At 61.3% G+C, this 55,388-nt stretch carries 53 protein-coding genes and 9 pseudogenes (1 of these 62 cut by a window edge); 38 read left to right on the top strand and 24 right to left on the bottom strand.

Translation table 11 applies throughout. The features are described 5' to 3' along the window. Nucleotides 1–1,047: the 5' portion of a hypothetical protein gene (locus ABIB90_RS02360; RefSeq protein WP_354200092.1), read on the bottom strand. 342 nt of this gene lie to the left of the window's left edge; only the first 1,047 of its 1,389 coding nucleotides appear in the window; it begins with the start codon at nt 1,045–1,047; the stop codon falls past the left edge of the window. Then, the gene (locus ABIB90_RS02355; protein ID WP_354200091.1) at nt 1,044–3,053 is read right to left on the bottom strand and encodes a type I restriction-modification system subunit M; all 2,010 of its coding nucleotides are present in this window, start codon (nt 3,051–3,053) and stop codon (nt 1,044–1,046) included. The genes ABIB90_RS02360 and ABIB90_RS02355 overlap by 4 nt, the downstream gene beginning before the upstream one ends. A gap of 351 nt (nt 3,054–3,404) precedes the next feature. Between ABIB90_RS02355 and ABIB90_RS02350 the strand changes: the two are divergent. Together ABIB90_RS02350 and ABIB90_RS02345 are read left to right on the top strand one after the other, a co-directional pair. Then, nucleotides 3,405–3,730 (top strand): annotated as a pseudogene (locus tag ABIB90_RS02350) (SAM-dependent methyltransferase); the annotation flags it as partial. A gap of 23 nt (nt 3,731–3,753) precedes the next feature. Further along, nucleotides 3,754–4,035: pseudogene (locus ABIB90_RS02345) on the top strand (DUF2493 domain-containing protein); the annotation flags it as partial. 74 nt (nt 4,036–4,109) lie between these two features. Here the strand turns inward: ABIB90_RS02345 and ABIB90_RS02340 are convergent. After that, complete coding sequence (locus ABIB90_RS02340) at nt 4,110–4,286, bottom strand: hypothetical protein (RefSeq protein WP_354200090.1); 177 nt, start codon at nt 4,284–4,286, stop codon at nt 4,110–4,112. A 345-nt stretch (nt 4,287–4,631) separates the two neighbouring features. On the opposite strand from ABIB90_RS02340, the gene ABIB90_RS02335 reads away from it, so the two are divergent. The 3 genes and pseudogenes from ABIB90_RS02335 to ABIB90_RS02325 form a co-directional block, all read left to right on the top strand. Continuing rightward, nucleotides 4,632–4,799: a hypothetical protein gene (locus ABIB90_RS02335; protein WP_354200089.1), complete on the top strand. Its 168-nt coding sequence runs from the start codon at nt 4,632–4,634 to the stop codon at nt 4,797–4,799. A 149-nt stretch (nt 4,800–4,948) separates the two neighbouring features. After that, on the top strand, nt 4,949–5,386 hold the full coding sequence (locus tag ABIB90_RS02330) for a hypothetical protein (RefSeq protein ID WP_354200088.1): 438 nt from the start codon (nt 4,949–4,951) through the stop codon (nt 5,384–5,386). Nucleotides 5,387–5,982: 596 nt separating this feature from the next. Continuing rightward, nucleotides 5,983–6,294, top strand: a pseudogene (locus ABIB90_RS02325) (DUF736 domain-containing protein); the annotation flags it as partial. A 694-nt stretch (nt 6,295–6,988) separates the two neighbouring features. On the opposite strand, the gene ABIB90_RS02320 reads toward ABIB90_RS02325, so the two are convergent. Further along, the gene (locus ABIB90_RS02320; protein ID WP_354200087.1) at nt 6,989–7,222 is read right to left on the bottom strand and encodes a helix-turn-helix domain-containing protein; all 234 of its coding nucleotides are present in this window, start codon (nt 7,220–7,222) and stop codon (nt 6,989–6,991) included. Between the two features lie 230 nt (nt 7,223–7,452). Between ABIB90_RS02320 and ABIB90_RS02315 the strand changes: the two genes are divergently transcribed. The 14 genes from ABIB90_RS02315 (at nt 7,453) to ABIB90_RS02250 (ending at nt 17,999) form a co-directional block, all read left to right on the top strand. Further along, nucleotides 7,453–7,716 (top strand): DUF2285 domain-containing protein, encoded by a 264-nt coding sequence (locus tag ABIB90_RS02315; protein WP_354200086.1) that lies wholly within the window; start codon nt 7,453–7,455, stop codon nt 7,714–7,716. 132 nt (nt 7,717–7,848) lie between these two features. Continuing rightward, on the top strand, nt 7,849–8,058 hold the full coding sequence (locus tag ABIB90_RS02310; protein ID WP_354200085.1) for a transcriptional regulator domain-containing protein: 210 nt from the start codon (nt 7,849–7,851) through the stop codon (nt 8,056–8,058). A gap of 61 nt (nt 8,059–8,119) precedes the next feature. After that, a complete protein-coding gene (locus ABIB90_RS02305) occupies nt 8,120–8,635 on the top strand; it encodes a DUF2285 domain-containing protein (protein ID WP_354200084.1) in 516 nt (171 codons plus the stop codon). Between the two features lie 204 nt (nt 8,636–8,839). Next, on the top strand, nt 8,840–9,091 hold the full coding sequence (locus ABIB90_RS02300) for a helix-turn-helix transcriptional regulator (protein WP_342739924.1): 252 nt from the start codon (nt 8,840–8,842) through the stop codon (nt 9,089–9,091). Nucleotides 9,092–9,104: 13 nt separating this feature from the next. Next, on the top strand, nt 9,105–10,193 hold the full coding sequence (locus ABIB90_RS02295) for a replication initiator protein A (protein WP_354200083.1): 1,089 nt from the start codon (nt 9,105–9,107) through the stop codon (nt 10,191–10,193). After that, nucleotides 10,190–10,828, top strand: coding sequence for a ParA family partition ATPase (parA, locus tag ABIB90_RS02290; RefSeq protein WP_354200082.1), 639 nt, complete (start codon nt 10,190–10,192; stop codon nt 10,826–10,828). The genes ABIB90_RS02295 and parA overlap by 4 nt, the downstream gene beginning before the upstream one ends. Further along, the gene (locus ABIB90_RS02285; RefSeq protein ID WP_354200081.1) at nt 10,825–11,079 is read left to right on the top strand and encodes a hypothetical protein; all 255 of its coding nucleotides are present in this window, start codon (nt 10,825–10,827) and stop codon (nt 11,077–11,079) included. The genes parA and ABIB90_RS02285 overlap by 4 nt, the downstream gene beginning before the upstream one ends. After that, nucleotides 11,076–11,594, top strand: a complete 519-nt coding sequence (locus ABIB90_RS02280; protein WP_354200080.1) for a DUF2840 domain-containing protein — start codon at nt 11,076–11,078, stop codon at nt 11,592–11,594. Before ABIB90_RS02285 ends, ABIB90_RS02280 begins: the two co-directional genes overlap by 4 nt. Continuing rightward, nucleotides 11,591–12,136: a S26 family signal peptidase gene (locus ABIB90_RS02275; protein WP_354200079.1), complete on the top strand. Its 546-nt coding sequence runs from the start codon at nt 11,591–11,593 to the stop codon at nt 12,134–12,136. The genes ABIB90_RS02280 and ABIB90_RS02275 overlap by 4 nt, the downstream gene beginning before the upstream one ends. 35 nt (nt 12,137–12,171) lie before the next feature. Then, nucleotides 12,172–12,507 carry a DUF736 domain-containing protein gene (locus tag ABIB90_RS02270; protein ID WP_354200078.1) on the top strand — a complete coding sequence of 112 codons (336 nt, stop codon included), beginning with the start codon at nt 12,172–12,174 and terminating at the stop codon, nt 12,505–12,507. Nucleotides 12,508–12,511: 4 nt separating this feature from the next. After that, nucleotides 12,512–13,288, top strand: coding sequence for a lytic transglycosylase domain-containing protein (locus tag ABIB90_RS02265; protein ID WP_354200077.1), 777 nt, complete (start codon nt 12,512–12,514; stop codon nt 13,286–13,288). A gap of 499 nt (nt 13,289–13,787) precedes the next feature. Further along, a complete protein-coding gene (locus tag ABIB90_RS02260) occupies nt 13,788–15,527 on the top strand; it encodes a relaxase/mobilization nuclease domain-containing protein (RefSeq protein WP_354200076.1) in 1,740 nt (579 codons plus the stop codon). A 41-nt stretch (nt 15,528–15,568) separates the two neighbouring features. Beyond that, nucleotides 15,569–17,551 (top strand): conjugal transfer protein TraG, encoded by a 1,983-nt coding sequence (locus ABIB90_RS02255; RefSeq protein ID WP_354200075.1) that lies wholly within the window; start codon nt 15,569–15,571, stop codon nt 17,549–17,551. A 7-nt stretch (nt 17,552–17,558) separates the two neighbouring features. Next, nucleotides 17,559–17,999: a CopG family transcriptional regulator gene (locus tag ABIB90_RS02250; protein ID WP_354200074.1), complete on the top strand. Its 441-nt coding sequence runs from the start codon at nt 17,559–17,561 to the stop codon at nt 17,997–17,999. A 90-nt stretch (nt 18,000–18,089) separates the two neighbouring features. On the opposite strand, the gene ABIB90_RS02245 is transcribed toward ABIB90_RS02250, so the two are convergent. Continuing rightward, nucleotides 18,090–19,406: an MFS transporter gene (locus tag ABIB90_RS02245; RefSeq protein ID WP_354200073.1), complete on the bottom strand. Its 1,317-nt coding sequence runs from the start codon at nt 19,404–19,406 to the stop codon at nt 18,090–18,092. Between the two features lie 364 nt (nt 19,407–19,770). On the opposite strand from ABIB90_RS02245, the gene ABIB90_RS02240 reads away from it, so the two are divergent. From ABIB90_RS02240 to ABIB90_RS02185, 12 genes are all read left to right on the top strand, one after another. Beyond that, entirely contained in the window at nt 19,771–20,241 is a 471-nt protein-coding gene (locus ABIB90_RS02240; RefSeq protein ID WP_354200072.1) for a GNAT family N-acetyltransferase, read from the top strand. A gap of 188 nt (nt 20,242–20,429) precedes the next feature. Further along, complete coding sequence (trbB, locus tag ABIB90_RS02235; protein ID WP_018457221.1) at nt 20,430–21,428, top strand: P-type conjugative transfer ATPase TrbB; 999 nt, start codon at nt 20,430–20,432, stop codon at nt 21,426–21,428. After that, entirely contained in the window at nt 21,425–21,766 is a 342-nt protein-coding gene (locus tag ABIB90_RS02230; RefSeq protein WP_018457220.1) for a TrbC/VirB2 family type IV secretion system protein, read from the top strand. The genes trbB and ABIB90_RS02230 overlap by 4 nt, the downstream gene beginning before the upstream one ends. Then, entirely contained in the window at nt 21,766–22,041 is a 276-nt protein-coding gene (locus tag ABIB90_RS02225; RefSeq protein ID WP_018457219.1) for a VirB3 family type IV secretion system protein, read from the top strand. Before ABIB90_RS02230 ends, ABIB90_RS02225 begins: the two co-directional genes overlap by 1 nt. 7 nt (nt 22,042–22,048) lie before the next feature. Then, entirely contained in the window at nt 22,049–24,487 is a 2,439-nt protein-coding gene (trbE, locus tag ABIB90_RS02220) for a conjugal transfer protein TrbE (RefSeq protein WP_354200071.1), read from the top strand. Then, the gene (gene trbJ, locus ABIB90_RS02215; protein WP_026233328.1) at nt 24,484–25,242 is read left to right on the top strand and encodes a P-type conjugative transfer protein TrbJ; all 759 of its coding nucleotides are present in this window, start codon (nt 24,484–24,486) and stop codon (nt 25,240–25,242) included. The genes trbE and trbJ overlap by 4 nt, the downstream gene beginning before the upstream one ends. 12 nt (nt 25,243–25,254) lie before the next feature. Continuing rightward, nucleotides 25,255–25,575 carry a putative entry exclusion protein TrbK-alt gene (trbK-alt, locus tag ABIB90_RS02210; RefSeq protein WP_247377230.1) on the top strand — a complete coding sequence of 107 codons (321 nt, stop codon included), beginning with the start codon at nt 25,255–25,257 and terminating at the stop codon, nt 25,573–25,575. After that, nucleotides 25,572–26,933 carry a P-type conjugative transfer protein TrbL gene (trbL, locus tag ABIB90_RS02205; RefSeq protein WP_247532054.1) on the top strand — a complete coding sequence of 454 codons (1,362 nt, stop codon included), beginning with the start codon at nt 25,572–25,574 and terminating at the stop codon, nt 26,931–26,933. Before trbK-alt ends, trbL begins: the two co-directional genes overlap by 4 nt. Nucleotides 26,934–26,936: 3 nt before the next feature. Beyond that, nucleotides 26,937–27,626, top strand: coding sequence for a conjugal transfer protein TrbF (gene trbF / locus ABIB90_RS02200; RefSeq protein WP_247377234.1), 690 nt, complete (start codon nt 26,937–26,939; stop codon nt 27,624–27,626). Further along, on the top strand, nt 27,623–28,702 hold the full coding sequence (gene trbG, locus ABIB90_RS02195) for a P-type conjugative transfer protein TrbG (RefSeq protein WP_247377236.1): 1,080 nt from the start codon (nt 27,623–27,625) through the stop codon (nt 28,700–28,702). The genes trbF and trbG overlap by 4 nt, the downstream gene beginning before the upstream one ends. Beyond that, nucleotides 28,693–29,901, top strand: coding sequence for a TraB/TrbI/VirB10 family type IV secretion system protein (locus tag ABIB90_RS02190; protein WP_247377238.1), 1,209 nt, complete (start codon nt 28,693–28,695; stop codon nt 29,899–29,901). The genes trbG and ABIB90_RS02190 overlap by 10 nt, the downstream gene beginning before the upstream one ends. Continuing rightward, entirely contained in the window at nt 29,898–30,155 is a 258-nt protein-coding gene (locus ABIB90_RS02185) for a DUF2274 domain-containing protein (protein ID WP_247377240.1), read from the top strand. The genes ABIB90_RS02190 and ABIB90_RS02185 overlap by 4 nt, the downstream gene beginning before the upstream one ends. Here the strand turns inward: ABIB90_RS02185 and ABIB90_RS02180 are convergent. The 4 genes and pseudogenes from ABIB90_RS02180 to istA all read right to left on the bottom strand — a co-directional run bounded on the left by ABIB90_RS02180 (nt 30,119) and on the right by istA (nt 34,660). After that, nucleotides 30,119–31,030: a LysR family transcriptional regulator gene (locus ABIB90_RS02180; protein WP_354200070.1), complete on the bottom strand. Its 912-nt coding sequence runs from the start codon at nt 31,028–31,030 to the stop codon at nt 30,119–30,121. The two genes, ABIB90_RS02185 and ABIB90_RS02180, sit on opposite strands and share 37 nt — an antisense overlap. 863 nt (nt 31,031–31,893) lie before the next feature. After that, nucleotides 31,894–32,353, bottom strand: a pseudogene (locus ABIB90_RS02175) (transposase); the annotation flags it as partial. A gap of 145 nt (nt 32,354–32,498) precedes the next feature. After that, complete coding sequence (istB, locus tag ABIB90_RS02170; protein ID WP_354200069.1) at nt 32,499–33,356, bottom strand: IS21-like element helper ATPase IstB; 858 nt, start codon at nt 33,354–33,356, stop codon at nt 32,499–32,501. Then, a complete protein-coding gene (gene istA, locus ABIB90_RS02165) occupies nt 33,356–34,660 on the bottom strand; it encodes an IS21 family transposase (RefSeq protein WP_354200068.1) in 1,305 nt (434 codons plus the stop codon). The genes istB and istA overlap by 1 nt, the downstream gene beginning before the upstream one ends. A 277-nt stretch (nt 34,661–34,937) precedes the next feature. Here istA and ABIB90_RS02160 point away from each other — a divergent pair, with 277 nt between their 5' ends. After that, nucleotides 34,938–35,183: a helix-turn-helix domain-containing protein gene (locus tag ABIB90_RS02160; RefSeq protein WP_247377244.1), complete on the top strand. Its 246-nt coding sequence runs from the start codon at nt 34,938–34,940 to the stop codon at nt 35,181–35,183. Nucleotides 35,184–35,234: 51 nt separating this feature from the next. Here the strand turns inward: ABIB90_RS02160 and ABIB90_RS02155 are convergent. The 3 pseudogenes from ABIB90_RS02155 to ABIB90_RS02145 all read right to left on the bottom strand — a co-directional run. Beyond that, nucleotides 35,235–35,363: pseudogene (locus ABIB90_RS02155) on the bottom strand (helix-turn-helix domain-containing protein); the annotation flags it as partial. Nucleotides 35,364–35,638: 275 nt separating this feature from the next. Further along, nucleotides 35,639–36,465, bottom strand: a pseudogene (locus tag ABIB90_RS02150) (IS5 family transposase). A gap of 91 nt (nt 36,466–36,556) precedes the next feature. Next, a pseudogene (locus ABIB90_RS02145) lies at nt 36,557–36,697 on the bottom strand (D-amino acid dehydrogenase); the annotation flags it as partial. Nucleotides 36,698–36,997: 300 nt separating this feature from the next. Here ABIB90_RS02145 and ABIB90_RS02140 point away from each other — a divergent pair. After that, nucleotides 36,998–37,609: pseudogene (locus ABIB90_RS02140) on the top strand (IS110 family RNA-guided transposase); the annotation flags it as partial. Between the two features lie 229 nt (nt 37,610–37,838). On the opposite strand, the gene ABIB90_RS02135 reads toward ABIB90_RS02140, so the two are convergent. The 3 genes from ABIB90_RS02135 to ABIB90_RS02125 form a co-directional block, all read right to left on the bottom strand. After that, a complete protein-coding gene (locus ABIB90_RS02135) occupies nt 37,839–39,176 on the bottom strand; it encodes a hypothetical protein (protein WP_354200066.1) in 1,338 nt (445 codons plus the stop codon). Between the two features lie 2,001 nt (nt 39,177–41,177). Then, nucleotides 41,178–41,474, bottom strand: a complete 297-nt coding sequence (locus tag ABIB90_RS02130; RefSeq protein WP_354200065.1) for an ATP-binding protein — start codon at nt 41,472–41,474, stop codon at nt 41,178–41,180. Next, nucleotides 41,471–42,283, bottom strand: coding sequence for a histidine kinase dimerization/phosphoacceptor domain -containing protein (locus tag ABIB90_RS02125; protein WP_354200064.1), 813 nt, complete (start codon nt 42,281–42,283; stop codon nt 41,471–41,473). The genes ABIB90_RS02130 and ABIB90_RS02125 overlap by 4 nt, the downstream gene beginning before the upstream one ends. Before the next feature lie 162 nt (nt 42,284–42,445). Between ABIB90_RS02125 and ABIB90_RS02120 the strand changes: the two genes are divergently transcribed. Continuing rightward, the gene (locus tag ABIB90_RS02120; RefSeq protein WP_354200063.1) at nt 42,446–42,661 is read left to right on the top strand and encodes a hypothetical protein; all 216 of its coding nucleotides are present in this window, start codon (nt 42,446–42,448) and stop codon (nt 42,659–42,661) included. Between the two features lie 353 nt (nt 42,662–43,014). Beyond that, the gene (locus ABIB90_RS02115) at nt 43,015–43,236 is read left to right on the top strand and encodes a hypothetical protein (protein WP_354200062.1); all 222 of its coding nucleotides are present in this window, start codon (nt 43,015–43,017) and stop codon (nt 43,234–43,236) included. Between the two features lie 152 nt (nt 43,237–43,388). Here ABIB90_RS02115 and ABIB90_RS02110 read toward each other — a convergent pair whose 3' ends face one another. Further along, on the bottom strand, nt 43,389–43,598 hold the full coding sequence (locus tag ABIB90_RS02110; RefSeq protein ID WP_354200061.1) for a hypothetical protein: 210 nt from the start codon (nt 43,596–43,598) through the stop codon (nt 43,389–43,391). Between the two features lie 141 nt (nt 43,599–43,739). Between ABIB90_RS02110 and ABIB90_RS02105 the strand changes: the two genes are divergently transcribed. Next, nucleotides 43,740–43,868 (top strand): hypothetical protein, encoded by a 129-nt coding sequence (locus tag ABIB90_RS02105; RefSeq protein WP_354200060.1) that lies wholly within the window; start codon nt 43,740–43,742, stop codon nt 43,866–43,868. A gap of 481 nt (nt 43,869–44,349) precedes the next feature. On the opposite strand, the gene ABIB90_RS02100 is transcribed toward ABIB90_RS02105, so the two are convergent. Further along, nucleotides 44,350–44,574 carry a DUF6894 family protein gene (locus ABIB90_RS02100; RefSeq protein WP_502918228.1) on the bottom strand — a complete coding sequence of 75 codons (225 nt, stop codon included), beginning with the start codon at nt 44,572–44,574 and terminating at the stop codon, nt 44,350–44,352. A 662-nt stretch (nt 44,575–45,236) separates the two neighbouring features. On the opposite strand from ABIB90_RS02100, the gene ABIB90_RS02095 reads away from it, so the two are divergent. After that, the gene (locus ABIB90_RS02095; RefSeq protein ID WP_354200382.1) at nt 45,237–46,058 is read left to right on the top strand and encodes a class I tRNA ligase family protein; all 822 of its coding nucleotides are present in this window, start codon (nt 45,237–45,239) and stop codon (nt 46,056–46,058) included. Nucleotides 46,059–46,481: 423 nt separating this feature from the next. On the opposite strand, the gene ABIB90_RS02090 is transcribed toward ABIB90_RS02095, so the two are convergent. Beyond that, complete coding sequence (locus ABIB90_RS02090; RefSeq protein ID WP_354200058.1) at nt 46,482–46,913, bottom strand: hypothetical protein; 432 nt, start codon at nt 46,911–46,913, stop codon at nt 46,482–46,484. 487 nt (nt 46,914–47,400) lie between these two features. Here ABIB90_RS02090 and ABIB90_RS02085 point away from each other — a divergent pair. Continuing rightward, nucleotides 47,401–47,718, top strand: a pseudogene (locus ABIB90_RS02085) (SOS response-associated peptidase family protein); the annotation flags it as partial. A gap of 81 nt (nt 47,719–47,799) precedes the next feature. On the opposite strand, the gene ABIB90_RS02080 reads toward ABIB90_RS02085, so the two are convergent. The 6 genes from ABIB90_RS02080 to ABIB90_RS02050 all read right to left on the bottom strand — a co-directional run bounded on the left by ABIB90_RS02080 (nt 47,800) and on the right by ABIB90_RS02050 (nt 55,141). Next, nucleotides 47,800–48,498 carry a hypothetical protein gene (locus ABIB90_RS02080; RefSeq protein ID WP_354200057.1) on the bottom strand — a complete coding sequence of 233 codons (699 nt, stop codon included), beginning with the start codon at nt 48,496–48,498 and terminating at the stop codon, nt 47,800–47,802. Between the two features lie 111 nt (nt 48,499–48,609). Continuing rightward, on the bottom strand, nt 48,610–49,794 hold the full coding sequence (locus ABIB90_RS02075; RefSeq protein ID WP_354200056.1) for a DUF3644 domain-containing protein: 1,185 nt from the start codon (nt 49,792–49,794) through the stop codon (nt 48,610–48,612). 76 nt (nt 49,795–49,870) lie between these two features. Beyond that, nucleotides 49,871–50,434, bottom strand: coding sequence for an OB-fold nucleic acid binding domain-containing protein (locus ABIB90_RS02070; protein ID WP_502918227.1), 564 nt, complete (start codon nt 50,432–50,434; stop codon nt 49,871–49,873). Between the two features lie 294 nt (nt 50,435–50,728). Continuing rightward, nucleotides 50,729–51,868 carry a hypothetical protein gene (locus tag ABIB90_RS02060; protein WP_354200055.1) on the bottom strand — a complete coding sequence of 380 codons (1,140 nt, stop codon included), beginning with the start codon at nt 51,866–51,868 and terminating at the stop codon, nt 50,729–50,731. Nucleotides 51,869–51,969: 101 nt separating this feature from the next. Next, on the bottom strand, nt 51,970–53,421 hold the full coding sequence (locus ABIB90_RS02055; protein WP_354200054.1) for a UvrD-helicase domain-containing protein: 1,452 nt from the start codon (nt 53,419–53,421) through the stop codon (nt 51,970–51,972). After that, nucleotides 53,411–55,141, bottom strand: a complete 1,731-nt coding sequence (locus ABIB90_RS02050) for an ATP-dependent nuclease (RefSeq protein ID WP_354200053.1) — start codon at nt 55,139–55,141, stop codon at nt 53,411–53,413. The genes ABIB90_RS02055 and ABIB90_RS02050 overlap by 11 nt, the downstream gene beginning before the upstream one ends. Nucleotides 55,142–55,388 lie beyond the last annotated feature (247 nt).

Raw genomic sequence — 55,388 nt, 5'->3', positions numbered from 1 at the left:
AAATAGCGATCCCTCAGAAAGCTGCCCGTGGCTTCCTGCTAATATTGCATGGGATGGCACGAGCAGCTGTCGGTCCGGAATCGCCGGCCGAGCGATTCTGCGGGGGACGGGACGCATAAGAAAAACGTCTCGTTGTGACATGAAATCGATGCCATAGGGGCGATCACACTCGATCCGAGAGAAGCGTGGTCCATTGAATGCGCCGCCATCTTCTATTGCGTCCCGCAAGCGGAATTTCCAAGCAGAGCTGAGGTGCGAAAAAGCTCCGCGAGTCGATGCAAAATTCCATGCTGAAATCGTGTCAAGCGGGCCGTCCCAGATTACTGCCGAGATGCGCCGATCGGTCACCATCTCTTTTGCGATCTGTATGTCTTGCAGCTGATCGATTACTGCGCGAGCGCTCCTTAACTTCTCGTCGTATAATTCACGGTCTTTGATGGTCGCTCTAACAAGCGAAGCAACCCGGCTCGTCGCTTCATTGCTAACGAGTGGGATTGGTAGCGTTCCAAAAAGATCGTCGCGAAACCTGAGAATTTTCGTCCCATAACTAGTCGATCGAATGGCCCGAACGCCGGTGGGGCTAGCCAAAAACGCGTAAGCGAAAAGTGAAATATCGCTGCCGGGCTCCTCAAAAACTAGAGACATGGCATCTGGACCAACGTACTTGCCGGCCAAGCGCCGGTCGGCGATTATTGATCGCCCATAAAGCTCGTTTTCTCCTAAAGTACCTGCGCCCGCGACAAGCACGTCGAAGCGAGCGATCTCATGGGCATCGGGGTTTCCCATCGAGTCGCGTCTGATAATTCGGCCTCGCGGTTCGGAGGCGAACATATCGGACTGAGATAAAAGTTCGATGCCCCGCTCAGGGGCGCAGTCTTTGCGGGTAAAGACCGTTCCGTAAGCAGGCCCCATTCTCAAGAGCAGGTCGCGAAGCGGAACTGAACGGCCCTTCCTCGCGGCACGTATCTTCTCGATTTCGGGCGTATAATTCAGCGCTCGAAGTGCTGCCGTGCGCGGGTGCTTAGCAACGAATGATATTGCTTTCATTTCTCAGTCGCTTGGGTGCAGAGCCGGTGATACTCTTGAGCAATCCACGGCAGATCATCCGCTACTTCTTTTGATGCGACGAGGCGTTCGATCTGATCCACCTTTCTATTCCTCTCGCGGCGTTCGACTACGGTTCGTGTTTGAATTTTCTCGGTGCCGTCCGGATTTCGTACGTACTGCACTTCTCCGCGACGTCCGTGTCCACAGTTTTCCGAGATTGCCATGAAAACCGGCCGCTGTGGCGGACCCTTTGATCCCGCTAACCGGATCTCATTATCTGCCCGACGTCGCAAGAAAACACAGCTTGCTTGCACAGAGACTTGCGGAAGAAAAGCCTCGGCAGGCAAATCGACGCTGGCGAGCAACTCCATGTGCCGCAACATCCACCACCGGACAAATTCCATCTGCTCACCGGGATTCCCTAGTATCCCATTTGGGAGAACGATCGCCGCTACGCCCGTGCCGGGCTTCAGAAACTTCCAACAAGTCTCGATGAAGAGAATTTCTGGTGGCACCTTTTTCTGCAACTCGCGCTTAGTCCATGCATCCCCAGATCTCTTCCAAGTGTATCCCAACTCAAACGCCCTAAGAATGTCTGGATCTTCGACAGGAATTTTGGCGCCGAAAGGTGGGTTAGTTACAACGTAGTCAAATTGCCCGTGCCCGCCGCCGCTTTTTTTACTAAACGTAACTTGCTCCGGCGAAGCAAACTTGGGGATACCAAACTCGAGGCTGTTGAAGCTGTATATATTTCCATGTCCATCGTTATTCATTACCATATTCATACGCGCAGCCTTGCGTAGCTCGGGGTCGACATCGACTCCGTACAAGAACGATCCCGCGTATTTTCGGATGGATGGATCGATCTTTTTCAGTTCGCTGGGAATAGGGTTTTCTGGATAAGGGCACCCGTTTCGCAGCAGGAAAAGCTGCCGCATGGTGGAAAGCACGACGACGAGAAAGCCGCCGCTTCCGCACGCTGGATCAAGCACCTTCTTATCGGGTGTTGGTGCAATCATGTCGACCATCATCTTTATTACGTTTCGGGGAGTGAAAAACTGCCCTCTCTCTCGTTTTAAAGTCGTCGACGTGATTGCCTCGTACGCGGTGCCCTTTGCATCCGTATCTGTATTCAGAAATGAGTAGCGAGAGAGTTCGGCAGCAATAAAGGATAGAGCCCGATCGTTTAAGGTGATTTCCTCGTTGCCATCGAAAACGTCATCATACTCTTCCTTCACCCTGGCAAAGAGCTGCTTGATCCTCTTCGCGATCTCCCGCTGCCCCTTCTCGGAATTGCGCTCGGTCGCTCCAACAAAAAATTCGCGTGCGCTGGATCGCTCGTCAAGAATTTTGGCGAAGATCAAATATAGAATCTGCCAGAACGCGCGATCACCGCGCATGTTTTGATTGCCGTAAAGATAGTCATGGCAGCGCCGGAAAGTACGCAGAAGCGAATCGCCGGATGCGACGCGCAGGGGCCGTCGGTCCGCTGTTTCGAGCTCTTCCAGGCTCTCATCAAGGGCCGGAATGTCAGTCAGATCCGTAAATTCGGGAGTGCCGGTGCGCTTGTGAAACGTTCGCATGCGAAACGACAGTTCAATTCCATTCGTCCAAATTCCAAAGACCTGTGATCGATCTTGCGAGAGGTTGCCAAGCACCTCATCTAGGACGTCGATTGAATTCTTGTTACTTTTTGCCGTTGGTTTCGCAACGATCACCACCCGGACAATATCCTCGAGCGCGGCGGCATCGCTTTCGTAAACCGCCAATGAGACGACGCGGGTCCTATTTCGTTCCTTGCCCGCCTCTTCGGAGACGCATTGGACCCTAACATCACGCTTGATTTGATTGAGCGGAATTCCATACTCACCATGAAGCTGCTCAATTAGGGATTGAAGCGTTTCTTCTTGAGCGGTCGCCGGTTTATGGTCACCCGTGAGGGCACAAACAAGCATCCCTTCTGGGACGATGTCGCCATCGTCGCCTTGGCCGATTTCATCGATCACTTTTGTCCCCACGCTAATCAAGCTAATTGCGCAACCAGATAACCGGGCAGATCAACAGAACTGACGCCCGAGCGGTTTAGCTTGCGTCCTCACGTTTGTTGTACCCCACCGAGAGTAAGCCCCATGCTACGAGTTACTGTACCGATATCAATGGCTTAGCTCGGATAGTCCACACCTCGTATTGCCGAGGGTAGCACTACTATTAGGTGATTCACTAGTGTGGTGCAGCCTGCTTGTACTTGCGGGGCACATCCAACATATATCCTCGACTATAGCGCTTACACCTGCTACACAGAATATGGAGAGAAGGGTGAAAAGATCAGTCTTTTCAATGCATTCTGTGGTCGCTTAACCCGCGGTGGACTTCTTGCACCTCTCTTTCCCGGCATCGCCGTCACCCGCTTCGACGCCGCGCATATCGACGATCATCTTGACACCAAGCGTCGTGCTGATGAACCCACCATTCTGGGCCGTCGCCAACGTCGATCGCCGCATGGCCGACGCCGCCCCATATCGCGTCGGCCCTGGCGCGGCTCCCCGAACGCGGCCGGCTGGTTGCAATCACTGGGGCGAACTGCTCTCCTGACAATCCAGTCTGGACTGACAACTTCATCCGGTTGCAGGAACGCGGGCGCGTCGTCTTCACCGCTGCCATCGCTGGCCCGGTCTTCGCCAAAATCGCGGCATTACGGCTTTGCACGTTCACGCCAAGCATCCCGATATGGTGCTGATGCACGGTGGCAGCCCGAGGGGCGCCGAGTTGATCGCCGCCAAATGGGCCGACAACCGCAAGGTCCCGCAGATTGCCTTTAAGCCCGATTGGGCGAAGCACGCCAAGGCCGCGCCGTTCAAGCGCAACGACACAATGCTCGACGAGTTGCCGATCGGGGTGATGCATTTCCCGGGCACGGGAATCCAGGATAATCTCGCCGACAAGGCGAAGAAGCTCGGCGTCCCGGTCTGGAGGTTCGGCGGCGCATAAGCGCTGCCTTTGCCTCAATACGTACTGTCGTGAAACCGGAAAGGCGGATCGTTGGCTTTCCGCAAAGCCGCTTTTCAGTCCGGCTCACCCGTTACCGCGATCCGCGCCGCACGGGCATAGTGTGCCAACTCCGCATCGTTCTCGATCACCTCGTCGAGCAGCGCCTTCATGTCGCTCTGGTCGGCCACCGATTGAAGTGGCCCCGGCTGCCGCTCGATCGCCAGCACGGCGATGGCGAGCGCCTTCTTCACCAGATGCAGGTCACGCCCTGAATCCAGTCATGGTGCCTCACTCCATCATGACAAGTCGCGATGCACTTTAGCCGATCAGCCAACGGCCCGGTAGGGGCCACGAACCCGAGCGCCGTTACAGCAGGTTGCGAGGCACAGCTCCCGCCGGCGGGCGCCGCCCCGCATCCATCAGCGCTGATCCTTGGTCGGACCGAGAGCCTGACGCCATCAACCCGCAACGGGGTCGGCTTACGCGTGCGCGTGCCGCCGCTCCGTCTTCATCTGCGCGGTGATTGCGGCCCTCGGCCCGACACGTCGGGCGCCTGTCGCGCGGGGATAGTCCCGCCTCAGCACAGGAGTCGGATCATGCCTCAAGCCCTCGCATTCGCCAACGGCTGGAACCTTGCCACCACCCTCATGGTCTGCGTCGTCGTCTTCCAGTCGGGCACAGGCGCCTACGGCGTCATGCCGTCCGGTGAGTACGATGGCGATCCCGCCGCCATCATTCACGAATTCGACCCCTTCCAACCATGAAGGGTGCATCGCTACGCGAGTTAGAGGAAGGGCGGCGGGATTTTCGCTCGCGCTGGCGCTTGTCTGCAACTACAGCTATACTCATTCTCGCGCCGTGGTGGTGGTGGAAGGCGCAACCGTCAGACCTTTATCTCACGGAGATCACCGCCATGATCATCTTTGGACCACTGCTCGTCGTCGTTGGCATCGGCTTTTTCTGCTGGCTGCTGTTCACGCTTGCTGTCTTCGCACTGCCCTTCTTCGTTGGCCTGACGATCGGCATCTGGACTTTCCACACCGGCGCTGGAGTGCTTGGCGGCACCGTAGCGGGGCTCGTGGCGGGCGGTGCAACCATTTGCATTGGCCAACTCGCGCTCGCCTTTGTGCCATGGACTTGGCTTCGACTCTTGATCATCATTCTCTATGTCACGCCCGCCACCTTCGCGGGTTACGGCGCGACGCACGGAATCGCCCAGATGGCGATGCCTTCGCCCACCTGGCAAACGATCTTCGCGATTGGCGCGACCGCCGTCACCATCACGGCGTTCATCCGCTTTACGGCCATAGCCGCACCCGGACCAGCCGGACGGGATTTGGCGCAGGGCTAACGCGTTAGCGGCGGCCGTTGGGGTTGGACCAGATCAGGCGCTCAGAGCGCTCGCGGAGCTCATCCTCGATTACTCGATTGAGAGCGGCCCAAGCGTCGAGGCTCGAATCATCGCGGCGCGGCCGAGCTAGCGGCGGTTGTTGCGACGCGGTAATCTAGGCGGTGAGGTGTCACGAATACGGCCAACAAGTCCAATCGATGGACGTATTGCTGAAGTGCGTCGCGGAACCTTAGATCCGTTCGTCACCAGGAAAAGCGGGAGACGATCTCCGTCGAATTCGCTTGCCGGACTTTTTAGGGCGCGAGGCTCGCCACGTTCTCTTTGATGTCAGCTCTGTTTACACCGAGCGCACCAAACGGCCTCTCCGATGGATGGATCTGGCCGAAGGCCGGCTAAAGCCTCGATCGCCTAAGGCGCAACAGCGGCGTCGCAACTTTCTTCCCCTGACGGCTGCGCCGTCATTCCTCGCGAAACAAGAAAGCTCCTCCTTTGCTGTCGAGCCCCTTCGGGGTGCGCCGTCGATCGCCTCCGGCCTGCCGATCACCATCGAGGCCGCAAGGTGCGGGCTCGGAAAATAGAGATCAAGGAGAACTACCATGGCAACCATCGGCACTTTTAAGAAGACCGGCAACAACGAGTTCAGCGGCGAAATCGTCACTCTCTCGCTTCAGGCCAGGAACGTCCGCATCGTCGCCGAGAGCAGCCGCTCTGGCGACAACGCCCCCAGCCACCGCATCTATGTCGGCCGTGTGGAGATCGGGGCCGCCTGGTCCAAGCGCTCCAACGATGGCCGTGATTATCTCGGACTCAAGCTCGACGATCCAAGCTTCACCGCTCCGATCTTCGCCAACCTCTTCGCCGACGAAGAAGGAGAAGGCTTTAGCCTGATCTGGTCTCGCCCCAACCGTGGAACGGCGACTGAGCCGACCCGCAATGCCTCGCCCGGCGCGTCCGGGCGGGGCATCGCAAAGCTCAAGAATCGCGAAATCACTTCGTTTGCGGTTACAGCGAAGGGGGGCGGAAAACTAAACCTGCGATCAGCGGGCGCGTGCCGCCTTGATCGGCCGCCGTTGATTGGCCTCCAACACGCTATCAACGATGTCCCCCCAGTCGGGGCAGGCCGCGACCAAACGATCCAGCACCGTGGGATCCCGCTCGATCTGGCCGAGTGCCTGAGCGCGCCATCGGTCGTTGAAACTGATGCTCATCAGCCCCAGGCACTCGACGACCGAACTGTTGGGTTGCAAGTGCTCCAATGTTGCCGTCATCAAGGCAGCCCATTCTTGGATCAAATTCCAAGGCTCCCGCTCGGTCCTGACTTCCAACTTCTCTCCGAGCAGGCCGATCAATGCGAGGAATCGAGTTGGCCAGGGTTGCGGTTTGAGTTCCACCACCAAAGCGTCAACCGTTCCGCGGACGTCGGCTGGCAAGTGCTCGTACAGGGTCATAAAGCCTATCCATCTCACTCAGCATGCACTTTCGCAGGTTACGCTGTTTGAAAGAGACGAGCATCATGGGAAGCCGCCTATCAACTTGTGCGTGACGAACCGCAGAGTTAATTCACAACATGGCAGCGTTGTGGCAGAGAACAAATGCAACTCGTCATCGAGCCCGATGAGGATGCGCAGCCGTTCGTTTGACCAGATCGGCTGCTTCGACGCCTAGCGCCTCCGCGATGCGGCCGAGCACCGTGACGCTGGCCGACACATCGGCGCGTTCAATTGCGCCGATGTAGCGGACACTTAGCCCGGCGCCATCGGCCAACTCTTCCTGCGTCATTTTCTTCACATGGCGTATCCGACGCAAATTGACCGCCATGACCTCCTTGAGATCCATGGCGACGAGGGAACTTGCATCGGCACGATCGTTCCAGGAATGATCGTTCCGATTCGTATCGCGCTGTGATAATCATTCCTTCTCGTTTGGGACCAGTTTGCTACTTCCGGGGAGGGCCGTGATGCAGCCCGTGCATCACCACACAAATCGTGCGTGACGATTTCGCAGCTTGTAAAGATTCGGGGTTAGATGAATTCCAATCGCTGCATCTATGCTGAGGGGCAATTGCAATGAACGAAGCGCCATTCCAGGACCGGCCGCCAACAACCGATCGTGTCAACGCCTACGACGAGAAACATCTTGCAATCTACGTTCGGTTGCTCATGGCCGAAGAAGAGGGAGCGGACTGGCGGGAAGTCGTCAGCGTGATCTTCGGACTCGATCCTGCGCGCGAACCGGACCGTGCCAAAATTGTACACGACAGCCATCTCGCCCGTGCGCGATGGATGTCGGAAGCGGGATATCGGGACCTTTTGCAACCGCGGATGCAGTGAACTGGACCTCTGGTCACGCAAATTGCGATCCCGCGTGATGCAACCTCAAGGTCTAGCCTCCTAGGCCGACTTTCCGGATCGTGGTGTGTCCCTCCTTTGGGAGAACAGAACAAAAAGAAGAGATGACACACCATGCCCACTCAGTACTGGCGCTCGCCGGAGACCATCGAACGCCTCAATCGTCTTGAGCGCCCGGGTTTTGCTCTCGAGTTCCTGCGACGCAATGCTGACTACCGTCGCGACTTCGCCCGTACCGAGCGCCTGATCGCGCACGACGGCGCTGATCCCGAAACCATCCGAACTAGTTTCGCACGTCGATGGAGGTTACGGTGTCGCCCATGACCCCGCCTCGCCGGTTGGACCCGAAGCAGCCATTTGGCTGCCCGAGGCATCGCCGGGAACGTTGATCCTGGAGCCCGCGCCGCCGGACTTCAAGACCGCTCATTCGATCGATCGCAATGCTTTCGGACTGCCGCTCATCGAGCGGACGGACGCTGACGGTCGCGAGCTGGTGATTGCGGACGGGTCGGGTGAACTTCATGTCCGTTTGCGTGACGCGCAGGCGGCCCGCCGCCCTGCCGTGCTTGTGCCGCTCGACAACATGGGCGAACTGCGCGCCGACGTGGCGCTACACTTCGCGCGCCGTCTTGCTGGCCAGCGCACCGGTCTGCTGCCGGCGATTCTGCGGCTAACGTCGTTTAAGAAGCAGCGACTGATACAGCTTCTTCACGCCTTCGATGTCCACGACCTCGGCGGCGGCCCGCGAGACGTGGCAGCAAAAGTGCTTGCCTCCGACCATGCCCGGCGTCGTTCGGTTGAGTGGAAGGATTCGCATGCCCGCCGTAAGGCGAACCGGCTCGTCCATGATTCCATCGCCCTGGTCGAGCGCGGCTATCTGAAACTCCTGCGCGGCCTCTGATCGGCTCCCCAATCCCTCCAGGCCATCGACCTGATGAGTTAACCCGCGACCCGCTGTCAGCGCCTGGCTTCGCCTGGTTGCGACTGTGGGGGACACAAACGTACGTAGATTTTCGTCCACCCCCAACGCCCGAACTCTCCGCCAGTCTGGCCCGGACATGCCGCGACTTGTCCGCGGCGCTTCGAGGCAAGACGGAGATCTCACATGCTCGACAGGCCCGCGCAACTCGCCACCCGCTACGTACGCACCCCCGAGGCAGCGCGCCTCCTTGGCATCTCGCCGCGTACGCTTGAGAAATATCGCTGCCACGGCAATGGCCCGACCTTCCGCAAGCTCGGCGGCCGCGTCGTCTACGCCATCGGCGATCTCGAAGCCTGGGCCGATCAGGCCGCTTGCAGCTCAACGTCGGATCCTCGCTACGTTGAGGCCCGCGCCGCCGGCCACGCGCATCGCTAAGGCAACGCTCGCCATGTCGCGTCGCCTCATCACACCCAGCGAGCGAAGCAAGCTCGACCCGTTCGTTGTCGCCACAGGCGACGCCAGCCCGCGCGATCAGCGCGACCTGATGGAACGGCCATTCTTTTCGCTCGCCAAGACCAAGCGGACGGTACCGATCCTCTATGAGGCGGGCGACGTTCGCGTCGAGGTCTATGCGGTTCCGGAGCACGGCATGGCGACCATTTGGGACGCTGATGTGCTCATTTGGGCGGCGAGCCAGATCGTCGAGGCCGAGAATCTCGGTCTGAAGACTTCGCGCTTCCTGCGCTTCACACCCTACCAGCTTTTGATCGCCGTCGGCCGGCAGACGGGGGCACGCGATTACAAGCTGTTGAAGAGAGCGTTGGCCCGCCTGCAGGCGACCGTCATCCGCACCAGCATCCGGCAGGGTGAGCATTGGCGCCGCCACCAGTTCTCCTGGATCAACGAATGGGAGGAATGCGCGCGGCGCGATGGGCGCGTGGAAGGCATGGAGTTCGTCCTCCCTGACTGGTTCTATCGCGGCGTCATCGATCGCTCGCTCGTCCTCACGATTGATCCAGCCTACTTCAGCCTCACCGGCGGGATCGAGCGCTGGCTCTATCGCGTTGCGCGCAAGCATGCTGGCCGCCAGCCGAGAGGATGGCTGTTCGAGTTTGCGCACCTCCACGCCAAGTCGGGCAGCCAGGTGCGTGTCTCGGATTTCGCGTTGCAGATCCGGCGCATCGCCGCGCGTCAGCCGCTTCCCGGCTACAAGTTGCGCATCGAACGCGAGGCGCGCCGCGACCTGCTGCGTATTCTGCCGGCCAAACTGTCCACTGCCCCTGTGGACAGTGCTGTGGAAGCGCTCGGGACTTCGCACGCAGCCCTACCGGGACTTCGCACGCGTGAACCGCAACTAACGCTTTGGCGGGAAACCGTGATTCCGGGCCTTAACTTAGAATCTAACTTAGAATCTAATTGTTGTAGTGAGCCCGCGCGTCTTGCGGATAACGCGGACGCGAGCGCTGAGCCGCCAACCAAGCACCAAAGCCGACAATCCTTGCCGCTTCTCGACCGCAAGACGGGAGGCAAGCGATGATCGTCGCCGTGCTCAACCAGAAGGGCGGTGTCGGCAAGACCACGCTCGCCCAGCACCTTGCCGGTGAATGGGCGCAGCGCGGAAAGCGCGTGACGCTGATCGATGCAGACCCCCAGGGCTCGGCATTGGACTGGTCGCAGCAGCGGGCACGCGAGAACGTTCCACGGTTATTCGGCGTCGTTGGACTTGCGCGCGACACGCTCCATCGCGAAGGGCCGGAGATCGGACGCACCGCCGATCATGTCGTCATTGACGGACCGCCGCGCGTCGCTGGATTGATGCGTTCGGCGCTGCTCGCGGCTGATCTGGTGCTGATCCCCGTGCAGCCGTCGCCGTTCGACGGCTGGGCATCGGCCGAGATGCTCGCTCTGCTGCGAGAGGCTCGCATTTATCGTCCACAGCTCGCCGCTCGCTTTGTGCTCAACCGCTGCGGCGCCCGCACGATCATCGCCCGCGAGACCGCTGAAACTCTCGCCGATCATGATCCTCCGGTGCTCGCCAGCACCATCGGCCAGCGCGTCGTCTTCGCCGACGCCGCCCAGTCCGGTCGGCTCGTCTTCGAGCTTGCCGGGCAGAGCGCCGCCACCCGTGAGGTTACCGCGCTCGCCGCTGAAGTCGCGAGGTTCGCGCCATGAGCGAGCGCTCCACCAAGCGCGGCTTCGCCTCGCGGCCAGGCGGTGCCGAAGGCTGGATCAAGGCCAGCGACGCGTCGCCAAGTCGCTTGGATGACGCGGCCGCATTCACCGCGCGTCTGACCATTGACGTCACGCCAGCGCTGCGCGGCCGCATCAAGGTCGCGGCATTCCAGCGCGGCATCACCGTCGCCGACATGCTGCGCGAATTGCTGGCGCGAGAGTTCCCCACGGACACCGGAGAGCCGTCATGAACGACAATGAGGCCTTGCCGCCGCGTGCCGTGTCGCCCTCGCATAGGCGGAGCGTTGCACTCACCCATGTCGAGCTGACCTGGATCGAGAAGCGGATCGAGCACTGGCTGCGCTTCGGCCGCCGTGCCGAGGAGAAGATCCTCGACCGCCGCCGCAGCGTTTCGAGCTTTGCGCCCGGCAGCATCTTCGGCTTCGTCCGCTGGGCCTCGAACGACTATGGCACCGTGGTGTCGCGCATGGACATCGTGCGCGCCGTCGAGGCTGGCCAGCGCTATCAGACGCTGCCGTTCGTTCGGCCCGGCGGCGAAATCCTGCTGCGGGTCGATAGCTGGCCGAAGGTCGAGCGCGTGTTGCAGTCGATCGATGCCATCGAGGCGCTCGCCATCGATCCGGCCGACGCTGCGCCCGAATACTGGCGTCATCTCCACAACCGTCTCGCCGCCGACCACGTGCCGCGCGCCTACACGCGCGAGCAGCATGTCGCCTGGCTCAAGCGCCGGAGCGTCGCGCCATGACCCGATTTGGCTATCTCATGTTGACGTGCATTGCGGCGCTGGTCGCCGGCGCCCTGGTGTTCGTTCATCCGGCGAAGCGGCTGATATGGAACGCTACCGCGAGCACGCCGACGGGCCTCTACACGCTGCATCCGATCGGACAGCTGCGCGCCTTGGAACTGGTCGTGGTGCAGCTCCCAGAGCCGATCGCGAATGTTCTCGCTGATGGGGATTATCTCCCAAAAGGCGTGCCGTTGCTGAAGCATGTGATGGCGCTGCCCGGACAGACCGTGTGCCGGTCGGGCGGAGCTATCACTGTCGACGCTGTCGATGTCGGTGCGGCACACGACCGCGACCATCTTGGCCGTCTGCTGCCGCGCTGGAGTGGTTGCCACACTCTCCCGCTTGGCGAGGTCTTCCTCATGAACCCGACCGTCCCGGACAGCCTGGACGGCCGCTATTTCGGTTCACTGCCCGTCAGCTCGATCGTCGCGCGCGCGGTCCCGCTTTGGACCGATGAGGCCGGCGACGGCCGTTTCGTCTGGCGCGCCGCCACCGGTTGACCCGCTTCCCCACCCGCCAACCGAGGAGGATTCCCATGGCGCAAATTGGTCAGTTCACCCGCGAGAAGTCCGGCTTCACCGGGCGCATTGAAACGCTTTTCTTCGAGCGGATTCTCACCCTCGTCCCGGCCGAGTCGTCGGATGCCGAGAACGCGCCGGACTACCGAATTCGTCTCGGCGATGGCGGCGGCCCAGAGATTGGCGCGGGCTGGAAGCGCACCGGCGAAAAGGCTGGCGACTACGTCTCGCTGATCATCGACGATCCCACTCTGCCGCGGCCGATCCGCGCCAATCTGTTCCAGTCGGGCGACGACAAATCAGCCTGGACGCTGAATTGGCATCGTCAGCCGCAGCGCACCGACCGGGACTGATCGCATGCAGGGTCTTGTCACGCTTGCCCACAACCAGGCGCATCAACGGTCCACCTCTTTGTTCGGGGGAAAGCCGTCTCATCCCTTCGTCCCGATCGAACATCGGTCGGCCACCGCGCAGACCAGCGATCGAGGGCAGGGCAGCCTGCCGCGCATGCTCCCAACGGACATGTGCATGACGGTTTGTTCGCGTCACGGCGGAGACGGGGTGCGCTTTGCCATTCTCCTGATCGTGGGCCTGCTGGTAATTGGTGGGCCAATGCCGGCAGTGTCAGCAGAGAAAGCACCGACGCGAGGACAGGCGGCAAGCGACCGCTATGCCACCCCCGTGGCGGAAGCCGCGCAGCGCTTTGGCATTCCGGCAACATGGATACACGCCGTCATGCGGGTCGAGAGCCATGGCGAGCGGCGCGCCGTGTCACCTAAGGGCGCACTCGGTCTGATGCAACTCATGCCGAAGACCTGGGCGGACATGCGCGCTCGTTATGGTCTTGGGCGGGATCCCTTCGACCCTCGTGACAACATCCTCGCGGGCGCCGCCTTCCTTCGTGAGCTGCACGACCGCTACGGCTCGCCGGGCTTCCTTGCGGCCTACAATGCGGGTCCCGGCCGCTACGAGGATTTTCGCGATAGACATCGTCCACTACCTGCCGAGACCGTCGCCTATGTCGCGGCCATCATCCCTTTTTGTCGATGCGGAGGGGGTACCAGGACCTCTTCTCCTCGCGGCCTCTTCTCGTTCATCCTGGACGCGGGCGCCGCTCTTTTTCGACCACGTTGACGGTCCGTCGTCTACCGCGCGAGTGGCAGTCGATCGATCGGCGCACGACAGGTCGGCTGCCGTTCCCGTGCACGATCTCTCTGCGATTGCGCCTCAGTCGGAAGGCCTGTTCGTCGCGCTCGGGGCAACGGGAGGAGCGCAATGATGGCACGGCATCATCAACATCTATACCGAGATCGACGCACGCCTGCAGACTCGCGGGTTGCTGAGATCTGGATATCCGCCACGCGATGGTGTGCTGCCTCGGGGGTCGGCTCGGAATTCGCGCTCACGCGTGTTTCGGCGCAGTCCAGCGAAGGAGAAAGAGCAGGCGAGGGAGACGAGCAGGCAGCGACCGAACGATGGCGAGATAAAAGGCCGCAATGTGCGGCTCGGTCGGTCGGTTGTTGTTGCTTTCCTTTTTTGCTGATCTGGCAATGTGCGGCTCTCGTGCGCAATGTGCGCCTCACGGTCAACGCATTGCAGGCATTTGACGTTTCGCACATTGCCGAGGCTGGCCATGACTGAGGAGAAGGAATTTCAGCCTCGGCCAGGCCGCATCCGCTCTTCGCGGAGCCAGCGGGCCAAGCCCTTCATCGCCCAGGCGCTTGCGGCTGCTCAGCGTGCCGGCGGCGGTCTTTCGCGAGCCGGCCAGCTCGCCAACCATCGTCATTCGCGCTTCGGCCGCGGACGGGTCGCCAGCGCGCGGGCAAACCGTCTGCTCACCGGCCGCTCGCGTCTGGTGACGATCAAGACACGTGTTGTCAGGCATAAAGCGAGATCGGCGCCGCTCGCCGCGCATCTCGGCTATCTCCGGCGGGAGGGCGTGACCCGGGACGGGGAGAAGGCCCGGCTGTTCGGCCCGGACACGGAGCATGCCGATCCCAAGGCCTTTGCCGAGCGTTGTCAGGATGACCGCCACCATTTCCGCTTCATTGTCTCGCCGGAAGACGCAGCCGATTTGGCCGACCTCAAAGGTTTCGCCCGCGAGCTGGTCGGCCAGATGGAAGTGGATCTCGGCACCAAGCTCGATTGGGTGGGTGTCGATCACTGGAACACCCAGCACCCCCACGTCCACGTCATCGTGCGCGGTGTCGCCGAAGATGGCCAGGACCTCGTCATCTCCCGCGTCTACATCAAGGAGGGGATGCGCGCCCGTGCCCAGGACCTGGCCACACAGGAACTCGGACTGCGCTCCGATCCGGACATCCGTCGCTCGCTCGAGCGCCAGGTCGAAGCCGAACGCTGGACACAGCTCGACCGCCAGCTTGTTCGCGATGCAGACCGGCATGGGGTCATCGACCTTGCACCCGATCTGGCGCAGCAGCCTGATCAGTTCCATGCCCTGAAGGTCGGCCGGCTGCGGCGCTTGGAGAGTCTCGGACTTGCGCATCAACTCGGGCCAGGCCAATGGGTCATGGACGAGGCCGCCGAGACGACCTTGCGCGAGCTCGACGAGCGCGGCGACATCATCAAGCGCATCCACCGCAGCCTGACCGAACGTGGCATCGAGCGCGGGACCGCGAGCTACGTGCTATCGGGCGAAAGCCTCGACGTGCCCATCATCGGACGCCTCGTCGATCGCGGTCTCGACGACGAACTCGAAGGGACCGCCTATGCCGTGATCGACGGCGTCGACGGACGCACCCACCACATCAGGCTGCCCGATCTCGACGCTTCCGGCGACAGCGCACCGGGCTCCATTGTGGAGCTACGCAAATTCAACGACGCGAGAGGGCAGCGTCGCGCGGCGCTCGCCGTCCGCTCCGATCTCTCGATCGAAGCGCAGATAACGGCGAGAGGCGCGACGTGGCTCGACCGGCAGGCGGTTGCGCGCGATCCGGTGGCATTGGGCCAGGCGGGCTTCGGCGACGAAGTACGCGACGCCATGCAACGGCGGGCCGGGCAGCTCATCGAACAGGGTCTCGCCGAACGCCAGGCGCATGGACTGGTGTTTGCGAAGAACCTCATCGGCACACTGCGCCAGCGGGAGTTAGCGAATCTCGGCAAGCAGCTCGCTGCCGAGACCGGCCGGCCGTTCAACCCGTCGGCTGCCGGCGAATATGTCGCCGGCACCTATCGGCAGCGCTTCGCGCTCGCCTCCGGCCGCTTCGCCATGCTCGACGACGGTCTCGGCTTTCAGCTCGTACCCTGGACGCCCTCACTCGAAAATCAGCTCGGCCGACATGTCTCCGGCGTGGCCCGCACCGACGGCGGCATCGATTGGAGTTTTGAACGCAGTCGGGGGCTCGGCCTGTGAGCGATCCCTCCAATCACCGACATCAAGAGAGGACGGCCGCCATGTCCGCGACCAAAATTCTCTGGGGCCAGGTCATCACAGTCCTCGCGATCGTTCTGCTGACGATCTGGACCGCGACGGAATGGACGGCTTGGCGGCTCGGCTTCCAGCCGCAGCTCGGGCAGCCCTGGTTCGAGCTGCTCCATTTTCCGTTCTATCTCCCGCCCGCCTTTTTCTGCTGGTGGTATGCCTACGATGCCTATGCACCCTCAATCTTCATCGAGGGTGGCTACATCGCCGCATCCGGCGGCATCATCGCCGCAGCCGTTGCGATCGGGATGTCGGTTTGGCGCGCCCGTGAAGCAAACAATGCTGAGACCTATGGCTCCGCGCGCTGGGCCGAGGCAAAGGAGATCGAGCAGGCTGGCCTGCTTGGGGCCGACGGCGTGGTGCTCGGCCGGTTCGAGCGCGCCTATCTTCGCCATGATGGACCGGAGCATGTGCTGTGTTTCGCTCCCACGAGATCCGGCAAGGGCGTGGGCCTTGTCATCCCTTCGCTCCTGACTTGGCCGGGCTCCGCAATCGTCCATGACATCAAGGGCGAGAACTGGCAGCTCACCGCCGGGTTCCGCGCGCGGCATGGCCGCGTGCTTCTGTTCGATCCGACGAACGCGAACTCGTCGGCCTATAACCCCTTGCTGGAAGTCCGGCGCGGGGAGTGGGAGGTGCGCGACGTCCAGAACATCGCCGACATCCTGGTCGACCCCGAGGGCAGCCTCGAGAAGCGAAACCACTGGGAGAAGACCAGTCATGCGCTGCTGGTCGGCGCGATTCTCCACGTCCTCTACGCCGAGAAGGACAAGACGCTCGCCGGCGTCGCCGCCTTCCTGTCCGATCCCAAGCGGCCGATAGAATCGACGCTTGCCGCGATGATGCGGACGCCGCATCTGGGCGAAGCCGGCGTCCATCCCGTCGTCGCCTCCGCCGCGCGCGAGCTCTTGAACAAGTCCGGCAACGAACGCTCCGGCGTCCTGAGCACCGCGATGTCGTTCCTGGGCCTCTACCGGGATCCCGTGGTGGCAGAGGTAACTCGGCGCTGCGACTGGCGGATTACTGATATCGTTAGCGGGGACCGGCCCACCACGCTCTATCTCGTGGTGCCGCCATCGGACATCAATCGCACCAAGCCGCTGATCCGTCTGATCCTCAATCAGATCGGCCGGCGCTTGACCGAGGATCTCCAAGCCAAGGCCGGCCGGCGCCGGCTCCTGCTAATGCTCGACGAATTCCCGGCGCTCGGCCGGCTCGACTTTTTCGAGTCCGCGCTGGCCTTCATGGCGGGTTACGGCATCAAGAGCTTTCTGATCGCCCAGTCGCTGAACCAGATCGAGAAAGCCTATGGGCCCAACAACTCCATCCTCGACAACTGTCACGTCCGGGTCAGCTTCGCGACCAACGACGAGCGGACCGCGAAACGGGTGAGCGATGCACTCGGAACCGCAACCGAGATGAAGGCGATGAAGAACTATGCCGGCAGCCGGCTGGCACCTTGGCTCGGTCACCTGATGGTGTCCCGGTCCGAGACCGCTCGCCCGCTGTTGACGCCCGGCGAGATGATGCAGCTCCCGCCATCAGATGAGATCGTCATGATGTCGGGTCTCCATCCGATTCGAGCAAAGAAGGCGCGCTACTACGAGGACGGACGCTTCCAGGAGCGCATCATGGCGCCGCCGACCCTGACTAAATCCAATGACGGCCGGCCGGACGACTGGAGTTCACGGCCGCTGCCGCCGCACCAAACTCCATTGGCGTCGTTGACCGACGGCCAGACGGATGACGAAGATCCAAAGACCGCGGATCGGCGGCGGCATCCGGAACTGGATCGAGACATCGTGGAAAAGAAGGAATTGCTCGACAATGAGTTTGCATCTGACCTCGCCGATGAACTCGATGAAGATGTCCCGCGGATCAGGCGTATGAACGACATGATGCAGGGCGTGGCGCGCCAAGCCTCGCTCGATCCTGGCGATGAGCTTGGATTGTGAGGCTGGCATGACCGCAGCGAAGAAGAAGGCCCAGATGTCGGTCTATCTCGAACCTGATGTCATGAAGGCGCTGTCGGCCTATGCCGCCCGGCGCGAGCAGTCGCTGTCGCTGATCGCCGAAGCCGCCATTGCGTCCTTTCTGTCGCCGGACGCCGATGAGCGGCGTGAGGCCGCTACTGCCAAGAGACTCGACCAGATCGACCGCCGGATCGCTCGCCTTGAGCGGGATGTTGGAATTTCAGTCGAGGCCATCGCTCTCTTCATCCGCTTCTGGCTCACGACGACACCGCCACTTCCCGAACCGGCCGCCAAGGCAGCGAGGGCACAGGCCGGACCGCGCTATGATAACTTTGTCGCCGCTCTGGGCCGCCGACTCAATCAGGGGCCAAAGCTGCGGCAGGAAATTCCGGAGGATGCTCAGCAGACTGGCTCGTTTCAAGGCGACTAGGGACGACGCGACACTGAAATCAAGCCAGTGAAGTGGATGGCGGTCTCGAACCCTGCAATGGGCTAGGGCTACGGCCTATCAGTCAGGTAGCTAACCGCTTCGAGCCCGAATTTGTTGGCGAAGATCTCGCAAACGTCGGTCGCGAAATACCAACTGTGCAAGTGATGTTTGCGACCTCTGTTGAAGTTCAACGCAACGAAACTGGCCACGAAGATCAAGATTTCCGCGATCGTTCCTGACCTGCGGTCCAAAGGGATAGCCCGCCGACGCAGGCCACATGGCCGCGCCACATGCCATGTAGAGTGTTGCCTCCGAGGCTCCTGGCGCAATTGTCGGGATGAGATATATCGCAAGCCCGAAGCCACTTGTAAGCAGGGCTGTGAACGCTTGCACACGGCCAATCATGCCGGCATCCACAACGGTCAAAAGGTGGCCGTTGGCCGCTGCTCGCGACACGTTCCAGAGCATGCCGGCCACACAGTAGAGAACAATAGCGATGGCCCGATTCGGCGCGAGGGAGAACAAGAACAGGGATACGCCAGCAATAGCCAGGATTGCGGGTGTGAGACCTTGCAGACGTTTCGCTATGGACGGAAAGCCCACTACCGCCAATGCGACCATTCCAGTGATCGCGGCAGCCATTTCGAGCAACCCAAAAAGGCCACTATCACGGTCGAGCGATCGAATCACAAAACCCGGTAAGAGAAGGTTGGTTATCTGGATCACGGCAAATGCCAGTCCGACCGTCACCGCTGCGGAGAGTGCTTGAGGACTGGCGAGCAAATAGCTGAGAGCCTGCCGTGAAGCAGAAAGTAGACTAAGCCGTCGAGACGATCGGACGTCGCGGGCCTGCGCTGTGATCGGCTTCAGCAAAGGAAGACATGCTAGAGCTGCCGCCGCAAACATCAGTGCGGTCGTGAGACTGCCAAGCCTGTCAATGGCAAGCCCGGTAGCACCCGTCCCGATCGCTATGCCCAACTGATTGAAAAGGGAAAGTCGAAGGGCGAACCCCATGCGCTGTGCTTCGGGGACGATTGCCTGCAAAATGCCGCTCAGTGATCCCGACAGCAGCGCGAAGCCAAAGGCTCCCAATAGGCCGGAAGCGATGAGAAGGACGGGCGACAAAGATTCTGTGAGAAATCCAACGGGAGCGAGAAGGGCCAGCCCCAAGGCTCGGATCGTCTGCCCCGCCACCGTGACCTGTGCCCGATCATGACGATCGGCCAGGTGGCCGGCAACCGGCGCGAGCAGTAAGCCGGCGACGCTGGTTGAAAGTAACACCAGTCCAACCAGTCCAGAACCACCCACGTGGAAAGCTACCCAGGCTGGCAGAACAATGCCGACACCAACGATGAAGAAAGAAGCCGACGAAAACGCTATAAACAGAGGTCTTTCCGAAGCTTTCACGCTGAATCTGCCTCAAGGGAGATCGTGGTTGGCATTGTCGTCTCCTAATGATCTGACATATTTTCCGATTCAAGCGACAGTTTTGCATCTGACATTTGCGATGTCCTAGGGTCCACTGGGAGTGATCGCGCATCTTCGCCGAAATCTGCAGGAAACCTGCGTGGTACCGAACAAAAAATCCGCTAATAGCCTAAGTCGAAGAGGGAATATGCCGTGGTTCATTTTCACGGTCATACGAGTTTGCTGGGTTTCTCCATTGGCACGGTATTCGCCGAAGAGTACCGCAATCAGCCGACCACGGTTGATCAAAACTCCGGCGAACTCGCAAACCGAACTAGGCAGAAACATCTGGAGTTCACTTCTTATGACGTTCGACGATGTTTCCTTTAGGGCCGCTCGCCGCGAGGACGCGGAGGCGGTTTTCAACGTTACCAAGGCGTCGATCGACGGCCTTGCTCGCGCATCCTACTCTCACAACCAAATCCAGAATTGGATGGGCCACCGTACGCCGGCATTTTACGAAGAGCTCATCGCCAAGGGGCGAATGACCGTGTGTCTCCGCGGCCGTATCGTGGTCGGATTTGTCGATGCGGAACCCGGCGAAGTAACACGCCTATTTATCTTGCCAGAAGCCGCTGGCGCCGGACTGGGTCGGCGGCTGCTCGAGATCGGGATTGAACAGGCACGGTTAGGCCATAACGGTCCAGTGAGGCTCGAAGCGACGATCAATGCCGAAGGCTTCTACCAAAAGCATGGCTTTAAAAGCATAGGTAGGGGCTATTTCTCTCACGGTCTCGGCGGCGAGCCTGTCGAAATCGTGCATATGGAATTGTGAACTTCGACACCCTTGCTGCTATGTGATTCTCAGCGAGTCGCATTCGCGACCTAGCAAGTATTTTTTCTCTGCTCTGCGCCGGGTCCCTACGACGGCTGAATACTTGTTGAACTGCGCCAGTTCCTGCCTTTTCTATTCATCCCCGTTGCTGATCGCTTGCCGTGATTGGCGCTCGACGGGGGACGATCATGGCGGACACTTCACTCCATTCGGAAGCGTTCTCGCGTGGCGCGCGCATGTTGCGCACCGCGCTCGGCCCCGCGATCGCCACTTTCCTCGAAGACCCCTCGATCGTCGAGGTGATGCTCAACCCTGATGGCCGGCTCTGGATCGACCGGCTGTCCGGCGGCCTGGAGGATAGCGGACGAACGATGTCCGCCGCCGATGGCGAGCGGATCGTGCGTCTGGTCGCGCACCATGTTGGCGCCGAGGTGCATGGCGAGAAGCCGCGCGTCTCGGCCGAGCTTCCCGAGACGGGGGAGAGGTTCGAGGGGCTCCTTCCGCCCGTCGTTGCGGCGCCGGCCTTTGCGATCCGCAAGCCCGCCGTTGCTGTTTTTACCCTCGACGACTACGCCGCGGCCGGCATCATGACGGCAGGGCAGGCGGGCGTGCTCCGCGAAGCCGTCGCCGCCCGCAAGAACATCCTGGTCGCCGGTGGCACCTCGACCGGCAAGACCACCCTGACAAACGCACTGCTGGCCGAGATCGCGGGCACCACCGATCGCGTGGTCTTGATCGAGGATACGCGTGAGCTGCAATGCCGCGCTCCGAATCTGGTCGCGCTGCGCACCAAGGACGGCGTCGCATCCCTGTCCGATCTGGTTCGGTCCTCCTTACGTCTACGCCCCGACCGGATTCCGATCGGCGAGGTACGCGGCAGCGAAGCCTTGGAGCTCCTCAAAGCCTGGGGCACGGGCCACCCCGGCGGGATCGGAACGATTCACGCAGGCTCCGCGCTGGGCGCGCTTCGTCGTCTAGAACAGCTCATCCAGGAGGCCGTCCTCACCGTTCCCAAGGCGCTGATTGCCGAGACGATCGATCTCGTCGCGGTGCTGCGCGGCCGCGGCAGCGAACGCCGCCTTGCCGAACTCGCTCTCATTGCCGGCCTCGATCCCGCCACCGGCGATTACCGCGTCCAGTCCGCCGAGGCGGGCGGCCAATCCTCGCTTACCGGAGACCGATCATGACCCAATTGCCTGCCGCGATCCGTCGCGTTCGCCGTCGCTTCACGGAGCTTGCGGCGATTGCCGTCATCTCCATCGTTGTCGCGCCGGCGGCCCACGCCTCCGGCTCCTCGATGCCGTGGGAGACGCCGCTCAACCAGATCCTGGAGTCAGTGCAAGGTCCGGTCGCCAAGATCATGTCGGTCATCATCATTACCGTGACCGGTTTGACGCTCGCGTTCGGCGATACTTCCGGCGGCTTCCGCCGGCTGATCCAGATCGTCTTCGGACTGTCGATCGCCTTCGCCGCGTCGAGCTTTTTCCTGACCTTCTTCAGCTTCTCCGGCGGAGCGTTGGTCTGATGGCCGGCATCGTCGATCCGGAAGTTCCGGGCTTCTTCGCGCCGGTCCATCGCGCGCTCACCGATCCGATCCTTATGGGCGGCGCGCCCCGCACGGTTGCGATCGCCAACGGCACGTTGGCGGCCGCCATCGCGCTCGGCCTCCACCTCTGGATCCCCGGAGCGCTGATTTGGGCGGTGGGCCATGCGGCGGCGGTCTGGGCGGCCAAGCGCGACCCGCAGTTCGTGGACGTCGTTCGACGTCACCTCCGCTATCCATCCTATCTCGGCGAGTGAGCCTTTCATGCTGAACCTCGCCGAATATCGCACCCGGCCCCATAGTCTCGCCGACTTCCTGCCTTGGGCCGCTTTGGTCGAGAAGGGCATCGTCCTCAACAAGGACGGCGCGTTCCAGCGCACGGCTCGCTTCCGCGGCCCTGATCTCGACAGCGCGACGCCAGCCGAGCTCGTCGGCGTGACGTCCCGCCTGAACAACGCGCTGCGCCGTCTCGGCTCAGGCTGGGCGATCTTCGTCGAGGCCCAGCGTATCACCGCCCAGACGTATCCGCACAACACCTTTCCCGACGCCGCATCAGCGCTGGTCGATCTGGAACGACGGGACGCTTTCGAGGAGGCCGGCGCGCATTTTGAGAGCCGTTATTTTATGACTCTCGTCTGGCTCCCGCCGGCCGAGGATGCCTCGCGCATCGAGGGGTGGCTCTATGAGGGCCGAGCGCAGAGCGGTGTCGATCCTCACGAGCTGCTGCGTGGCTTCGTCGACCGGACCAACCGCGTCCTGCAATTGGTCGAAGGGTTCATGCCCGAAGTGGCATGGCTCGATGACGGCGAGACGCTAACTTACCTGCATTCGACCATCTCGACCCGGAAACAGCGCGTACGCGTTCCCGAGACGCCCATGCATCTCGACGCGTTGCTTGCGGACGAGCCGCTCGCCGGCGGCCTCGAGCCGCGTCTCGGCAGCCACCACCTTCGCACACTCACCGTGGTCGGTTTCCCGACCGCAACCCATCCTGGAATCCTCGACGAGCTGAACCGGCTTGCCTTCCCCTACCGCTGGTCGACGCGTGCGATCCTGCTCGACAAGACCGAGGCGGTGAAACTGCTGACCAAGATCCGCCGCCAGTGGTTCGCCAAGCGAAAGTCCGTCGCTGCCATCGTCAAGGAGGTGATGACCAACGAAGCCTCAACACTGGTGGATAGCGATGCGGCGAACAAGGCCACTGACGCCGATCTCGCCTTGCTGGAACTGGGCACCGACGATGTCGGCCAGGCCTACGTCACCGCGACTGTCACCGTCTGGGACGAGGACGCCGGTCTCGCCGCCGAGAAGCTTCGGCTCGTCGAGAAGGTGATCCAGGGGCGCGACTTCACCTGCATGCCGGAAGGGGTGAACGCGCTCGAAGCCTGGCTCGGCTCTCTGCCAGGGCACGCCTATGCTAACGTCCGCCAGCCGCCGCTCTCGACACTGAACCTGGCTCACCTGATTCCTCTTTCGGCGGTCTGGGCCGGGCCAGACCGCGATGAGCATTTCCGCAGCTCTCCGCTCTTCTTCGGCAAGACGGAAGGCTCGACGCCGTTCCGCTTCTCGCTGCATGTCGGCGACGTCGGTCACACCCTGATCGTCGGCCCGACCGGTGCCGGCAAGTCCGTGCTGCTTGCGCTGATGGCGATCCAGTTCCGCCGCTACCGGAAGAGCCAGATCTTCGCGTTCGATTTCGGCGGTTCGATCCGCACAGCTGCGCTTGCCATGGGCGGCGACTGGCACGACCTCGGCGGAAGTCTGTCGAACAGCGCGGAGGACTCCGTGTCTCTTCAACCGCTCGCACGTATCGGCGATGCGGCAGAGCGCGCCTGGGCTGCCGAATGGGTGACCGCGATCCTTGCCAAGGAGGGCGTCACCATCGATCCGACCGCGAAGGAGCATGTCTGGTCGGCGTTGACCTCGCTGGCATCCTCGCCGGTCGAGGAACGCACGATCACCGGCCTCACGGCTCTTTTGCAATCGACCGCGCTCAAGCAGGCGCTGCAACCTTATTGTGTTGGTGGCTCCTCCGGCCGCCTGCTCGACGCGGAGGCCGAGCAGCTCGGCTTCGCGTCGGTGCAGGCGTTCGAGACCGAGGGCTTGATCGGCACGGGTGCTGCGCCCGCCGTCCTCACCTACCTCTTCCATCGCATCGAGGGACGGCTCGACGGTCGGCCGACGCTGCTCATCATCGACGAGGGCTGGCTCGTCCTCGACGATCCGGCCTTCGCCCAGCAGCTTCGCGAATGGCTGAAGACGTTGAGGAAGAAGAACGCCTCTGTCGTCTTTGCAACCCAATCGCTCTCCGACATCGACGCCAGCAACATCGCACCCGCAATCGTCGAGAGCTGCCCGACGCGCATCTTCCTGCCGAATGAGCGCGCGATCGAACCGCAGATCACCGCCATCTACCAGCGGTTTGGGTTGAACGACCGCCAGATCGAGATCATCGCGCGGGCGACACCGAAGCGGGACTATTATTGCCAATCTCGTCGGGGCAATCGGCTCTTCGAGCTCGGCCTCGGGCCGGTCGCGCTCGCCTTCTGCGCCGCGTCCTCCAAGGCCGACCATGCCGCAATTGAACGGCTGCTCGCCGAGCACCGCCGCGACGACTTCACGCCCGCCTGGCTCGCGGATCACGAGCTGCTCTGGGCCGCCGATCTCATCCCCGACCTGACAAACCTGGAGGTGCAATCATGACCACTCTTAAGACGCGACGCGCAAGCTTGGTCGCCGCGGCCGCTCTCTCGCTCGCACTATCGATCTTGCCGCCTTCGACGACGCCAACCTCCGCGCAGTGGATCGTCTACGACCCCACCAACTTCAGCCAGAACGTGCTGACCGCGGCGCGTGAGTTGCAGCAGATCAACAATCAGATCCAGATGCTGACCAATCAGGCTCAGAGCCTGGTGAACCAAGGAAAAAACCTCGCCAATCTGCCGTTGTCGACGCTGACCCAGCTTCAGTCACAGGTCGCACGGACTCAGTCACTGCTGAGCCAGGCCCAGAACATCGCCTTCAACGTCGAGCGCATCCAGACGACATATTCCAGCACCTACGGCACGGCGGCGGCCACGGGCTCCAATTCGACAATGTTTGCCGCGGCCCAAAGTCGTTGGCAGAACTCGGTAGGCGCGTTCGAAGACTCGCTCAAGGTGCAGGCCGGGGTCGTCGGCAATATCTCGACCAACTCCAGCGCAATGAGCTCGCTGGTCACCGCCAGCCAGTCGGCGAGTGGCGCCCTGCAGGCCGCTCAGGCCGGCAATCAGCTCCTGGCCCTGCATTCCCAGCAGCTATCCGATCTAGTCGCGGTGCTCGCCGCAAAGGGACGGGCGGACGCGCTGGAGCAGGCGCGCGTGACCGCGACCGAATCGCAGGGCCAGCAACAATACAAGATCTTCTCGACACGCAGCGGCTATCAGCCCGGCAATGTCACCATGTTCAGCGGCAACTAAGGCACACCGATCATGGAGCGCTCGGATATCCTTCGCGTAGGCGCGATGATCATTGTGTTCGCGATTTTTCTTGCCACGCTGCACGTCATTCATCGGCGTCCGGCGGAGCGGCCTGTATCCGATGCACCCTCTGTCTCCGCTCCCGATAATCTCTCGGCCGAGCTGCGCCGCTGCCGCGCGCTTGGCCCCCAGGATGCCGAAGATCCGCACTGCCAGGCGGTCTGGGAGGAGAACCGCGCGCGCTTCTTCGGCGGGCCGGCGCGGCCACTTCTGCCGCAGGCCGCGCCGGCCACACAGCCGACGACGAGTGCTCCACAGGGAGAGAAGCCGTGAACAACGTCGGCGTCATCGACACCTTTCTCAATACCTTCACGACCTACATCGATTCAGGTTTCGGCCTGATCAAAGGCGAGGTCACGTATGTGTCGTCGACGTTGATCGTCATCGACATCACGCTCGCCGGCCTGTTCTGGGCCTGGGGCGCAGACGAAGACATTCTCCAACGGCTGGTGAAGAAGACCCTCTACATCGGCTTCTTTGCCTTCATCATCACCAACTTCACCAAGCTCTCAGGCATCATCTTCAATAGCTTCGCTAGCCTCGGACTGAAGGCCGGCGGCTCATCAATCTCGACCGCGGACTTCCTGCGGCCCGGCCGACTTGCGCAGGTCGGACTCGATGCCGGGCAACCGTTGCTCGACTCCGCAAGCCAAATGATGGGCTTCACCAGCTTCTTTGCGAACTTCGTCCAGATTGCCGTGCTGATGGTGTCCTGGCTACTCGTGCTGATCGCCTTCTTCATTCTGGCGGTGCAACTGTTCGTAACGCTGCTCGAGTTCAAGCTGACGACGCTTGCCGGTTTCATCCTTATTCCCTTCGCGCTTTTCAACAAGACCGCCTTCCTCGCGGAAAAGGTGCTGGGCAACGTCGTTGCCTCCGGCGTGAAGGTCATGGTGCTTGCTGTCATCGTCGGCATCGGCACCGGGCTCTTCTCCCAATTCACAACTGCCTATGCCGGCGGGGAGCCGACCATCGAGCAAGCGCTCTCTGTCGTGCTGGCGGCACTCGCCATGCTCGGCCTCGGCATTTTCGGTCCGGGCATCGCCACCGGGCTTGTGTCGGGCGCGCCGCAGCTTGGCGTCGGCGCTGCCGTCGGCACGGGCCTCGCCGTCGCCGGCACGGCTATGGCGGGTGGAGCTGCGCTTGGGCTCGCCGGAAGGGGGGCGATGGCGGCTAGTTCCGGTGCTGCGGCCGCCGCGCGTGGTGGTGCGGCGATGGCGGGCGGTGTGTCCTCCGCCTACAGCCTCGCATCGGCCGGTCGGTCCGGCGTTGGCAGCGTCGCGTCCGGTCTCGGTGGCGCAGGCCGCGCGGCGGCAAGTCACGCGGCAGCTCCCGTCAGACGCGCCGCTTCCCAAGCGGCGGGGGCAATGAGAGAGAGCTTCACCTCCGGTGCCCGTGCCGGCGTCGCCAACACCGGTGGCTCCTCGACGATGGGGACCATCGGGAGTGGCGAGGCTGCACCCGATGGAGCCGAATCTCAAGCAGCGAGCGAAAGCGGTCCGCCCGCCTGGGCCCAGCGCGTCAAGCGCAATCAGACCGTCATTCACGGCGCTCAGACAGCCGCGCAAGCCCTCAAATCCGGCGACAGCCATGGTGGCGGCCACTCCGTCGACCTCTCGGGAGGAGAATAAGAAATGTCAGTCTTCCGGCGATCGTCGGTCCGCTATGGCCGCACGCCCGAACCCGAAACCCCCTACCAGCGCGCGGCGCGGGTTTGGGATGAACGCATCGGCTCCGCCCGCGTGCAGGCCAAGAACTGGCGGCTGATGGCCTTCGGTTCGCTGATCCTTTCTTGCGGCCTCGCTGGTGGGCTCGTCTGGGAATCCGCGCACGGCACCGTCGTTCCCTGGGTGGTGCAGGTCGACAAGCTCGGGGAGGCACAGGCCGTGGCGCCAGCCACCGCGGACTACAGGCCGAACGACCCGCAGATTGCCTGGTATCTCGCCCACTTCATCCAGATCGTTCGCTCGCTTCCGGCCGATCCAATCATCGTGCGGCACAACTGGCTGCAGGCTTATGATTTCACGACCACGGCGGGCTCGGTGGCGCTGAACGACTACGCCCGCGCCAATGACCCCTTCGCCAATCTCGGCAAGCAGCAGGTCGCGATCGACGTCTCCAGCGTCATCCGCGCCTCGCCCGACAGTTTTCGCGTCGCTTGGGTCGAGCACCGCTATCAGGACGGAGCGCTCGCCGGCACCACACGTTGGACCGCGATCCTCACCATCGCAATTGCGCCGCCCACGGACGCCGATCGGCTGCGCAAGAATCCACTCGGCATCTACGTCAACGCTATCAACTGGTCGAAGGAGCTGGGACAATGACCCCGCCGAATTTCTCGAAAGCCGGCGGTCCGGCTTGGCGCTTTTCCATCGTTCACCAAAATTGGAAAGACGGCGATACGTCTTTCCGTAAACCCGCCTTTGCGGCTTTGCTGATGGTCGCCTCGGTGCTTGGCGGCTGCGCGCACAATTTCATCCCGCCCGACATCAACTATGACACTGCGGAGCCGGCAGCGCTCACCACTGATCCGCCGCCGCCCGTCAAGATCGTGGAATTGCCCCAGCCCCTGCCGCTCCCTGGGCAGTTAAAACCGCTCGCTGGGAGCAAGCGCACGCCCGAAGCGGCCGATCCGAAGGTTCGCGTCAAACAGGCCAACGCCGCGGCACGGGTGCAGCCGGTCCGCAATGGCTTCATCAACGCGGTACAGGTCTATCCGTTCTCGGGCGGAGCCCTCTACCAAGTCTATACGGCGCCGGGTCAGATCACCGATGTCGGACTCCAAGAGGGCGAGCAACTCGTCGGCTCCGGTCCGGTCGCCGCCGGTGACACCGTGCGCTGGATCATCGGCGATACCGAGAGCGGTGCGGGCGCGACCAAGAAGATCCACATCCTGGTCAAGCCGACGCGGCCGGAACTGGTCACCAATCTCGTGATCAACACCGATCGGCGGACCTACCTCCTCGAGCTGCGCTCGACGGAGAAGACCTACATGGCCTCGGTCTCCTGGCAGTATCCCGAGGACCAACTGATTGCACTTCGGCGGCAGAATGCGGCGGCTGAAACCGCAGCTCCCATTGCGGCCGGCGTCGATCTCGCCGCGATCAACTTCCGCTACGCGATCGAGGGCGACGATGCGGCCTGGCGTCCGCTGCGCGCCTTTGACGACGGAAACAAAGTCTACATCGAATTCCCCACCGGCATCGTCCAGGGCGAAATGCCGCCGCTGTTCGTCATCGGTCCGGCCGGCGGCTCCGAACTGGTGAACTACCGAGCGAACCGCAATTACTACATCGTCGACCGCCTGTTCGCTGCCGCCGAATTGCGTCTTGGCGACAAGGATAGCGAACGGCGCGTGCGCATCGTCCGCACCGACGGAAGGCCGCGCTCATGGCGATAGGCAACGAAGACGAACGTCAGAGCGACATCCCGCCCGTCGCGCCGCCCGACCTTCGGCTCCGAGGCGAGCGGCCGCGTGTCACACGCCTCTCGCGCAAGGTGCTTATCGGCCTCGGCGCGGTGTCTGCCCTCGCAGTCGCGGGCGCGCTCGGCTATGCCCTCCAGACCGGCAACAAGTCGCAGACCGGCCAAGAGCTGCTCAGCACTCAGAACCGACCTTCGGCCGAGGGCCTAGCCGGGTTGCCGAAGGACTACACCGGTCTGCCGCGTCAAGCGCCGCCGCTCGGGCCGCCGTTGCCCGGCGATCTCGGCAAGCCGATCCTCAACGCAGGCGCTGCAGCGAATACCGTGGTCCCGGGAATGACGTCCGATCCGGAGGCGCAGCACCGAGCCCAGGAGATCGAGGCGGCGCGCGTCAGCCGTCTGTTCGCCCAGACTGTTCAGCAACCACAGAGCATCGGCCAAGTCATCCCGAATACCTCGAACGGAGCCACGACGCCGCCGGCCACGACACCACCCGTCGATGCGGGATCCACCCAGAACATGCAGGACCGCAAGGAAGCCTTCCTCAACGCTTCCACCGACAAGCGCACGGTCAGTCCGGACCGGCTCGAGGCCAAGGTCTCGCCCTATGTCGTGCAGGCGGGCACCGTAATCCCGGCTGCACTCATCACGGGCATCAGGTCCGATCTGCCAGGCCAGATCACCGCTCAGGTCACCGAGGCGGTGTACGATAGCCCCTCCGGAAAATATCTTCTGATCCCCCAGGGGGCCAAGCTGATCGGCCAGTACGACAGCTCGGTTGCGTTTGGTCAGAGCCGCATTCTCCTGGTCTGGACCCGCATCATCATGCCGGACGGCAACTCGATCGTGCTGGAGCGCCAGCCCGGCGCCGATACCGGAGGTTATGCCGGGCTCGAGGATGAGGTCGACAACCATTGGGGCATGCTGTTCAAGGCCGCGGTCCTCTCGACCATGCTCAGCGTCGGAGCCGAGGCGGGTACGAGCCAGAACGAGAACAATCTCGTTCAAGCGATCCGCAGCGGCGCATCCAACAGCATCAGCCAGACCGGCCAGCAGATCGTGCAGCGCCAGCTCAACATCCAACCGACGCTGACTATCCGGCCAGGTTTCCCGGTTCGCGTCATCGTCACGCGCGATCTCGTGCTGGCGCCGTACCGGAAGGGAGCAACACCGTGACAAAGCTCAAGCTTGGGCCACTCGAAGACGACAAACCAGTCAAGCTCACCGTCGAGCTGCCGGCGGCGGTCTTCAGGGATCTCAAAAGCTATGCTGAGATCCTAACGCGTAGTGGAGGCACGACGACGCCGACCGAGCCCGGCAAACTGATTGCGCCGATGATAGAGCGATTCATGGCAACCGACCGCGCTTTTGCGAAGGCCCGACGAAATGCGGCTCAGCCCGCACCTGGATCAGCCGAGAGATCCGGATAGCGCTCGCGAAGCAGGTCAAGGAACGGACGTAGCGATGGATTGCCGTTGGCCTGCCGCCAGTAAGCGCGGAAGCTCAGCCGGGTCGGACCCTCGGCGTCATGCACCTCGCGGAAGGTGACACCCGGATAGGTCGCGCCGGTCGCACCTTCCAAGGCCAACAGCATTCCCCAGCCGGCGCCGACCAGGGTGAGGAGCCGATCGAGCGACACATCATGACGAAGTACCGGGCATGGATCGGAAGTTCCCAAGTTGCTGATGAGCAGTTTGTGGAATTCCGGTCCAAGGCCGTGCTGTGACAATAGTAGGGCTTCATGCCGCAGTTCGCCCCAGTGAACTACATTGCGGGCTGTCAGCGGATGGTGTTCGGGAAGGGCGACGACGACACGTTCGCTCCACACCAATAATGACTTGTCGCTCCACCTCGGATTGGGCTCGGCCACGAACGCGATATCAATGGCGGAGCTGGCGAGATCGGACATCAAATCGTCGCTCGATCCGTCGACGAAATGCGGTTTGACATCAGGGAAGCGCCGCTGGTGCTCGAGAAGGGTGGCCCGTAGATTGCCGGCGGAGAATGAGGCGTGGATCCCGATGTTCAATAGACCGCTCTCGCCGCGCCAGCGGCTCTTGAGGCGGCCGGTCATCGCCTCAGTATCATTCACGATGCGCCGGGCAGCATCGAGGAATTCCTGACCTTCGATGGTCGGTCGCGTACCGGCTTTAGTGCGCTCGAAGATGGCACCGCCCAACTTATGTTCGAGATTGCGCAGGCGGCGACTCAGCGTTGACTGCTTAACCCTGAGGGTCTCTGCCGCTTGGCGGAGGCTTCGGTGCTGGGATGCGACGATAGCCCAGCGTAGATCTCGAAATTCCATTGGCACGGTCGAAGCGCAACCCTCTCTAGCTCGTATGATTCGGTGCTACCATGCCAAACCGCAGTCGGGATCGATCAAAAAAACAACTGGTAGTAGAATTTTCTTCCAAATGAATGGGAAGCAAAGTTTCAATCTAAACGGGTAAAATCGGGAATATCCGCAGTGGTGGCCCGATCCTGCGCGATCCTGCCCAGGGCATTCGCTTGCCGAACTGCTGTCCATCGGGCCGGGAGCTTGCTTGCTTTGCCCTGCAATCATTCGGAGAATCTTGTCGAGGGAACAGCGAACTGTGCATCGGTCGAGTGACATACAATCGGACGATCCACAGACTGCAGAAGCCGGTTGTGATAAATAAATCCCGAGTTTGCATGGACGAGGTTTTCCGGTTTCGAGCCTGTCGCGCCGATTGCGTTATATGATGAGCCGAACTTGCGCGCGGGTTTGACCGTGATTCACCATTTCGGGTCGATTTCCCGGGCGTATCGCCTGGCCGGATTGGCGCGACTCGACGTCCGATAGCGCGCGCCTGCCGCCGCCGTCAGTTCCTTCCGCGTCACCATGGTTAGCCGCCCCACCTTCGCCCCCGGTCGTTCCCGATCCAAGGGAGCAATTTACGTGAGGCAACGGCTTAGCATCCGGTAACAATTAAGGTGAGGCAATGCGACCTTGTCATCGACGGCAGTGTCCTGCTTGTAAGCGGGCTCCAGCCGCCGGTTTCGGGCATTGGTGGCCATTGTCGCATCGGGGATCAGTCGTGCAGACCTTTTGTACTTCCCGCTTTGCGGCCCTTCTCTCATCCTCACTTTCATCTTCGCCTTGATTTTCGCTCAGCATATCCATCACATGCTGCTCGGTGAGGCTGTTCCAACTCACGTTGGCGCGGATCAGCGACGCATCGATGTGAACCACTTCGGCTGTTGCGATCTTGGCCTTCAGGCAGGCCTCGACCGTGCGTTTGAAGATCCTACGGAATCGCTCTTCGCCCCAGCGCTGGCGGATGCGCGTCAGGCTTGAATGGTGCGGTAGCTGCTCGTGCAGGCCATAACCAGCAAACCAGCGAATGGCGATGTTGACCTGAGCCTCACGGATCAGCTTGCGATCGTGTACGATCCCGGTGAGCAGACCCGCGAGCATCAGCCGTACCGCGGCTTCCGGATCGATGCCTGGCCGACCGTCGTTCGCGCAGTCGGAGACCTCTTCCCTTTAGCCAAGACAGGTCGAGCACACGATCGACCGCGCCAGCACGTGCTCATCTGGGACGAGCTGTTTCAGCGAGCCCGTGATGAAGAGCTCCAACTGATCCCGCTCCTTGCGCCCCAGCATCTCGTTTGCTCCGCCGATCGCGAATCGCCGACGAGAACGGAATCAGCCAATTGGAGCTTTTTCAACGACCCCCATGTGCGTGAATGTCAAACGCCATCCGGAACTGCCCCCTTTGCGTCATGAAGAACTGCCCCCACGCTCGGGTTCATGATGTCGATTGAAGGTTGGCTCCGCCGCTGACGGGACGGAGGGAGGCGGAGCCGACCGGAGGGCCGTCAGCGGCGGGCGGCTTGATGAGGCCGCTCTTTCGCTTGGCGCGGAGGCGGTAGCTGTCGCCGCGGATGGTCAGCACGTGGCTGTGGTGCAGGAGCCGGTCGAGGATCGCGGTGGCGACCACCGGATCGGCGAACACGGTGCCCCATTCGGCAACGCTGCGGTTCGACGTGATCAGCATGGCGCCGGTTTCGTAGCGGCGGCTGACCAGCTGGAAGAACAGATGCGCCGCGTCGGGCTCCAGCGGCAGGTAGCCCAGTTCGTCGACGATCAGCAGCTTTGGTTTCGCCAGCGCGAGCAGTTTCTCGTCCAGGCGCCGCTCGCCATGCGCCTTGGCCAGGCCAGCGACCAGCGTCGTCGCCGTGGTGAACTGCACCGTGTAACCGGCCAGGATCGCCTCTCGCCCGAGCGCGATCGACAAGTGCGTCTTACCGACGCCCGGCGGGCCGAGCAGCAGCACGTTCTCGCCGTTGGCGATCCAACGTGACGCGGCCAGGTCGCGGATCTGCTTCGGATCGATCGACGGCTGCGCCTCGAAGTCGAAGCCCGCAAGCTCCTTCACGGCCGGGAAGTGTGCGAGTTTCAGCGCCATCTCGATGCGGCGATGATCCTTGCGCGCGATCTCGCGCTCGCACAGCAGGATCAGCGTCTCACGCGCCGACAGGTTCGCGCGCGCCGCCTCGTCGAGCAGGTTGTCGAGCTGGTCGCGGATGCCGGAGAGCTGCAATCGCGCCAGCATGGCGTCGAGCCGGTCGATTGGTGCTTCGGTAACCTTCTTTGTGCGCGCCATCAGAAGCTCCCTCCGATCGCTGCTTCGTATTCGGCAAGAGGGCGCAACAACGAGGGCAGTGCAGAAGGCGCTGGCACCGTCGCGATTGCTGGTCGGCAGACCGCGCCATTGCGCCCGGCAACACCGTCGAGGTGGGCGGAATCGACGATCCGCAGCCGGCGACCATCCGATTGCTTGTGGACTGCAACCTCGCGCATGCCGTGGCGGATGCGCACCTCGCCGGCCGCAACCGTCACCGCCACGCGCTCGCCGATCAGCCGCCACGGCACCGAGTAGCTGTTCGTGTCGATCTCGACGGCGCAATCGTTGCCGACGACGCGGGTCAGTTCGCGCAACGACCCGAACGACGGCTGCCCGCCGAGCGGCTTCAACCGGTGTGCCTCGTCGCGCGCAAAGCGAGCGATCGGCGCCTCGCCGGTCGTGCCGTGGATACGCACGTTCGCCACCTCACGCTCCCACTCCGCGAGATGCGCCTCAAATGCTTCCCAGCTCGCGAAGGAATGCCCCGCGATCGCATTCTTCTTCACGTAGCCGACGCCATTCTCCGTCTTGCCCTTCGTGCGCGCCCGATACGGCGCGCAGGCGCGAGGACGGAAGCCCCAATGCTTCGCGAACGCGATAAGCTTGTCGTTAAACTGAACCGACCGGCTCACCGCGTCGTGGCGCACCACGAGCGCGCGGGGATTGTCCATCAGCACTTCCTCCGGCACACCGCCAAAGGTCGTGAATGCGCTCTCGAGCCCCGCAAACCAGTGCTCTTGCTTCTCGGCCCGGAACGCACGGACATGCAGCCGCCGCGAATGCCCTAGCGTCGCGACGAATACGAATGCTTTGATCTTCACCCCGCCGATCTCGACCAGACGCTCGCCGAAGTCGATCTGCAGCTGACGGCCCGGGGGCGTCTCGAACCGCGTCGTCGCCAGCGCTTCGGCCTTCAGCGCCTGGCGGTAGGGGTGTACGGCGCGTTGCAGCGTTCGCCGGCTGACTGCCACGCCTTGCTCGGTCAACAGGTCCTGGCGCACCACATCCGCATTGCCGCGATGCCGAATGAACCTCTCGCGCAGCCAGCCTTCAAGGCCATCGAGCCTCTTCGGGCGCTCAGGCGACTTGAACGGCTTCACCCCGCCCGCCGCCACGTAGTCCTTCACCGTGTGATGGCTGCAGCCCAGCTGCCGCGCAATCCGTTTCAGACCCCACCCGCACGCCCTCAGGCGCAACATCTCCGCCACGTCATCCGGCGTCTTCATCACCTGCCCCCGTGGATCAATCCACGACGAGCCTTCCGTGATTCGTTCCTCGTTCATTCGCTTTCTCCTCGGCTATCCAAGGAGGGGGCAATTCCTCGTGACGCCGAGGGGGCAGTTTTCCATGGCGCGCGACACGTGAGTTGCTAGATGTTCCAGAACCGTATCTTCGAACCGACGTAGGCGCACGGCGCGATGGGGCTAATAAGTAGGCGGAAAATCTGACCGCCATTTCGGGCGAGGCCACATTCTACCTGTTGGCAGTTCCCAACGATCAAATCTAATAGGCGGGTTATAGCCAGTGATTTGACGCCCGAGCTCATGGCATGCTTTGCACATGGAAACTCGTGCACTTGTGGCTTGGAATGTGCGTCGGATTCGGATTAGCCGCGGCATTTCGCAAGAGAAATTGGCTTATCAGGCCGGCGTTGACCGCTCCTATTTGGCCAGTCTTGAGCGGCAATCGAAAAACCCGACAATTGATCTGCTCGAGCGCATCGCCGAGGCGCTGGACGTTCATTTGTCCGAATTCTTCGTTCGGCCTGTGACGCCCAAGACCTTTCCTAAAGATCGCAACCGGTGAGTTTACGTCGTCGTTGGACGGGTTAGCCATTATATGCGATTGGGCAGAGCGCTCGAAGATAGCACCGCCCAACTTATGTTCGAAATTGCGCAGGTGGCGCCTCAGCGCTGACTGATTAACTCCGAGGGTCTCTGCCGCTTGGCGGAGGCTTCGGTGCTGGGATACGACGATCGCCCAGCGTAGATCTCGAAATTACGTCGAAACCTATGACAGCTTGCTCGTGACCAAGATTTCTCTTGAAGGGAGCTTGCACTGCTTCGCGCCGCCTCGTCCGCCCGTTCACTGTTCCTATGGCCCCGATGGGGACAGTCACTTTCGCAGTCCTGCTGGCGCTTGCGATCCTTCCTGCCTGGCATATTGGTCCGTACGAGGATGATGCCTTTGTGGAAGCCACACACCCTTCGCGTGCGAGTCTCATCATCCAAGTTCAGTCGACTCGTTCCTTAGAGCCTGACTCAAAATTGCATTGCTGTTTTTATCGCTGCGATGCGCCTTGTCATGAGTTGGACAGAGGCGAGGAAGAGCCAGGCAGTTGCGCTTTCGATGGTTCGCTCGAAGTCCTTGGCCAATCTGCGGTTGCGGCCGAGCCAGGCGAAGGTTCGTTCGACCACCCAGCGGCGCGGAAGCACCTCGAAGCCCTGTGCGGCATCGGAGCGCTTGATGATCTCGATAGTCCACCGGCCGATCTTTCCAGCACCGCCTTGAGCTTTTCGCCGGCACAGCCGCCATCGGCGAAGATATGGCGCAGCCAGGGGAAGCGGTAGCGAATGATGCACAGGACATCTGGCGCACCGTCGCGATCCTGAAACGATCGCTCCGACCAGGAGCCCTTGGGTGTCGGTGACGATGTGGCGCTTTCGACCCTTGATCTTCTTTCCCGCGTCCTAGCCGCGAGGGCCGCCACTTTCCGTAGTCTTGACCGATTGGCTGTCGATCACGCCGGCCGTGGGCGAGGCCTCCCTGCCGATCGCCTCGCGCGCCAGCATCAGGAGTGCGTGGTGATCGATTGCCACAATCCGTTGTCGCGCCACTGGTAGAAATAGTACTGCACCGTGGTCATTGCTGGAAACAGAGTGGGCGGCAGCATGCGCCACGGCAATCCGCCGCGCGGCAGATAGAGCACTGCCTCGACGATGTCGCGATAGCTCCATTTCGGGCGCCGCCCGCGCTTGGCCCGCACAGGAAGCAACCTCTCCAGCACGCCCCATTCCGCATCCGTCAAGTCGCTTGGCAAACGCTGCTCCTCTCGGGCAAACTGTGCCCGGGTGATATCAGTCCACATTCTCGATCCTTTGATGCTTCGCAACACCGATGGAATCAGAACCCGCTGATATCACTCAACTTATTTTTCGGTCGGACACTTAGGCGTAGAACTATTCGTAACGCTCTAGTCCGAAATCCGCAGCTTCAATGCCAGGCCTTCGACCAGAGACAAGGTCCGCTATGACCCGTGCGGAGCCGCAACTCATCGTCCAACCGAGAGTGCCATGTCCTGTGTTCAAGAATAGATTACTAGGGTTCAGACTCAATTGATCCAATAAGCGACGAGAGCGGGGCGGCGAGAGTCTGCGCCCACGGACCAATCTCTCCCGCGAGGGCCTGTCTGTCCTGATGGGTCGGAAAAAAGCAACCAGGCCTCGCTGAGGCGGCCGGCTATGGCGCTTGTCTGCTCTCTCCGCAGCCAGTCGCTAAACTTGCGAAGCTCATGAGCTGCATTGAAGACAAAGTCTCCGACGCCCGAGCTGCCCCCAGGGACGCCCCGCCGCAATATCGGCTCTGGCCGCTTGGGCCGCCGCGCTGATCAGCGCCGCGTCTTGGGGATAAGGGGCCAGCGTGGATCGTCGAAGCGGTGCTTGATATCCATCCATGCGGTTGATGACGAAGGTCGCGTGGTCTGTCGCCAACGCCTGCGGCGTGGTGAGATCATCGTCTTCTTCTCATCACTGTCATCCTGCCTGGTCGGCATCGAGGCCTGTGCTTTCGCGCACCACTGGGCACGCGAGATCCAGCGGCTTGATCACGATGTGAGATTGATTCCGCCGGCATATGTAAAGCCCTACGTCCGGCGAGGAGCTAAGAACGATGCCACTGATGCGGCCGCAATCTGCGAAGCGGTTACTCGCCCTAACATGCGGTTCGTTCCGATCAAGAGCGTCGAGAACCAAGGCTTCTTGATGCTTCATCGAGCGAGAGGCCTGCTGGTTCGTCAGAGGACTATGACATCTTGCGCCATCCGAGCCCATTTTGCCGAGTTCGGAGTTATTGTTGGGCAAGGCCGACAAAGGGTGGATGGTTTGGTGCAAATGTTGGACGATGATCAGTTGTCGCTGCCGACTACGGCGCGCATGGCGCTGGCAGCGCTTGTGAACCAGATGAAGGAAGTCGACCGGCAGATTGAAGCCATCGAGCGAGAGCTGGCTCAAATAGTTCCTCGACCACTGGACACCATGATCTCTCAGGCTGCCTCGCGCCCTGAGCTGCCGCGGCAGTACGCCACAATCGGCAACGCCGTGCGAGCTACTCCTAGGTATCGCCAATCATTTCGCAAATGCAAGCTATCCATTTAGCCTCATCACGCTTTATTAGCACACGACTGTGGCTCCACTTTATTCATCTTCTCCATTCGATGGCCGGTTTGCAGCCCAAACGCGTTCTTCAGTGAGCTTGGGGTCGATGCATGACAAGGAGGCGGTCCTCGGGTCCCGATTGGGCTGTGTACCGCTCACCGTGGATGTAGAAACGTGTCATTGGGACGTTCGGGGTCGGCAGAAGTCTGAACTCCCGCAGTACGCTTATCAGGAAGTCGTCGGCCTCTCGGGGGCCGTGGATCCAGCCAAGGCCGACTCTCTCGCCGATGTCTGGTGGCCCGAATTCATTCACATGCTCAACTCGAGGACGTGGTTGCTGCCCGAGCTCCCTGTATCCGGCGGTGAGAATAAAGTTTTCGCCTTGCGGATTGTTTGGAGTCACGGACGCTACATAGCGTATACCGTTGATAAGCACATTTTGCGGCCACAATAGCGTCGGCAGGAGGCCCCTTGCTCGCAATTGCGCGATCAGCAGGGGCGGGACAACGCCGCCGCTCCAATTGAGGGGGACATAAGCTCCGAAATCACGCTCTGCCCGCCCAGCCCCTGCGCCGGCTGCAACGGTCGGGCGATCCGCCGGTATTGTGGGGGCCATTGGTGGTGACGATGGCCCGGCTTCTTCGAAGCCCTGACTCGCACCTCTCGCACGGGCCGAGTTCTCGGATTTGGCATTGTGGAAATCCCGAAGCATATCTCGCAAATTCAGGAGACGGTTACGAAACCCGCCAATCGCGGGTGCGTCGCGCCCTATATAGGCGGCTGCATAGGCTTGCACGTCGGCATCCGACGACGGCAGCGCAATCCGGTCGACCATTGGGGGTCTGTTGGTCTCGCGGATCCATTCCAGAAAATCGTACAAATCGCCTGCGGCATGGTCGGCGCCGTGGGAGCGGGAGGTCGGGAGCTTCTCAGTAAGCCAATTCATAAATTCCTCATGGAGCGGCCAATCCACCACACAGGGGCCGCGCAGCTGATTGGCGCCGCTGCTGTTACCGCTGCTGGCACTGTCGCTGGTATCGCTGCTACTGCGGCTGCCCGACACAAAGCCCTGGAAAATTGCACCGCCCGCACGCTCGAATTCGAAATCCCGAAGCATCTCTCGCAAGTTCAGGAGGCGATTCCGAAACCCTCCAATCGCCGGTTCATCGCGCCCTATATAGTCGGCTGCATAGGCTTCCACATCGGTGCCCAACGACGCCCCCGCAATCCGGTCGGCCATTGGTGGTCTGTTGGTCTCACGGATCCACTCGAGGAAATTGTACATATCGCGTGCGGCAATGTCGGCGCCACGGGCGCGGCGGTCCGTTAGCTTCGCAGCAAGCCAGTTCCAGAAGTCCTCATGAAGCTGCATATCCACCGCATAGAGGGGCGGCGACTGAATGGAGCCGCTGCTGCTGTCACTCACGCGAACCTCCGGTAAAGGTGCAACTGCAGCGGCAAGGCATGCTCGCTCGATCCGAAGCGCGCACGTCCCGTGAGTTCGTTTGGGGGGCCGTCTTGCCCAATGTTTTCGAATTGAAAAGCAGCACCATTCGCCGCTCCAGCTTGTTCGTGATCAATCCTCCAACCGCCACACTCCATCATTCGGCAGTACAATGTATGTTGCGATGACCATGAAGAATCTGACGACGTTGACCATCTACTTCTCGAGACTCGTTCTCGCGTTCGCCCGTGAAAGGCAATTCTACCGGAGCAATCAAAGAGTCGATCGGCGGTCGTACAATCCCGAGCGACGAGAAGCTCAAATCACCGGCTCATCTGCGGCCCCCGCTCTGCTCCTCGGATCCCTTTCCTTGCCTGCGCACGGACTGGAACTCATGACTGTCCTGTCACGTCGTAATGTCCGCGCCCTCGATAGCTCCGGGTTATCTCGGCCGCGCATCCAAGGCAGTCAAAGACAGGAGCCACAATCTTCAGTGCCGCGTCTAGCCTGAATATAACGCGCGCCCTCTCAGGAGCGCAACGTGCCGTCGCGCCTTTCTGACGTGCTCAGGCTAGGACAAGAGATCGCGATGCCAGAAAGTGAAACAGACTGTTTGCTGGGCAGTCTTAGAATCGAAGTACCGTCTTCAATGTTGTGGCCCACCAAACAGGCTCGCCATCAGCCGTCGAAGGCCTCTCTTTGGCAGCCTCGCGCGGCACGTCACTTGCTGATCATCTTGGACCGTCCTCTGGAGGTTGGCTTTAAAAATAGCTAACCTTGTCGAGCGACAAATCATGGGATGCAGCGAAACGGTCTTATGCCAGGGTTCGACCAGCTTAATTCTTGTCCAGAGTCTGACAGTCGCGCCACCTTTGTCAGGTTGAGAACGCTTATTTGGAAAATCTCACTTTTTCAAAGCCTAATCAGTCGCTCAAATGAGGAGACGTCATTGGCACGGGTGTTGCTATTGAAATGCAGCCACACTGATTGGCTGAGGACACGCAGAGGCGCAAGGCGAACGATGCTCTCTTTTCACCTGAACCCGTGCGCATCGCTTTGAGAGGAAAACCCAACGTATCTTCCATCGCATCTGAGAGCGCACACACAACAGACGGGTGGGCCGGTCGATCAGCTTCACAACAACGGTGCCAAAGAGGCGGCCAATGCCAGCGCCGCAGGCAATTCGAATGCGACACTCGGATGTCGAATCCGGGCTGATGAGCAAGGCTCACCGTGTGAGATGCAGCTTGCGCTCGGAGCCGCTGGAGAGAACGATGAACTCTTCAGAACCAATGGGGCCAGATGCGCCTTGGGACATTCATAACGGCGCCGCTAGGCGATCGCGATACACGATGGATGGCAACGAGACACCGGACCGGCCGCCCACCATCTCGCCCGCGGAAGGGCGGGTCTCGCTTCAGGCCCTAAACCGCCATGATTGAGCCGGTCGGTGAACTCGTCCCGCCCACGTTTGGCCTTACTAAGTTCTGCTGTCGGCGCATGTTGCTGTCGTAAACGAGTAAGGAAGGTGAGATATGGTTAGAATTCAGTGCTTCGGGCTCACGAGCGACCCTCGCTCCGCGGCACCTGTGACCTAACACTGCCAGAGTTTGACTTGGTGCACCGATGAACAACGACTCCAATCTCAATATTGATCTGGACATTTGCAGCAAGCGCAATATTGAGCTCGACGTGGAGGGGCTCGAGGGCACAGAGTGCATTTCACTGCCGAATCCCGGCGGTAATCACCGGATCTTCATATCTCTTGTCGTTCGGAAACGTCGTGAGCTCGAATGGCACCGGCGTAAGGAATTCACGCATAGCAGCTGCCGCTCTACGGCGCCAGTCCGAGACGGATATCGATCATCATGCTCTCGGATCGTGCTCTGATTTGCCCTGCGATGATTGGTTGCGCGTGATGTACGAATTGGGGTCGCGCACGGGCGATCCTCCACCGAGCGGCTCGGCTGGAAACGGTCTTCCTCAAGGACGACTTCGTGCGGCGGCCTTTCGATCGACGTTCCTCGTTACCCGAACGCCCCGGCCCGGCGCGGTTTGGACGTCGAAGTCCGTTTTTGCGCTTTCTCTAAGAGTCTGGACGATAAGCGCGCCGATCTTTCCCGGAACCGGCCAGACGCCGCCTTCGGGCAGACCAACGCCGTCGTCGGCGATGACGACACGATAGCGGTCCTCGCCGTGGCGCACGCATTCGACCGTGATCACGCCGCGGTCGCGGCTACCGAAGGCATGTTTGAAGGAGTTGGTCAGAAGCTCGTTCACGACAAGGCCCACAGACAGCGCGGTGTTGACCGAGACCGGCGCATAGTCCGTTTCTGATCGAGCCGAATTCCCTCGACGGCGCAGGTATTCATGACGGCGGCGGCGATCTGGCTCAAATAGTGGCCGAGATCGACTTCGTCTCCCGCGCCGTCGTTGGAAAGCGCCTGGTACAGGAGGTGCAAGGACTCGATGCGGCCGGCAAGCGTCTGCAGGTTGACCTTTTCGCCCCGCCTTTCGTTGCGCGCTTCGAGCCGTATGAGGGCGACGATCAGCTGCAGATTGTTCTTCACGCGATGCTGCAGCTCCCGCAGCAGGGTGTCCTTGTCGCGAATCCGGCGCGCATACTCCTCGCGCTCCGCACGCGCCCGGTCGGTTATGTCGATCAGCGCGGCGATGCGATAGTTTTCGCTCCCGTGCTCGTTCTGAATGAGGCCGGAGAAGGCCTCGACGACAAGCGGCTTTGGGTGCTCCGCACGAAAGGTGCCGAGAAACTCTTCTCCGCTTCGCAGCATCGCCAGGTCCAGCGTGACCTTCGAATCGTTTTCGTCCTTGAACCCGGCCAGGATCGACCAGCCCTTGCCCGCGCAATCCGTGTCCTGGTCCGGGAGAGTTTCGAAGGCTTTGTTCGCGTAGCAGATGCGCTGATCGCCGCGAAAGAATTTCGAGACGACTATGGCAATGGGGATGTAATCGAGGAACTGCTTGAATTCTTCCGTCTCGATGGCCTTCGAGAGTTCTGCCGAGTCGAACAGATCGTTGATCTGCTGGGCGGTCTCGGACAGCTCCGGATCAGCTTGCTCGGACGACATCGTCGGCCCTTTCCTCGACTTCGTTGCGCTGCTTCGGCGCCCCGTTTCCAAGGCCGGCATTTACCAGACGGGCCGGGAAGGGGGCGCTTTTGCGGCGGATGCTAGGGCCCGCGCGCCCCGTCCGCAATCGGGAACGGAATGCCGCCGGATCGATTGATCGGCATGACCGAACGCGTGATCTGCGAAAGCAGCAATGGCGATGTCTGGCTCTTGTCGCGCGACCCGGTGTCGAAGATGCCCGCCGTGAAGCACCGGCCGAACGTCAGCTCCGGCGGCGGGTCGTCCTATACGGAGATCGGCAACTTCCTGCGAAATGGGGCGAACGGCCCGGAACACCAGGCGCTGCTGCACCTCATCGGCACCCTACTCGACGGCTGACCCGCCGGCCCGTATGACGTCCGTGCAGGGCGAGGTTAAGGTCTCGAGGCGCGGTTGGATCTGGCGGCGGTCACCGCGTGCGGGTCCGAGGCGGCTGCTGTAGTCTGCGCGGTGGCGTTTAGCAGTTCCAATTACGTTTCGAAACGAGGAATCGAACAGACGCATCCTGGGGCAGCTCGCGATTTCGCCGACGGCGCTGGAGCGTGCAGCGGCGAGGCGGGCTATCAGAAAGTGAAGGTCGTAACGAGGGGCCTTGGGACTGCCGAGAAGGAGTTGTTGTCGATGACGATCGCCCCAAACATGCGCTCGCGCATAGGCCCATCACGCTTAGCCAGCCAGACGGCGGCCGACGCTTGAAGAAGCCGGCAAAAACCCGGGAGGAACTCGAGGCCGCGATCAGGCTGGAAATGGAGGATATCAGCGAGTTGCCGACGGATATCGCCATCTCGGTCGTGCCGCACGAGGATACCTGGAAGGTCACGATCATGACGGACGGACCGCAAAATGCGGGTCGCACCGACATGATCGCGGCGATCGCGGACAGGCTGCGCAGCCAGTTCGACCTCAAAGGTTGACCTTTCCGCACGGATCTCTTGGCTCTTCATCGAACGCCTTCGACAGCGGTCTGCCGCCTTTCGCTTGCGCAGGCGTTGGGCTCGCATGAGAAGATTCGGCGAGCTGGGAGAGAGGGCCTTTGGATGGCCCGCGTAACGTCCTAATCGGGCTTTCAGGCCTCGCCGGGCCCGGTGAAGACCGACGCCGGCGGCGTGATGCGTGGCACCGGCAGCGGGCGTTCGGCCGCTCCGGACCGCAAGGGCTCGCCCTTTGCGTCGTACCGCTTGGCGAGGTCCAGCAGACGACGCCGAGTGAACGGGTCGGCAGTCTCGGCAAGGGCTCGAACCCGCTGCGCGAGACCACGATAGAACTCCTGCTCCATGACGCACTCCCACGATCACTGCCCGGAGTTGAGTACGTCCTTACCCGGGGAGTCAAGACGCGGTGCCGGCGGAAAACGTTTCGGCATCCGCTTGAGTCGGCGCCGTCGCCGGAATTAGAGTTGCGGTGCGGGGGAGATCCGATGGCGGTGCTTTTTCCGATCAGGAAGGCGTGTCCGGTCTGCAGCAAGCCGATGGTTGCCGTGCCCGACAAGATCAACGAGCGGCGGTCGCGCTACGTTTGTACCGCTTGCGATGGCGACCCGCTGTGAACCCCGACGGCCCGCAAGTGGGCAGACAGTCGCTGCGACGCCCGACGAAGTAGTTGTCGGACGCTGGCGCGGGATGCGGGCGGGTGCGACGCTCTTCAGGACGTCCGGGGGTCGGCTTCTGCATTCGGAACCCGGGAGGTTCCGCCTGGTGAGGAACGACACCAGCGGAGGTCCCGCGAAAATGCCTGGCCGGCGTGGCTCCGCCCCCAAGCCCCCCAAGGCGGGGCTACGCTCCAGGCCGCGATCCAGGATGCGTTGTCGGGGGTAGCTTCCGTTTCCCTCAAATGAGGTCGCTTTGCGAGAAGTGCTGCGCCGGGGCGGCACGGAACGTCTCGATCAGGGTCCGGCAGCCGCGGGGACCTAGCGCTAGGCCCATTCGCGACTTGCCTCCCGCGACCAGGAGCCCGAGGCATTGCCGAAGCGCTTGCCAAACGGCACGATGCCCAACTTCAGGCCTTCATGTCCAAATCGTCATGAGCCATCAATGCCGCAACTGCCGGTGAATCCGATGGCGGGCGATTTCATTGCCACGCGCGTCGACGACCGATAGTTCGGTGTCGTCGTAATCCCGGTCATCGGTGCCGATCTCGACGGCGACGCGCGCGCCATAGGCGTCCGCCTCGCGCGGCGTCGCAAATTCCATTCCCTCGTCGTCCACCGACACGAAGCCGCCGTCCCGGATATGAAAGAAGTACCTTCTCTGCATCGTTGCCTTTTGAGCCTTCTGGAACCCAGGGCGGCATCGTGACGCGTGCATGTGGTCATAGGATGACGACGTCGGGTCGTCCCTCTCCGGAGGGCGCGGCGGCCCGCCGGCACGGCGGGCTCACAGCTGGAATCGCTTGCCCGTCCCGCCGAGGTCGTCGCCCGCGACGCACCCGCCCGCAGATCGCCGACGCCTCCGATCTCGATCCAATCCCGTGGAATTTCGGAAACGCGCATCATGTAGTCGTCGCCGGCCATTCCGACGAGAGCGCCGGGGCAAGACACCGAATTCGATTCCTTCACCTCAGCGCCTTTCCTCTTGGATCGGAATCTCCGGAACAGGCCGGGGCGGCATCGCCGTCGATCCGGCGACGCTGACGACGATCATGCGCTCCTCCGGCGGAGAACCGAGATGGTCCGCAGCCTCTTTTCGATCCGGCTCGTCCACACCATTATCATGGATGGGAACGCAAGTCTTAATGATTGCCTCTGGGAGAGTGGAGCGGAACGACAGTAGAAACGGCGCACAGCTCCGCAGTAACTGTGAGCGCGCCGAGGCCCAAGCGCTCTACAGCTTGCCGTTTGCCGACCTGATGTTTCAGGCGCATCGGCGCGGCTAGGCTAATGATCAATCGCTGGGTGCGCGGCTAGACGGTCAAGACCATCGTCGAGGTGACTGCGGCGCTCCAGGCCCGCGCATTCGACGATGCGGCCAAGGCCCTTTACCGCTTTATCTGGAACGTCGTTTGCGACTGGTACGTCGAGCTCGCCAAACCGGTGCTCAACGGCGACGACGAAGCGGCCAAGGCGGAGACGCGTGCCATGGCGGCCTGGACGCTCGACGTCTGCATCAAGCTGCTGCACCCCGTGATGCCCTTCATCACCGAGGAGCTGTGGCATCAGCTCGGCGAGTTCGGCCCTGCGCGCGGCTCGCTGTTGCTCAATGCCGACTGGCCGACCACGACCGCCGAGTGGATCGATGCTCAGGCGGAGGCGGAGATCGGTTTAGTGATCGCTGCTGTCACCGAGGGCCGCTCGGTGCGCACCGAGCTGAACGTGCCGCCTGCCGCCCGTCCGGCGCTGCTGGTCACCGAGGCTGACCCAACTCAGCGAGCCGTGTTGCAAGCCAACGCCGCCGTCATCGTCCAAACCTTGCGTGTGTCCGAACTGCGCTTCGAGCAGGCGCTCAAGGGGGCGATCCCCTTTGTGGTCGAGGGGGTATCCCTTGCCCTGCGCTCACCGAGTTCATCGACCTGGCCGTCGAAGAAGGCCCGCCTGGCCAAAGAGATCGCCACGTTGCAGGCCGAAGCTGATCGGACGCGCAGGAAGCTCGACAACCCTGACTTCGTCGCCCGCGCCCCCGAGGAGGTGGTTGACGAGCACCGCGAGCGCCTGATCGGCGCCGAGGCTGCCCAAGGGCGGCTGAACGTGGCGCTCAGCCGGCTTGGCACTGATCGCTCCCGGGCTTTCACGCTCTTTGCGTGAGGGCCCCCATTTCAGTGCTGCATGGAGATAGACCAGTTGCGGTGCAGGCGCGCCGCTCCGGTTCCACGAGGCGGCCGAGATCGGCGCCCGCCATATCAGTTTGTTGCCGCTGCCGCCTCGGCCTCGCCATGGACGTGTAGTTCCAAGACTTCTCGGCACTGTACCACGCGACGGCCCGCCGAGACGATCCTCGCCGGCTCTCAGAGTTGCAAGGTGTCGCTCGCGAACAGCTCCGAACTCCGGATGATGGATACGGGTTGCAACGACGATCGAGCGAGGAGATGCCTTGCACACCGCGATCGCCTGCTCGACATCCATGGCGATGAGGTCACCTCCCAGAACGGGCCACAGGGGTGAACGATGATGACGTCCGGATTGGTCGTGCGGATTGTTTCCTCGACCGGCGGTTCTTACATCGAACGCTTATGCCGCTAGCTTTGGTATGGTCCTCTCGACCAATAGCAAGAATCGGTTGTTGCGAGCCGCCCCAACCACTGATGCTAGCGAGGACGGTCCCGAAGGGCCGCCTTTCGCGTTTTGGTCTCCATTTTGCCGGCATCGGGTGTTGCGTGTCCCCGCAACCAACGATTCTTGCGAAAGCAAGGCACCCAAAACCCCGGCCTCCGAAAGGATCTCAGGGTTTTTCTTGTTCGCTGCGGGGTGCTTAAACGCGTCGCGGATGTCGACCGCGTCCCCCAGCAGAAAATCGTCCCGTTCGTGCTTGATGCGAATGTCGAGCAGCTTGGAGTACTTGTTCCAGAGCACCTGCACGATCTTCGCCCGAAGGGCATCGGGCCAAGCCGCAATGGCGTCCTGAAAATAGGGCTCAGCGACTGCGACGTCGATATCGCTCATCTTGAGCGCCGCAACGAAGGCCTGCTCGAGGTCGCCTTTGTCGCAGGATCTATCGCTCGCTGGCGCAGATATTCGATCGCGCGAACGATGATGCCGCCCAGATTTGGAGCCTTGCGCGAGATGCCCGAACCAACCCACAAAGCGAATTCGCCACTTCTGACTCAGCGGTAAGAACGCGTCATGTCCATCACAGTTGTTCCGGGAGCAACCGCTTAGGCAGGCCCGTCAACCAAGCCTGACCGTTAACGCGCTTGTTAGCCCGAAAGGCTACGTCGCGCGGCTGCTTGGCAGCGTCTGCAACCTGGCTAATTGTCACAACTGAATGTGAAGGAAGGATTTCCAGATAACGTCCAGTCGGTCGCTCGAACCATCGCCAACGGAAGTCGAAGGGCCATTGGCCGCTTTGGCAAAGCCGTTCGAAGCCAAGATCGACCGCCCATTGAATGATGCGACCGTGGTTGTCTTGGGCGCTTGTCACATTGAGGATTGCCTCATCCTTGATGAGAAGCGCCGCCGCACCGATCCCGCCGAGAAGGGAAAGAAGCGGAAGGATAAGTGGCTGTTCACCCAGCGGGACGAACCGATATTCTGCATCGCGGGCATCTGGCGCGAGACCAAAGACGTCGGCGAAGCCTTCACCATGCTGACTATGGAGCCCGGACCCGACATCGCGCCATATCACGATCGGCAGATTGTCATCCTTGAACGTGGCGCCTGGGCCGATTGGCTTGATCTCTCCGTGCCGGCGCAGTCGCTCATCCGGCCGCTGCCGGCCGGCTCATTGCTCGTTGAACAGGTTGGCTGAGCGGGTGCTAGGGCTGGGGCCGCCGGACCAGCACTGAGAAAGACTAGCAGTCGGCGAGGGCGTCGCGATAGACCGGTGGCCTTAAAGAGCGGGTTCAACGCCGCCATCTTCGCCAAGAGTAGAACTATCTGAGCCAGACGAGACCCATTTGGGAGGTGGACCGCTAGGGAACGTCCATTCGCGCCCCGTTTTCTCCTTCAACTTCTCAAGTTGCACGTGAAGCCGACGGAACATTAGGCCGTCAAGAAATACAACGAGAGGCTTCCATTCGAGGGCGCCCCCTACATGGAAGCCCATGTTGAAATTGACGCTGATGTCGAACTTCCCACCTTCGAAACCGATCTCTAGATTTCCGGTTATTGAGTCGTGGCCGACGTTGTGAGCATAGCGTTTATTGCGAAGTTCAATGATCTTGTCATGCACGGGGCGAAGCTCGACGGGTAGCGCGCTGCGCGAAACGCCGCTGCCGATGCCACCGTCGATGAGACGAGCATATGTCGTTACGAACGCTAGGGTCAGCATGTCGTTCTCAAGCGCCCACTCCATCGTCGCTTCGAACCTGGTGGAGGCAAGCCGATGCTGGATGTAGCGAAGGCTGGCCATAGTCGGGAACGCATGGACGATGCGATTTAAGATCCTTAGATTGTCATCTGCTGCCTCCAGAACGCCTTGTCCCTCTTCTTTGAGCGCATAGAGGTGTTGCTGCCATTCTTCGGGTAGATATTTGATAGCCTCCTCGGGGAACACGACGTATTCCTGCGTCTCTTCTGGTTCTTCCACGTCGCTATCCTTTTAGCTCTGCACGATCGAAGCCCATCTGGGCCGCTCGTATTGTCCACAATAACAAGGGGCGGAGCGCGTTCCGCCTTCATCGATGAGCTGATCTACATGCTAGACCTTTGGCTGGCGCACCCAGCCTTCGTTTAGCTTTTCAAGCACCTTTTCGAGCCAGTTCTCGTACCAGTACCAAGCCTTTGCAACGCTGACTCCGTATCCCTTCGCCGGATTTCTTGCGTCTAGCTGCTCCGAGAGCTTCGTGTGGTCGTGCATATTGAAGGTCGGAAATCCAGCCGCCTTCGCCTTTTCGACTATGTGGCTGGGCAAGTATTTCGGACGCTCGACTTCCTTGAGAAGAACGCGTTCGACCGCCTCTGCTTCAGGCGATCCGGGCTTGATAAATTCGACTGCCAGGTCTGATTTCGTTGCTTTCCCGCTCACCTTTGGAACGAACGCGACGCGATAGCGGAACTTTGGATCTTTCTGCTCGTCGTCGGTGAGAGTGTTGTGGAAGGTATCCATCGCTGTTGCGATATGTTGAGGCAGATCGGCCCCAAGAAGGGCTTTCCGCTGCACGCCGTCGAACGTTACGAACTGAAGAGCAATTGGCAGGCGCTTTTCGAGGGCGAATTCTCGCCCGAATAGCTTCTTTATGGCGTCGTTGAAATTGATGCAGCACGCCTGAAGTTTGGCGCTAAGAGCGTCGTCGATCCTGTTGGTGGAGCGGTGCTCAATCTCGTTGCGGATCTCGATCAGAAATTTCAGATTGTTCACGACACCCGCTTCCAGCGGGCATGCCCCGGTTGTGATGCATTGGCTGAGCTCCCAAAACTTTTCCGCTCCCGCAGGGGTTCGCTCGACAACCCCGGACTTTTTGTATCGGTAGTCGACGCCCTCGCGCTTGAAGTAGGCGTGCAACAGGTATGTCCAGGCAATGATGGACGTCACAATGAACAGTTCGGATCGGAAATAAAGACCGGCGCTGTTGAATGTATGGACTGCCGCGATCATCGTCTCGCGAGCTTTTACCAAGAGTTCGTCGCCTTGAAGGTGGAGACCCGTCGCGGGGTCGATGTTCGGCCAAGCATCGAGGAATGTGTCAAGCTCGTCGTCAGACGCCGGCTTGATGACCTTGTGTTTGGTGCCATCCCGGATCTCAGAGATCCGAGCGTGGTTGATCGAGCGGGTCGGGCGAGAGAAATATGCCTGGATGTCCTGAGGCACATACTTGCGAGCGAGCATCGATTTCGCGAGCGATACTTCCCACTTCTCAAGAGTATTGCCTGGTCTTCTGGCCATCTTCAGAGCCCCCGAAAATATGCCTATCACGAGGGCGTCATTCTGCGTAGGTGCTGGCAGGTTTCCATTGTGTGTTTCAGCGGAAATCCCGTGTCTTCACTTTGATCTGGTCGGTTTTCCCATAAGAATCGTATCGGTGGCCGTCCGGCGCAGGCGTCGGGAAGTCGCGCGGGTCAGGCCCCGAGCCGCCATTGCGAACTTGGTCGCCCCGTCCGTGCGGTAGCGGGAAAGCCGCGTCGCGATCACCGACGCTGGCAAGATCCCCGGACAGGTCGGTGAGCCGCTGCGCGACCAGGTGGACGACGTCGCCCTCGCGCTGAATCCGACCACGCACGGCAATCATGCTGGCGGACAGGACAACCCGACGAAACTGCTCGAACACCTTCGCCCAGACCACCAGGTTGGCAATGCCGCTCTCGTCTTCCGGGGTGATGAACATCACACCCTTGGCGCTGCCGGGGCGCTGGCGGACGAGAACGATGCCGGCGGCCTGAAGCCATCGGCCGTCGCGCGCGTCCATGGCCTCCTGGCAGGTGACGATGCGCCGTCGGCGCAAGTCCTCGCGCAGGAAGGAGATGGGGCGGGCGCGCATGCCAACGCGCGCGCCCGCCGCCAGGGCCGCGGCATCCACCGCCAGCACAAGCTGCTTTCTTCCGTCACGGCCAACAAGGGCGAGCGGGGGCCTCAATCGGAGGCGCCGCGTCGCCGGCCTTCCGCCGCACCCGGTCGGTCGACCAGGTGGGCAGGAAGAGCGAGACGACCCGAGTCATCACATGCCTCCAATTCAAAATCTGCACTTTCGCCCGCGCGGGCGCGGATCAGTTCGACAAGCTACCCGACGTCGGCGTGTTGTGGATATGCTCCACGCACGGCGCTTCATCGAGCGGTTTGCTAAGTCTCTGCTCGATCTTAATCTTAGGGTTGGGCTGAGTCCCTATGGATTCAGGAGTTTCCATACGCGGTATTGCTCGCGCAACTTCGCTTCTATCGCCACCAATTGGCCGTGATAGTCGTGTCCGTCGAAGCCGCGTGCCGCGATATCGGTCGACAACTGGACTAGCCGCCAAGGTGTGTATTCGTGGAATGGGTTTAACCCGATGACATTGCCAAGAGACAGGTCAGCCGGTGCCGGCGCCTTCAAGAGCTTGGCAAACGTTGCAATGGCTGCGTTCATATCCCACCGTGAGACAAACAACGACAGCGCGCAGAGGGCAAGGAGTGGAATCGGCGGTCCTTTCCACCTGTAGGAATCAGGATTGATCGGGCTGAACTTGATGCCAGCGTTCTTCGCGACAAAACCGCAAAGCGTCAGGGCTGCGTCATAGTGCGGCCGCAAGGTACTGACGTCAAAAACCTCCTGGTCCTTGTGCTTGGTGGCCAGTTCCTGGGCCCTGCGCCAATGAGGCGAATCGAACGGCGTCTCCTTGAGAAGTTCAAACAGGGCAAGGTGCTCTTCTGTGAAGTGGTATTTCGCGGCCGAGGCCCAATCGAAGCCTGGCATTTCTGCCTGGGCGGGATGGAAGGTCCAGCGTTGAAATTGCGAGTGGCGCCGGAGGCATCGGGTCCATTCTATTTGCTCAGGCGTCACTGTTACTCGGACGTGGCTAGAGGCTTTCAGTTCGAAAAACCATTGGCGCATGGCGCGGATCGCCGATTGATCGAACAGCCTCTGCTCGATGCCCTTGCACACAAGCTCTCTAATCAGTCGTGTTTCCGCGGATTTCTCGGATCCGAGATTCACGAGCCCGTCAGGTTGGGTGAGGACGCCATCGTCTTCGCCATAGAATTCACAGAAAGGATGATGCGCGTCGTTGCCGTCCTGCCCAACGAACCGGAAGTGAGATTGCCTAATCAGCTTTTGTGTTGCGCGGGCACGAGCTGAACGCACGACATGAGCGCCGGTCCTGCCGCACGACGAACACCGAACGTCCGAGCGAATCCAGTCGCCCCATTTGGGATCTATTTCGGGAACCTGCTCGTCGGCGGCAATGGGCTGTCTTCCGCTCAGCAACCAGGCGAGTTGCTCGACGTCGATCTCTCGAGCGTAGTGTTGCGAGTAAGCAGTGGTTGCCATAGATCCTCCCAGAATGATCTTCAATGTTCGTTGGACGTCTGTCGCCGTTGGTGTTGGCGCAGTGCTTCCAGCGAATTGTTGTCCTGAATCAGAAGCGCGCTCTACGCCGCCGGCGTGAAGCGGGCGCTCGGCGATATGATTCTTATAGTTTTCGTTGCGCGTGTGAGCGCTACATACCAATCCTTGCCGCTCATTGCGTTGGTTGATGTCACGATGGCCCGGTCGAACTCCAAACCCTTTACCAAGAGCGTGCTTCCAATACTGCGGGTTCCCAGTCGGCGACCGGCGTGACGACTTCGATTTTGAACCTCCCAGATCGACGCGTGGAGGCTCGGAGGTTGGGTATTCGTCGTGGTCTGCAGGGCCGATTGCATCGCGAAATACATTTCACGTCGGTAGATGCGGACGCCCGGGCGATCGCGCAGCGCGTGAAGGAAGGCGAGCATCGCGGCATCGCCACCGTCCTGGATGACCGCTTCGGTAAGCTGCAAGAGATCGCCGAATTTGGCCTGGCCCAGGCGTCGGCCTTGTTGGCGGGCATCAACGGCACGCTGGAGTTCGGCTTTGTCGGCGCCGGTCATGCATTTGGCTGCAAAGGCTAAGAGCATCTTGAAACGCGCCTGCCCAACCGACCCGTCGATAGCTTTAGCCGCGGCGAAGAGTGTCTTGCAGCCGACCGCCTCGATAGTGACGAATCCTTGCTGGGCAAGCTTCTTCGCGAGCGCCGATCGGCGATTTTCGTTGGTGCTGTCGCCGATGACAATGAGCTTTCCAAGCAGGTCATCACGCATCGATTCGAGGCATTGCCGGACTACCGCAGCTTGCTGACGACGCGGATCGGCAGGTAAGGCGGTCCATGTTACGCAATTTGGACGATTACCGAGATCAAGATTTTCACCCTTCTGAAGTGTTACCCGCACGGCGCGAAGCCACTCGGCCAGTTCTTCGTTCTCGGCATTCTTCCATCGCCATGGAGTGACCAGTTCGGCGGCTTGTCCGAAGATCGGAAAAACGTCCTTCTCCCAACTAACCGGCGCCTGTCCCCGAAAGTCGAAGATGGCTTGAAGCGGGTCACCGAAAATGCACGTTGGCAAATGATTGGCGAGCCGTCGGATCACCTCGTGCTGCTGCAGGGTACAATCTTGATACTCATCAACGAAGCAGCCGCCGTATGAAGAATTGATCACTCCATCCACGGCACCACTATCGAGTAGACAAGCCCCGGCAGCATACACGGCGTTCCACTCGGCCGTGGAACTGGGGGCGGTCGAAAGAATGCCGGAGCGCCGAGGGAAGGAAGCTGCAAAGCGCAGGCACCACCCGGCGATCGTGTCGATGCGATATTTAGCGCTAGGAATGTGAAGCTTCTTTAGACGTCGCGTGAGAGCATCAACTCCGGCATGCGTGTGCGTGAGAATGAGCCTACGGTGTTCCGACACACCCACCGCACGGGCTATTTGCTCTGTCTTCCCGCAGCCGGCGGCTGCAATGATGCTTCCGTGTCGGAGACCCGCCGCCAGTCGTGCAATATCTATGTCCGCTTCAAGAGACATCGACCCACTTCCGCATGACATCGAGCCCTTGGGCGAGTGGAGTCGCAGCGACGGCGTTCAGGTGCGGCCCAACGACTGATGCCAACCCTTCGCCGCGTGAAATATCCTTGAACCAGCTCTTGTCGTTCGCGACCTTACCAATCAGTCGACGCAAATCTACGGTGTCGCGCTCCGGTCCCAGCTTGGCAGCGGAAACGGTCGGAAGGTCGGCGGCGTTCAAGGCATTGTCGAGGACGGCGATGACGCTGTCTTGCCCAACGCACTCGATTGCAAGCGCGATCAAGGCTCGCACGCCGGCCCAGGGTAAGTCGAGAAACAGTCGTTGCTCCGTCGAGCAATTGTCCGGCCATTGCCAGAGGGCCGCGCCTTTGTCGGTCGCTCGTCGCAAGGCCTCCGCGTTTGGCGGCTTGTCGGAATCCAGAAGCAGCCAGACCTCGTATCCAAGATCGCGGAGATGCTCGGCGATAAGGGGGGCCTTATCTTTGCCGCCGCCATCGATCGGGACTGCTCCCTGCAAGGCGAACGAATCTCGGCCGCTAGCATGCCACCACCCGTCCAGGCCGCGCATAAGGCCTTGTTCCGTTCGCCCCTCGCCAACAAGAACCTTTCTGGCGAGGAAGGCCTCAGGCGTTCCGCGAAGGTGACGCTGCGCGGTGTCGAGGTCTCTGGCCAGTCCAGAGACAGATGCGATTGTTGTGACGCCTGCCGATGATCGAACGGCAAAAATATCCGAGGCGGTTAGCTCGCGGATCACGACTGGCGAATGTGTCGTCACGAACATCTGTGGCTGGGCGGCGCCTTCTCCGCCCTTGGGAGTTTTCAAATACTTGAGCAGCCGGGCGACGCGATGCGGTTCAAGGCCATGCTCGATTTCATCGACGATAGCGATGTGAGGCGGACCGGCATCGTGTTGAAGTGCCGAGACGAGAAGGCGAGAGGAACCAGTACCGAGTCGACGGAGTGGAAGGTTGCCGTCATGCAACGCAATTCCGCCAGAGGTGATGCTGACGCCCTGAACGTCGAGTTCGGCTGTGAATTTCCCGCGGACGGGGACGGCGAATAGCTTGCTGAGCTCCTCTGCCCGGTCGACGGCTTTTTTAAAGATGCCTTGATCGCCGGCCTTGAAGGCTGTGCGGGCCGCGCGGCCCGCCTCTGCCAGTTGAAGGCTGTACCCCTCACCAGCCTCGCCTATCCGTGTCAGGACGGAGGTTCGGCCCCAGCCGAGATGTCGTTCGGCATACGGCCCCAAGCGATTGGTGCCCATTCGCTTGGTGTCTTTGTAACGTACCGTCGGCGGATCCTTGTCGACGGTATCGATACGATCATTGTGGATCGACCAGCGTGCCTCAAGTGATTGGTCGATAACCACGGTGATGGAGAGCGCGTCTTCTAAACCTGCACCGGACTCGTCCTCGATTTTGGTAGCTGCTTGGTTCCAGCCGCGAAGGTGTAAGCCGTATCGGTCCTCGGCCTTGAAGTCGCCGGGTAGCCCAGCCAACGTGACTGTGATCCGCAATGGCTTTTCGATATCGAGGTCAAAGAAGTCGCAATCATCCGCGAAACTGTACGAGCGGGGATTGAGACATAGCTCGATGGCATCCAGGATCGTCGTTTTGGTGGAATCGCCGGGCCCGATCAGGCAGTTCATGCCCGCCGCGGGTGCCCAAACCAGAGATTTGATGCCACGGAAGTTCTGGACCTCCAGATAGACGATGCGCATTCCTGCCCCCAGGCCGCTGACGCAGATCGTCAGTCAAAGTTTTTTTTTATGCCAAATCGCTCGCAAGGACCCTCAAGCCGGATACGCTGGTCGAGGGCATTCGCTCAGCACGTCGGCGAGCACATTGGAGATCTCCATTCGTGCGTCCTGGCCGGATTGCGAATGGACAAAGAATTTCTGTTTCAGGCCCATCGATAGACTCGACGTCCTCGGCAATCTATATAGCTTTGAAGCTATGTTGCGTCAA

It is taken from the genome of Bradyrhizobium sp. JR4.1, from assembly GCF_040548605.1.
Classification (GTDB): Bacteria; Pseudomonadota; Alphaproteobacteria; order Rhizobiales; family Xanthobacteraceae; genus Bradyrhizobium; species Bradyrhizobium canariense.
This window is presented reverse-complemented; position numbering and strand designations above follow the sequence as displayed.

What these genes read in the sequence shown, in the direction of transcription:
- ABIB90_RS02320 (WP_354200087.1), bottom strand. Translation starts at nt 7,222, where the DNA reads ATGGATCTCAAGGAGGTCATGGCGGTCAATTTGCGTCGGATACGCCAT.
- ABIB90_RS02075 (WP_354200056.1), bottom strand. Translation starts at nt 49,794, where the DNA reads ATGGCCAGAAGACCAGGCAATACTCTTGAGAAGTGGGAAGTATCGCTC.
- ABIB90_RS02335 (WP_354200089.1), top strand. Translation starts at nt 4,632, where the DNA reads ATGCCTCAAGCCCTCGCATTCGCCAACGGCTGGAACCTTGCCACCACC.
- ABIB90_RS02105 (WP_354200060.1), top strand. Translation starts at nt 43,740, where the DNA reads ATGGCGGTGCTTTTTCCGATCAGGAAGGCGTGTCCGGTCTGCAGCAAG.
- ABIB90_RS02050 (WP_354200053.1), bottom strand. Translation starts at nt 55,141, where the DNA reads ATGCGCATCGTCTATCTGGAGGTCCAGAACTTCCGTGGCATCAAATCT.
- ABIB90_RS02100 (WP_502918228.1), bottom strand. Translation starts at nt 44,574, where the DNA reads ATGCAGAGAAGGTACTTCTTTCATATCCGGGACGGCGGCTTCGTGTCG.
- ABIB90_RS02240 (WP_354200072.1), top strand. Translation starts at nt 19,771, where the DNA reads ATGACGTTCGACGATGTTTCCTTTAGGGCCGCTCGCCGCGAGGACGCG.
- ABIB90_RS02265 (WP_354200077.1), top strand. Translation starts at nt 12,512, where the DNA reads ATGCAGGGTCTTGTCACGCTTGCCCACAACCAGGCGCATCAACGGTCC.
- ABIB90_RS02295 (WP_354200083.1), top strand. Translation starts at nt 9,105, where the DNA reads ATGTCGCGTCGCCTCATCACACCCAGCGAGCGAAGCAAGCTCGACCCG.
- ABIB90_RS02225 (WP_018457219.1), top strand. Translation starts at nt 21,766, where the DNA reads ATGGCCGGCATCGTCGATCCGGAAGTTCCGGGCTTCTTCGCGCCGGTC.
- ABIB90_RS02250 (WP_354200074.1), top strand. Translation starts at nt 17,559, where the DNA reads ATGACCGCAGCGAAGAAGAAGGCCCAGATGTCGGTCTATCTCGAACCT.
- ABIB90_RS02275 (WP_354200079.1), top strand. Translation starts at nt 11,591, where the DNA reads ATGACCCGATTTGGCTATCTCATGTTGACGTGCATTGCGGCGCTGGTC.
- istA (WP_354200068.1), bottom strand. Translation starts at nt 34,660, where the DNA reads ATGAACGAGGAACGAATCACGGAAGGCTCGTCGTGGATTGATCCACGG.
- ABIB90_RS02055 (WP_354200054.1), bottom strand. Translation starts at nt 53,421, where the DNA reads ATGTCTCTTGAAGCGGACATAGATATTGCACGACTGGCGGCGGGTCTC.
- trbF (WP_247377234.1), top strand. Translation starts at nt 26,937, where the DNA reads ATGTCAGTCTTCCGGCGATCGTCGGTCCGCTATGGCCGCACGCCCGAA.
- ABIB90_RS02190 (WP_247377238.1), top strand. Translation starts at nt 28,693, where the DNA reads ATGGCGATAGGCAACGAAGACGAACGTCAGAGCGACATCCCGCCCGTC.
- ABIB90_RS02300 (WP_342739924.1), top strand. Translation starts at nt 8,840, where the DNA reads ATGCTCGACAGGCCCGCGCAACTCGCCACCCGCTACGTACGCACCCCC.
- ABIB90_RS02110 (WP_354200061.1), bottom strand. Translation starts at nt 43,598, where the DNA reads ATGGAGCAGGAGTTCTATCGTGGTCTCGCGCAGCGGGTTCGAGCCCTT.
- ABIB90_RS02160 (WP_247377244.1), top strand. Translation starts at nt 34,938, where the DNA reads ATGGAAACTCGTGCACTTGTGGCTTGGAATGTGCGTCGGATTCGGATT.
- parA (WP_354200082.1), top strand. Translation starts at nt 10,190, where the DNA reads ATGATCGTCGCCGTGCTCAACCAGAAGGGCGGTGTCGGCAAGACCACG.
- trbB (WP_018457221.1), top strand. Translation starts at nt 20,430, where the DNA reads ATGGCGGACACTTCACTCCATTCGGAAGCGTTCTCGCGTGGCGCGCGC.
- trbK-alt (WP_247377230.1), top strand. Translation starts at nt 25,255, where the DNA reads ATGGAGCGCTCGGATATCCTTCGCGTAGGCGCGATGATCATTGTGTTC.
- ABIB90_RS02060 (WP_354200055.1), bottom strand. Translation starts at nt 51,868, where the DNA reads ATGGCAACCACTGCTTACTCGCAACACTACGCTCGAGAGATCGACGTC.
- istB (WP_354200069.1), bottom strand. Translation starts at nt 33,356, where the DNA reads ATGGCGCGCACAAAGAAGGTTACCGAAGCACCAATCGACCGGCTCGAC.
- ABIB90_RS02315 (WP_354200086.1), top strand. Translation starts at nt 7,453, where the DNA reads ATGAACGAAGCGCCATTCCAGGACCGGCCGCCAACAACCGATCGTGTC.
- ABIB90_RS02090 (WP_354200058.1), bottom strand. Translation starts at nt 46,913, where the DNA reads ATGAGCGATATCGACGTCGCAGTCGCTGAGCCCTATTTTCAGGACGCC.
- trbE (WP_354200071.1), top strand. Translation starts at nt 22,049, where the DNA reads ATGCTGAACCTCGCCGAATATCGCACCCGGCCCCATAGTCTCGCCGAC.
- ABIB90_RS02125 (WP_354200064.1), bottom strand. Translation starts at nt 42,283, where the DNA reads ATGTCGTCCGAGCAAGCTGATCCGGAGCTGTCCGAGACCGCCCAGCAG.
- ABIB90_RS02180 (WP_354200070.1), bottom strand. Translation starts at nt 31,030, where the DNA reads ATGGAATTTCGAGATCTACGCTGGGCTATCGTCGCATCCCAGCACCGA.
- ABIB90_RS02310 (WP_354200085.1), top strand. Translation starts at nt 7,849, where the DNA reads ATGCCCACTCAGTACTGGCGCTCGCCGGAGACCATCGAACGCCTCAAT.
- ABIB90_RS02230 (WP_018457220.1), top strand. Translation starts at nt 21,425, where the DNA reads ATGACCCAATTGCCTGCCGCGATCCGTCGCGTTCGCCGTCGCTTCACG.
- ABIB90_RS02285 (WP_354200081.1), top strand. Translation starts at nt 10,825, where the DNA reads ATGAGCGAGCGCTCCACCAAGCGCGGCTTCGCCTCGCGGCCAGGCGGT.
- trbG (WP_247377236.1), top strand. Translation starts at nt 27,623, where the DNA reads ATGACCCCGCCGAATTTCTCGAAAGCCGGCGGTCCGGCTTGGCGCTTT.
- ABIB90_RS02330 (WP_354200088.1), top strand. Translation starts at nt 4,949, where the DNA reads ATGATCATCTTTGGACCACTGCTCGTCGTCGTTGGCATCGGCTTTTTC.
- ABIB90_RS02255 (WP_354200075.1), top strand. Translation starts at nt 15,569, where the DNA reads ATGTCCGCGACCAAAATTCTCTGGGGCCAGGTCATCACAGTCCTCGCG.
- ABIB90_RS02280 (WP_354200080.1), top strand. Translation starts at nt 11,076, where the DNA reads ATGAACGACAATGAGGCCTTGCCGCCGCGTGCCGTGTCGCCCTCGCAT.
- ABIB90_RS02260 (WP_354200076.1), top strand. Translation starts at nt 13,788, where the DNA reads ATGACTGAGGAGAAGGAATTTCAGCCTCGGCCAGGCCGCATCCGCTCT.
- ABIB90_RS02270 (WP_354200078.1), top strand. Translation starts at nt 12,172, where the DNA reads ATGGCGCAAATTGGTCAGTTCACCCGCGAGAAGTCCGGCTTCACCGGG.
- ABIB90_RS02120 (WP_354200063.1), top strand. Translation starts at nt 42,446, where the DNA reads ATGACCGAACGCGTGATCTGCGAAAGCAGCAATGGCGATGTCTGGCTC.
- trbJ (WP_026233328.1), top strand. Translation starts at nt 24,484, where the DNA reads ATGACCACTCTTAAGACGCGACGCGCAAGCTTGGTCGCCGCGGCCGCT.